The organism is Mycoplasmopsis columbinasalis (assembly GCF_900660705.1).
GTDB classification, from domain to species: domain Bacteria; phylum Bacillota_I; class Bacilli_A; order Mycoplasmatales; family Metamycoplasmataceae; genus Mycoplasmopsis; species Mycoplasmopsis columbinasalis.
Genome location: NZ_LR215043.1, coordinates 115,344 through 173,014, shown reverse-complemented (window position 1 = coordinate 173,014; position 57,671 = coordinate 115,344). Strand labels below are relative to the sequence as shown.

52 protein-coding genes (2 of these 52 cut by a window edge) are annotated in these 57,671 nt (G+C 33.6%); 26 read left to right on the top strand and 26 right to left on the bottom strand.

All coding sequences use genetic code 4. The features are described from left to right. From EXC55_RS00580 to EXC55_RS00545, 8 genes are all read left to right on the top strand, one after another. Nucleotides 1-857, top strand: the 3' portion of a protein-coding gene (locus EXC55_RS00580) for an Mbov_0396 family ICE element transmembrane protein (RefSeq protein WP_129622761.1). It extends 334 nt beyond the left edge of the window; only the last 857 of its 1,191 coding nucleotides appear in the window; the start codon falls outside the window, past its left edge; the stop codon is at nt 855-857. Between the two features lie 136 nt (nt 858-993). Beyond that, nucleotides 994-1,998: a hypothetical protein gene (locus EXC55_RS00575; protein WP_129622760.1), complete on the top strand. Its 1,005-nt coding sequence runs from the start codon at nt 994-996 to the stop codon at nt 1,996-1,998. A 15-nt stretch (nt 1,999-2,013) separates the two neighbouring features. Next, the gene (locus tag EXC55_RS00570) at nt 2,014-2,295 is read left to right on the top strand and encodes a hypothetical protein (RefSeq protein ID WP_129622759.1); all 282 of its coding nucleotides are present in this window, start codon (nt 2,014-2,016) and stop codon (nt 2,293-2,295) included. A gap of 85 nt (nt 2,296-2,380) precedes the next feature. Further along, nucleotides 2,381-2,761: a hypothetical protein gene (locus EXC55_RS00565; protein WP_129622758.1), complete on the top strand. Its 381-nt coding sequence runs from the start codon at nt 2,381-2,383 to the stop codon at nt 2,759-2,761. Continuing rightward, nucleotides 2,754-3,284, top strand: coding sequence for a hypothetical protein (locus EXC55_RS00560; protein ID WP_129622757.1), 531 nt, complete (start codon nt 2,754-2,756; stop codon nt 3,282-3,284). Before EXC55_RS00565 ends, EXC55_RS00560 begins: the two co-directional genes overlap by 8 nt. 2 nt (nt 3,285-3,286) lie before the next feature. Beyond that, a complete protein-coding gene (locus tag EXC55_RS00555; protein ID WP_129622756.1) occupies nt 3,287-6,190 on the top strand; it encodes an Mbov_0397 family ICE element conjugal transfer ATPase in 2,904 nt (967 codons plus the stop codon). 132 nt (nt 6,191-6,322) lie between these two features. Further along, nucleotides 6,323-7,945, top strand: coding sequence for a hypothetical protein (locus tag EXC55_RS00550; protein ID WP_129622755.1), 1,623 nt, complete (start codon nt 6,323-6,325; stop codon nt 7,943-7,945). A 71-nt stretch (nt 7,946-8,016) separates the two neighbouring features. Further along, nucleotides 8,017-12,237, top strand: a complete 4,221-nt coding sequence (locus EXC55_RS00545) for an Mbov_0399 family ICE element protein (RefSeq protein ID WP_129622754.1) — start codon at nt 8,017-8,019, stop codon at nt 12,235-12,237. 345 nt (nt 12,238-12,582) lie between these two features. Here EXC55_RS00545 and EXC55_RS00540 read toward each other — a convergent pair whose 3' ends face one another. Genes EXC55_RS00540 through EXC55_RS00530 form a run of 3 tightly spaced genes read right to left on the bottom strand, consistent with a single transcriptional unit; the run spans nt 12,583 to nt 15,336 of the window. Next, the gene (locus EXC55_RS00540; RefSeq protein ID WP_129622753.1) at nt 12,583-13,908 is read right to left on the bottom strand and encodes a DnaB-like helicase C-terminal domain-containing protein; all 1,326 of its coding nucleotides are present in this window, start codon (nt 13,906-13,908) and stop codon (nt 12,583-12,585) included. Between the two features lie 53 nt (nt 13,909-13,961). Then, a complete protein-coding gene (locus tag EXC55_RS00535; RefSeq protein WP_129622752.1) occupies nt 13,962-14,747 on the bottom strand; it encodes a DnaB-like helicase C-terminal domain-containing protein in 786 nt (261 codons plus the stop codon). 1 nt (nt 14,748) lies between these two features. Further along, nucleotides 14,749-15,336, bottom strand: a complete 588-nt coding sequence (locus EXC55_RS00530; protein ID WP_129622751.1) for a DnaB-like helicase N-terminal domain-containing protein — start codon at nt 15,334-15,336, stop codon at nt 14,749-14,751. 76 nt (nt 15,337-15,412) lie between these two features. On the opposite strand from EXC55_RS00530, the gene EXC55_RS00525 reads away from it, so the two are divergent. Next, a complete protein-coding gene (locus EXC55_RS00525) occupies nt 15,413-16,726 on the top strand; it encodes a hypothetical protein (RefSeq protein ID WP_129622750.1) in 1,314 nt (437 codons plus the stop codon). Between the two features lie 1,131 nt (nt 16,727-17,857). On the opposite strand, the gene pgsA is transcribed toward EXC55_RS00525, so the two are convergent. From pgsA to EXC55_RS00460, 13 genes are all read right to left on the bottom strand, one after another. After that, nucleotides 17,858-18,622 carry a CDP-diacylglycerol--glycerol-3-phosphate 3-phosphatidyltransferase gene (gene pgsA / locus EXC55_RS00520; protein ID WP_129622749.1) on the bottom strand — a complete coding sequence of 255 codons (765 nt, stop codon included), beginning with the start codon at nt 18,620-18,622 and terminating at the stop codon, nt 17,858-17,860. After that, the gene (locus EXC55_RS00515; protein ID WP_129622748.1) at nt 18,576-19,148 is read right to left on the bottom strand and encodes an MHJ_0274 family protein; all 573 of its coding nucleotides are present in this window, start codon (nt 19,146-19,148) and stop codon (nt 18,576-18,578) included. The genes pgsA and EXC55_RS00515 overlap by 47 nt, the downstream gene beginning before the upstream one ends. 40 nt (nt 19,149-19,188) lie before the next feature. Further along, on the bottom strand, nt 19,189-19,719 hold the full coding sequence (locus EXC55_RS00510) for a thermonuclease family protein (protein WP_165001858.1): 531 nt from the start codon (nt 19,717-19,719) through the stop codon (nt 19,189-19,191). A 198-nt stretch (nt 19,720-19,917) separates the two neighbouring features. Further along, nucleotides 19,918-21,693 (bottom strand): ABC transporter permease subunit, encoded by a 1,776-nt coding sequence (locus EXC55_RS00505; RefSeq protein ID WP_129622746.1) that lies wholly within the window; start codon nt 21,691-21,693, stop codon nt 19,918-19,920. Further along, nucleotides 21,693-22,433 carry an ATP-binding cassette domain-containing protein gene (locus tag EXC55_RS00500; RefSeq protein WP_223211672.1) on the bottom strand — a complete coding sequence of 247 codons (741 nt, stop codon included), beginning with the start codon at nt 22,431-22,433 and terminating at the stop codon, nt 21,693-21,695. The genes EXC55_RS00505 and EXC55_RS00500 overlap by 1 nt, the downstream gene beginning before the upstream one ends. A 59-nt stretch (nt 22,434-22,492) precedes the next feature. Next, nucleotides 22,493-23,827 carry an ABC transporter thiamine pyrophosphate-binding lipoprotein p37/Cypl gene (cypl, locus tag EXC55_RS00495; RefSeq protein WP_129622744.1) on the bottom strand — a complete coding sequence of 445 codons (1,335 nt, stop codon included), beginning with the start codon at nt 23,825-23,827 and terminating at the stop codon, nt 22,493-22,495. 330 nt (nt 23,828-24,157) lie between these two features. Then, nucleotides 24,158-24,397 (bottom strand): biotin/lipoyl-containing protein, encoded by a 240-nt coding sequence (locus tag EXC55_RS00490; protein ID WP_129622743.1) that lies wholly within the window; start codon nt 24,395-24,397, stop codon nt 24,158-24,160. Nucleotides 24,398-24,399: 2 nt separating this feature from the next. Beyond that, the gene (locus tag EXC55_RS00485; protein ID WP_129622742.1) at nt 24,400-25,128 is read right to left on the bottom strand and encodes a 2-oxo acid dehydrogenase subunit E2; all 729 of its coding nucleotides are present in this window, start codon (nt 25,126-25,128) and stop codon (nt 24,400-24,402) included. Nucleotides 25,129-25,130: 2 nt separating this feature from the next. Next, complete coding sequence (locus EXC55_RS00480; protein ID WP_129622741.1) at nt 25,131-25,343, bottom strand: hypothetical protein; 213 nt, start codon at nt 25,341-25,343, stop codon at nt 25,131-25,133. A 323-nt stretch (nt 25,344-25,666) separates the two neighbouring features. Then, complete coding sequence (locus EXC55_RS00475; RefSeq protein ID WP_129622740.1) at nt 25,667-27,505, bottom strand: MAG2810 family protein; 1,839 nt, start codon at nt 27,503-27,505, stop codon at nt 25,667-25,669. Nucleotides 27,506-27,600: 95 nt separating this feature from the next. Next, nucleotides 27,601-29,007, bottom strand: a complete 1,407-nt coding sequence (gene mgtE / locus EXC55_RS00470) for a magnesium transporter (protein ID WP_129622739.1) — start codon at nt 29,005-29,007, stop codon at nt 27,601-27,603. 55 nt (nt 29,008-29,062) lie between these two features. Next, entirely contained in the window at nt 29,063-29,650 is a 588-nt protein-coding gene (locus tag EXC55_RS00465; RefSeq protein WP_129622738.1) for a diadenylate cyclase, read from the bottom strand. Beyond that, nucleotides 29,650-29,958, bottom strand: coding sequence for a hypothetical protein (locus tag EXC55_RS00460; protein WP_129622737.1), 309 nt, complete (start codon nt 29,956-29,958; stop codon nt 29,650-29,652). Before EXC55_RS00460 ends, EXC55_RS00465 begins: the two co-directional genes overlap by 1 nt. A gap of 497 nt (nt 29,959-30,455) precedes the next feature. Here EXC55_RS00460 and tuf point away from each other — a divergent pair, with 497 nt between their 5' ends. The 8 genes from tuf to EXC55_RS00420 all read left to right on the top strand — a co-directional run bounded on the left by tuf (nt 30,456) and on the right by EXC55_RS00420 (nt 38,805). Continuing rightward, entirely contained in the window at nt 30,456-31,640 is a 1,185-nt protein-coding gene (gene tuf, locus EXC55_RS00455) for an elongation factor Tu (RefSeq protein ID WP_129622736.1), read from the top strand. Nucleotides 31,641-31,998: 358 nt separating this feature from the next. Continuing rightward, a complete protein-coding gene (locus EXC55_RS00450) occupies nt 31,999-33,054 on the top strand; it encodes a hypothetical protein (protein WP_129622735.1) in 1,056 nt (351 codons plus the stop codon). Nucleotides 33,055-33,090: 36 nt separating this feature from the next. Continuing rightward, nucleotides 33,091-33,861, top strand: a complete 771-nt coding sequence (locus EXC55_RS00445) for a hypothetical protein (protein WP_129622734.1) — start codon at nt 33,091-33,093, stop codon at nt 33,859-33,861. Between the two features lie 103 nt (nt 33,862-33,964). Continuing rightward, nucleotides 33,965-35,038, top strand: coding sequence for a potassium channel family protein (locus tag EXC55_RS00440; protein WP_129622733.1), 1,074 nt, complete (start codon nt 33,965-33,967; stop codon nt 35,036-35,038). A 69-nt stretch (nt 35,039-35,107) separates the two neighbouring features. Then, nucleotides 35,108-35,941 (top strand): deoxyribonuclease IV, encoded by an 834-nt coding sequence (locus EXC55_RS00435; RefSeq protein WP_129622732.1) that lies wholly within the window; start codon nt 35,108-35,110, stop codon nt 35,939-35,941. A gap of 110 nt (nt 35,942-36,051) precedes the next feature. Beyond that, nucleotides 36,052-37,440, top strand: coding sequence for a M17 family metallopeptidase (locus EXC55_RS00430; RefSeq protein WP_129622731.1), 1,389 nt, complete (start codon nt 36,052-36,054; stop codon nt 37,438-37,440). Nucleotides 37,441-37,442: 2 nt separating this feature from the next. Further along, nucleotides 37,443-38,543 carry a M42 family metallopeptidase gene (locus EXC55_RS00425; RefSeq protein ID WP_129622730.1) on the top strand — a complete coding sequence of 367 codons (1,101 nt, stop codon included), beginning with the start codon at nt 37,443-37,445 and terminating at the stop codon, nt 38,541-38,543. Between the two features lie 22 nt (nt 38,544-38,565). Further along, nucleotides 38,566-38,805: a YneF family protein gene (locus tag EXC55_RS00420; protein ID WP_129622729.1), complete on the top strand. Its 240-nt coding sequence runs from the start codon at nt 38,566-38,568 to the stop codon at nt 38,803-38,805. An 85-nt stretch (nt 38,806-38,890) separates the two neighbouring features. Here the strand turns inward: EXC55_RS00420 and fmt are convergent, their stop codons facing one another. Together fmt and tsaB are read right to left on the bottom strand one after the other, a co-directional pair. Further along, nucleotides 38,891-39,733 (bottom strand): methionyl-tRNA formyltransferase, encoded by an 843-nt coding sequence (fmt, locus tag EXC55_RS00415; protein WP_197722267.1) that lies wholly within the window; start codon nt 39,731-39,733, stop codon nt 38,891-38,893. 4 nt (nt 39,734-39,737) lie between these two features. Next, the gene (gene tsaB / locus EXC55_RS00410) at nt 39,738-40,313 is read right to left on the bottom strand and encodes a tRNA (adenosine(37)-N6)-threonylcarbamoyltransferase complex dimerization subunit type 1 TsaB (RefSeq protein WP_129622728.1); all 576 of its coding nucleotides are present in this window, start codon (nt 40,311-40,313) and stop codon (nt 39,738-39,740) included. A gap of 244 nt (nt 40,314-40,557) precedes the next feature. Here tsaB and EXC55_RS00405 point away from each other — a divergent pair, with 244 nt between their 5' ends. From EXC55_RS00405 to EXC55_RS00395, 3 genes are all read left to right on the top strand, one after another. Then, a complete protein-coding gene (locus EXC55_RS00405) occupies nt 40,558-41,841 on the top strand; it encodes an AEC family transporter (RefSeq protein WP_129622727.1) in 1,284 nt (427 codons plus the stop codon). A 222-nt stretch (nt 41,842-42,063) separates the two neighbouring features. Continuing rightward, entirely contained in the window at nt 42,064-43,029 is a 966-nt protein-coding gene (locus EXC55_RS00400) for a lactate/malate family dehydrogenase (protein ID WP_129622726.1), read from the top strand. 302 nt (nt 43,030-43,331) lie between these two features. Further along, entirely contained in the window at nt 43,332-43,787 is a 456-nt protein-coding gene (locus EXC55_RS00395; protein WP_129622725.1) for a gamma-glutamylcyclotransferase family protein, read from the top strand. A 23-nt stretch (nt 43,788-43,810) separates the two neighbouring features. Here EXC55_RS00395 and EXC55_RS00390 read toward each other — a convergent pair whose 3' ends face one another. The 8 genes from EXC55_RS00390 to mutM all read right to left on the bottom strand — a co-directional run bounded on the left by EXC55_RS00390 (nt 43,811) and on the right by mutM (nt 51,024). Further along, complete coding sequence (locus EXC55_RS00390) at nt 43,811-44,938, bottom strand: MAG0770 family lipoprotein (RefSeq protein WP_129622724.1); 1,128 nt, start codon at nt 44,936-44,938, stop codon at nt 43,811-43,813. Further along, nucleotides 44,928-45,710, bottom strand: coding sequence for a pseudouridine synthase (locus tag EXC55_RS00385; protein WP_223211671.1), 783 nt, complete (start codon nt 45,708-45,710; stop codon nt 44,928-44,930). The genes EXC55_RS00390 and EXC55_RS00385 overlap by 11 nt, the downstream gene beginning before the upstream one ends. Further along, entirely contained in the window at nt 45,664-46,764 is a 1,101-nt protein-coding gene (locus tag EXC55_RS00380) for a nicotinate-nucleotide adenylyltransferase (RefSeq protein ID WP_129622723.1), read from the bottom strand. Before EXC55_RS00380 ends, EXC55_RS00385 begins: the two co-directional genes overlap by 47 nt. A gap of 2 nt (nt 46,765-46,766) precedes the next feature. Next, complete coding sequence (locus tag EXC55_RS00375; protein ID WP_129622722.1) at nt 46,767-48,041, bottom strand: Y-family DNA polymerase; 1,275 nt, start codon at nt 48,039-48,041, stop codon at nt 46,767-46,769. After that, entirely contained in the window at nt 48,028-48,477 is a 450-nt protein-coding gene (locus EXC55_RS00370; RefSeq protein ID WP_223211670.1) for an iron-sulfur cluster assembly scaffold protein, read from the bottom strand. Before EXC55_RS00370 ends, EXC55_RS00375 begins: the two co-directional genes overlap by 14 nt. Next, complete coding sequence (locus tag EXC55_RS00365) at nt 48,458-49,621, bottom strand: aminotransferase class V-fold PLP-dependent enzyme (protein WP_129622721.1); 1,164 nt, start codon at nt 49,619-49,621, stop codon at nt 48,458-48,460. Before EXC55_RS00365 ends, EXC55_RS00370 begins: the two co-directional genes overlap by 20 nt. A 251-nt stretch (nt 49,622-49,872) precedes the next feature. Beyond that, a complete protein-coding gene (locus tag EXC55_RS00360) occupies nt 49,873-50,196 on the bottom strand; it encodes a Smr/MutS family protein (RefSeq protein WP_129622720.1) in 324 nt (107 codons plus the stop codon). Further along, a complete protein-coding gene (gene mutM, locus EXC55_RS00355; protein ID WP_129622719.1) occupies nt 50,197-51,024 on the bottom strand; it encodes a DNA-formamidopyrimidine glycosylase in 828 nt (275 codons plus the stop codon). Nucleotides 51,025-51,091: 67 nt separating this feature from the next. Between mutM and ligA the strand changes: the two genes are divergently transcribed. The 6 genes from ligA to EXC55_RS00325 all read left to right on the top strand — a co-directional run. Then, nucleotides 51,092-53,095, top strand: a complete 2,004-nt coding sequence (gene ligA / locus EXC55_RS00350; RefSeq protein WP_129622718.1) for an NAD-dependent DNA ligase LigA — start codon at nt 51,092-51,094, stop codon at nt 53,093-53,095. An 8-nt stretch (nt 53,096-53,103) separates the two neighbouring features. Continuing rightward, nucleotides 53,104-53,898 carry a triose-phosphate isomerase gene (gene tpiA, locus EXC55_RS00345; RefSeq protein ID WP_129622717.1) on the top strand — a complete coding sequence of 265 codons (795 nt, stop codon included), beginning with the start codon at nt 53,104-53,106 and terminating at the stop codon, nt 53,896-53,898. Between the two features lie 288 nt (nt 53,899-54,186). Then, on the top strand, nt 54,187-55,554 hold the full coding sequence (gene asnS / locus EXC55_RS00340) for an asparagine--tRNA ligase (protein WP_129622716.1): 1,368 nt from the start codon (nt 54,187-54,189) through the stop codon (nt 55,552-55,554). Nucleotides 55,555-55,571: 17 nt separating this feature from the next. Further along, nucleotides 55,572-56,579: a hypothetical protein gene (locus tag EXC55_RS00335; protein WP_129622715.1), complete on the top strand. Its 1,008-nt coding sequence runs from the start codon at nt 55,572-55,574 to the stop codon at nt 56,577-56,579. Continuing rightward, nucleotides 56,579-57,253, top strand: coding sequence for an RDD family protein (locus tag EXC55_RS00330; RefSeq protein ID WP_129622714.1), 675 nt, complete (start codon nt 56,579-56,581; stop codon nt 57,251-57,253). Before EXC55_RS00335 ends, EXC55_RS00330 begins: the two co-directional genes overlap by 1 nt. A 49-nt stretch (nt 57,254-57,302) precedes the next feature. After that, nucleotides 57,303-57,671, top strand: the start of a protein-coding gene (locus tag EXC55_RS00325) for an ATP-dependent helicase (protein WP_129622713.1). Its footprint extends 1,881 nt past the window's final position; 369 of the gene's 2,250 nt are visible here — the first part of the coding sequence; its start codon is at nt 57,303-57,305; the stop codon falls past the right edge of the window.

The following is a 57,671-nucleotide window of genomic DNA, read 5'->3' as shown; positions in this document are numbered from 1 at the left end:
TCGCGATACAACTAATTAACGCCTTTTTGTTTAGTAACGGCCAGCCGGCGCTAACAGACACTTTACTTAAAGCAATGTATATGAAAGAATGGGAAGCTAATGGGCTTACACTCGAACGGTGAATTACGGAAGTAAACCAAAATAACTTTTGAATTACAAAAAACGTTTTTAACGCGATGAATTCCGGTGATGGTGTCAAAACAAACATTAGCGGTTACATCTTAATTATTGGTGCCGCTTACGCGGTGATAATGAGCTTTATTCGTCTGGTGGAATTTATTTTTCACCTGGTGATTTTATTCTTTGTCGCGCCGTTTTCGGCAGCTGGTTCGTTATTAGATGATGGTTTAAGTATCAAAAAGTGAAACCGTAAGTTTTGGTCGAAAAACATTGTCGTTTATTCGATGTTACTAAGCTTAATTATTTTTGGCTTTGTTGTCGAAATGGCAGTTGATTTTTTAAACACTTTAAATTTATATTGAGTAGTCAAAATTGTCTTTTTAGCTTTAATCACCATCGGCAGTTGCTTTGCGTGTTTATCGTTTACCTCCATTGTAGCTAACTTAATCGGCGAAGAAATTTCCGTGCGTAAGAACGTGGCGAATTTGAAAGCCAAAGCTGCGTCATTTAAAGTCCTTAAAAGTCCGAAAGCAACTAAAACCACTAAAGCTAAACCTGGCACCAAACCGGCCTTACAACGCAATCAAAAAACCCTAATGAAACGCAATCAAGCATTCAAACCGCAACAACTAATGCAACGCGGACAGGTAAATAAAACCCAATCAATGCGTGAGCGTTTAAAGCAAGCGTTAGTTAAGGCTAACGCCACCCAACAAGCCACTAAACCTAACATTTAAACACAAAGGAACTATGTCGACAATTTTAAACTTACACACTATTCCACCTTAAAAGCACGAATTTTGTGTTCATTATCACACAAATTTTTTGTTTAGACCTATTTTTTAGATGTATTCACCAAACAAGGAACCACAAATGAACCCATTAACAACCACTTTTCTAATTGCTTTTGATGCTGAATTAAAGACCGCACAACAACCCTCCTTTCTTAATTTTTTAAATACGCACGCTATTTGCACTGTGCCACAGGCAAAACAACTTTTGCAAGACGTTTTTAACCCCAAAGGTAAAAACGACGCTATTTTAAAGGTTAGTGCACATTTTCTTAATGCTAATTACGATGCCAACCAAACTTTCACCATTGACTTAACCACCGGCACCACGCAACTATTGAAACCCGCAAGCAAGCAAATTGTGCAAAATGGGAATTTTTTGGGAAAAAATGCAACTAACCAAGCGCAAAAACAGTGCACAGCCAAGCAAATTTTTACACCCACCACTTTTCGTAAATACCTATGCGATAGCTTTTTTCTTTGCAAGGTAAGCGACCAAAACATTTTACTTTACGACCAATTAACAAAGTTAAATCGTGATGCGTTTGTGAGTTTGCAACCAAGCGATAAAACCGGCAAAAATTTTGTGTTAGACACAACAATTGATGCAGCCGTGTGAGCAAGTTTGTGCCAAAGTTTTTTGACTTATGAACTCAAACATTGACTCTACCGCGATATTTTTCGCTTTTTAAGTGAGCAGTTAGAATGCAAACTTAATACTAACAAATGACTTTTTCTAACCACAATGGCTTATAGTTTGTTAATTAATGCTAACTTACACCATAAACTCGACACCTTCCTTGGTTTCATCAAACGCCACAAGCACCAATTACTCTCTAAGTATCGTTTAGTGCACGGCGACAAAATCGTCCAAATGTTACCTTTTATTCAAAAGTATTACATTCCTTACTTACGCCGTAATACCAACAACCTTTATATTCACAGCTTAATTAACGGTTTAGAACAAAGCATCAACCCCCACACCAACCGCCAGTATCGTCAATGTTTCGACTTAACTAAACCTTTTGGTAACGCTTTTGTTGCAGCTAACAAATGCCTTATTTTGCATTATCAAGATAAAAAATAGTTAAAAAAGGAATTTATGGAATTTTCACACTTAAATTTAACTAAAGCAAGAGCAGCGTTAGAACCTTTACGCCAACTCAACAACAAAGAATACAACCGACTTAGACACAAAATCTTAACCATAGAAGACAACACTCAAGTCTTAGCAGAGCGCATGGGGTGATACCAAAACGGAAAACCTTTATTTTTGCAAAAGAAAGAATTATTGCTTATTGAAGAAATTAACAAAGTCTTAGCGCGCCAGAAGCGAGAAGCAGCTAAAAACAACAACAAGGAAGCAGCAAACGTTTCGACTTAACTAAACCTTTTGGCAACACTTTTGCCGAAACTAACAAACGCTTTATTTTGCATTATCAAGACAAAAATAGTCAGAAAGGGAACTTATGAATTTTTCAAACATTAATTTTTCAGATATTAAATTTTCAGACATTAAAATTTCAGACTTTAGTTACGCTAAAGCAAGAGCAGCGTTAGAACCTTTACGCCAACTCAACAACGAAGAATATAACTGATTTAGACACAAAATCATAACCATTGAATACGCAAATTGACGACGTTTTGCAGACGCCACGGATGCAGTCGCAAAGAGAAACCTTTTAATTTATCATTTAAGAAATTCAGAAGAGAATGAATTACTTCTTATTGAAGAAATTAACGAAGTCATAGCACGAGAGCAACGAAAATTAGCGCGTGCGCAGCGAAAATTAGCGCGAGAGCAACGAGAAGCAGCTAAAAATAACAACAAGGAAGCAGCAAATGTTTAGACCACCAAACCAAACAACTTACTTATTCAAAATTTTGCCACTTAAAAGTGACTTTTGAGAAAGTACCACCTATGAAAAAACTAACTATCGCCACAATGTACTTATTATTGCGCAAGATAAAAATAAACACTATTTTTACTTTGTACCTTTAGTAATGCCCCGTACGCCACAAGCGAGCTTTTACGCCCTTACCGTCCAGCACGGACGCCTTAAATATCACCTTTTGCACGACTTAGTTTATCGTATTGACCAACAGACTTTCAAAAATTGAATTGCTTTAAATGACGATGAAATCAATAAGCGTAAGCAAATTGCACCCAAAGCAAAAGTTCAAATTTGAGATATGTTTGCGCCCCGCTTTCAGACTTTAACAAATCGCCTTGAATATTTAAATACAACTTATAGCAGCCATATCGACCCCGCCATCGAACGCTTTGACATCTATAATATAGGCACAAACACAAAATTACCAAGCCGACAACCCAAAGTATGTAAGAACTTATTCGAAATTTTTGAATTTTAATTATGCAATTACAACCAAAAAAATTAAGTAATAACGCCTTACGCATCTGACGGAACTTTACTTTAGTCGACTTTGGAATGTTTGTGCTTTTTATGTTAATTGGTTTTATCGTTGCCTTTTTTGCTTTGCCAAAGGAACTTAACAAAAATTACAAAGGCTTAGTTTTGCTTGGCGTATGAATTTTGTTATCTTTTACTTTAATTTGAGTTAATAATTACAATGCTCGTTTGTATAAGGTGTTGTGAATTGCTCTAAAATATATGCTTAACCGCAAAAAATATTTAAAAACGAACGGCACAGCAAAGCATTTAGTAGTTTATAGTGACTTTCGCCACGGTAAGTATGTGGAATATTACAAAGGCGCTTTTGGCACCAAACGCCGTTTCTTTGGCGTGTTAGCACTCCAAGCCAAAAGTCCCTGGGAACTGGATGAAAGCGAACAAAACACCTTTTTAAACCGCATCACCGACTTTTTTGACGCCCAGAGTGAAAGTTTTAATTTAATTCGCCACCGGACTTTGTTAGACTATGCAACTAACAAAACGAAACTTTTAAAACACCAAAACCGGAAAATTAAAAACATTGCCAGGGAATGAGACGACCAGAATGGTATCTTTTGGTTTCAAGGCGAAAGCGTTATTGATAATTACAATGATTATTATGCTTACCGCTTAGATGACTATAACAAATTAGATATGGGACTTTATGTTGACAGCTATTTTATAGTTGTGCACGCCAATTCTATTAGCGAGTTAGAATTGCAATTAGAACAAACCAAAAATTACTTTTTAAATTTGAATATGGAAGCCGAAGTGTTGCAAGACCAAAACTTAGTGGCCTTTTTAGCGCAGCATAATTTAAAACCGCGCAGTGACAAAGAAATTTTAGAATTTTTAGACTATCAAAACAAAATTGAATTAGCAAAAGCCACAAAAGGCGAAAAAGTCTATGAGCGTGAACGTTTAGTTTCACGCCGAAAAGAAGCTAAGTTAGCCCGCATTAAGGCGAAATTAAACACAAAACAAACTTTAACGCCAAATAAGGCGTTAAAAGAACATAAACAAATGCAGGCCGACAAAGCCAAAGAGTATGAATCACTCCAAAGTTTTTTAGCTTTTGACAAAGTAATTTTCAAAAAGTGATATTTTTATGCCGATAACAAATATTACGCTTTGCAAATGGTGAATGAACTCCCAGTGCAATTAGCGCAAGCCTGGTGAGACCCGTTATTAGATAACGAAGCAATTATTAATATCAATAATGACTTTGTTGCCGAAGAAGGCAAAGCACGGTTATTAGACCGCAGCATGCGCAATTTGGAAATTAATGCCGACACCCACAAATCACGCTATGAACAAAAGAAAATGAATTTAGAAATGGAAGCAGTTGAACACATTGAAACGCAAATGCAGTTGCAAGGCAATGCTTTATTAAATATGAAGTTCTTATTGCTTTCCCAAGCCGACAATTTAAAAGAATTAAAGGCCAAAATGAACGAAATTAAAAAGAATGCAAGACGCGCGAAGATCCAACTAACACCGTTATACTATCGCCAATTCGAAGCTTTTGCGCAGTACCAAATTTTTAATAATCGTTTCTTAAAAGACTCTATTCAAATCACAACCCAGAATTTTACTAATGGTTGAGCTTTAGAAAACGAAGTTAATAACGACCATAATACTAATTTAATTGGTTTTTCTAAAACCTCCGGTGAACCTTTAATTATCAATAATTTCTTTAAAGGCAACGCCCGCAGAACTAACTATAATGGCTATGTTTTAGGTTCAAGCGGCAAAGGCAAAAGCACCTTTGTCGGCAAATGAATTTTGAACACTCTTAGTGAAAACAACCGCGTTTATGTTTTAGACTTACAAAATGAGTACCAAAATTTAGCGTTAGAATTTGGTGGTTCTTTAATTGACTTAGGCACCGGCAAAAACACCACTATCAACCCTTTACAAGTGAAAATTCAATTTTATGATAATGATAGTGAGAAAATTGACTTAAATACTATTATTAATAAACATATCATTTGGTTAGAAGGTTTCTTTCAGTTAGCTAATAATGAATTTGACACCGAACAAATTATGATTATTTCGCAATGTGTGAAGGAATTGTATGAAGAACAAGGCGTTTACGCCTTAAAAATAGATGAATTCGCCAACTTTAAGTTTCCAATTTTAAGTGACTTAATTGCTAAACTAAAAACTTTAACTTTTCCCGAAGGCATCGACCAGCGCCGCAAAGAATTGAAAAAGTTAGCTATCATTGATACTTTCGAATATCTTTTTACTAAGAATGGTAAATTTGCCAAAATGTATAATGGCCAAACTAACATTGACTTAAACAATGACTTTATTGTTTTTAACACCCAATATTTAGTCGGCAGCGGCAATATCGATGCCGCCCTGGGACTTTATACTTTGCTTTCTTTTATTCAAAATAAAATTTATAGTAATTGAATTATTGATAAGAACAAAAACACCTTATTAGTAATTGATGAATTACACCAATACATTAATACACAGAACCAAACAACGCTTGACTTTGTGTACTTAATGACGAAAACGGTACGGAAATTTCAAGCCGGAATGCTCCTTTGCACCCAGAATCCTTCCGACTTTTTAGCTACCGAAACAAAAAGCAAAAAAGCCGAGGCCATTTTACAAAATTGTCAGTATTCATTCATTTTTGGTTTGCGCCAAAACGACCTTAATGCTGTTAATGAACTATTTAAAGACACTGGCGGTTTAAACCAAAGCACCAGGGCGTTTCTTAGTGATAGTGATATTGGTAATGCACTAATTTCACTCCACGCCTATAGTAAAATTCAAGCCGAAATTTACTATAATGACTTCGAAATGAAATTGCTTTTCAAACAGGGCAATTTCAATACTAATTCATAACAATTACTAAAAGCAGTTTCAATTTTGAAATTTGCTTTTTTCATACAAAAAAAAAAAAAAAAAAAAAAAAAAAAAAAAAAAGCCGCATTTTCTTAAATATAATTAAGTTATTGATAGTTTAATGCGTAAAATGTGCAAAAAACTAAAAATTTTTACACATTAATAAAAAATATTAAAAAAAAGAACAACACAAAACAAAAAGGAGAAAGAATGAAAAAGAAACTAAAATGAACCTTATTTAGTGCTCCCTTAACGCTAATAAGTGCTTTGCCTTTACTTGCAGTTTCTTGCGGTAAAAGCAATGAAAACACAAATACATTAAATAACAATGAAACAAACGCAACTGAAAACGAAACAGAAAACAATCATACCGGTACTTTAGATACAAACAATGTTGAAATAAATAATGATAAAAACGTAATATCTAGCGCGGATGCGCAATACGAAAAGCAAAACACAACAAAAGTTGAAGTACAAACAAAAGAAAATAATGTACAAAATATAACGATAAACAAAACTTTTGAATTGTATAAACCGTATACATTTTATTGAATGATTCCTTATTGAAGCTTTTTTTCTGATGATTCTTCTTTTGATGAAACGTTTAGGAATAGCAGGTTTGACTATATAGAATTTGGAAGTAAATTAATACAAGAGACATATGGAGATAACGAGCTTGATCCAAAATTTACATCCAAGGAATTACTCGATATAGTTTATGAAAATGAAAAAAATAAATTAAAAAGAAAAGATTTAGATATACCAGCATTTGAAGTTTGAAAAAAAGATAACATAAAAAATGAACTTGTTAACAATTGAAAATCTAACTTTTTGAAAATTTTTAACCCTAAATGGTTTTTCTTTGAAATCAAAGACTTACACTCAGAAGACAATAAAGTGACAGAAGAAGATTATGACTCGCTAAAAAAAGAAACTAACTCATTTAAACAAATTACAGAAAAATTTTCAACAGAATTATTTAATATTTTGTCTCCCGAAGACTTAAAGTTATACATAAAAGAAAATAACATAATTTGAAAGGGAAATAGATACAACTTTTTATCAGAAATTATTGAAAGATATTTATTTTTATGAAAGGAAATAAACGAAACAACAAAATTATATTCATATTACAATTTTCCATACAAAATTTATAATTCAACTACTACTACGTACGAAATGATGAATTGATTTGAACTCAAAAAAATCGAAACATTACGCGACAAAAAAACCATAAAGTTTGAATTTATTCTCAATAAAGAGTACGAAAAAGAAAAAGAAATCTCTCATTCAATCTTAAACATGTTGCCTGTAACTAAATTTTATTGATATTTAGATACAAAAACCAAAGCCTGAATGTTTTCAGAAAATGATTTCAATGAATTAGGAAATACAGAAGAATATTTAGAAAAAAATGACGAGTATTGGTGAAAAGTTTATGCTGACTATTTAGATGTAGGATATAGTGGTAGTTTTAAACCAGAAGAAATAAAAAAATACACAAAAAAAGAGTTAATTTCAAAATTTTATATAGAGAATAAAGCAAAAAAAATAAAGGTTTTAAAAGTTGAAAAAAAATATGCTTTTTTAGAGAAATTTTTAAGCGAAAAATTCAATGTAATGTTGAATGAATGGGAATCGAGACCAATTATTCATAATGTTAATTACAACGAAGAAACAAATACTTTTGAAATTTTTTACAATATAAAAAATGTCGAACTAAATTTAGTTCTAAATATAAAAGACGCTTTATAATTATATTAACCGTTACATAAATTCAAGTGGCAAACTTTTTAAGTTTGTTTTTTGTGTTTTAGAAAGAAGATATGAAAAAACACAAAATTTTGAAATTTATAATAAAAACAAGTCCTTTCTTCACAATTCCATTTCTTATTTCAGCAAATAAACTAACTTGAACTATTTTTACAGAAAGTTCAGTTTTTTTAGGAAATGAAAAAATGAATGAATTAAGAAAAAAATTAGATGATAATATTTTTATATTTGATAGTTTTACTGGTGGCGATTACTTTACAGAATTAGATAATTTTCCAGAATACTTTCAACAGCACGAGCGAACTAACTCATTACTATTTAATGATAAGTTCAATTCACTAAAAAGCGAGTTTGACACTTATGATGTAAAACTTAAATATTCATTTACCACTGGTTATAAATTTAACATTTATGCAGAAAAAACATATAGCGAAAAAGAATTGAGACCTGAATTTGCTCCGTATTTTACCAAAGACGGCTTTAAAATTAAGGAACCACCATACAACATATTTAGAGAATACGGCCATCAACTTTGGCAAATAAAAACATGAACCAGAGAAGAAATTTTGGCGAGCCATGTTCCAGCAGCGTTTAATAAAAACGATAAATGAGAAGACTATTTAAAAGTTAAAAACTACTTAAATTCCGCTATTGTTATTGAAAGTGATACAAGTGGAAACTTAAATACAATGAGCAATGAAACAGACAAGAATTATTTGAAGTTTTTAAAACTAAAAAATAATATACAAAAATTAGAAGATCAAATTGCAGAAATAAATAATAAATCTAAGTATTTTCAATTAAAGTTTGAAATAGTTGATGGTTCACGAATCAATTTGTATTCAAAAACAAAAAAGGGAGAAATTGTTGAAAGAAAAGAATCAAAAAGTATTACATTTGTAAAAAGTCAAAAAAGTAGTAGACATGCAAGCACAAAAAACTTAGAAATAAATTATGGGCAATATGCAAATTTTTCCGACAAAGGCAATATTAATACAGTTAAAGAAACGCCCAAATATAACATAGCTCCGCACGAAGAGCAAACAATAACTGACAAAGACAAACATACATACAAGTTATATGATAACGGCGAAATTCAAGTATATTCGCCATTATCGGTAAAATTTACTGCACCAAATAATAATTATGTATTGTATGTGAACGATATTAAAGTAGATGTATACGATAAAGTGTTTTTCGCTGACTTAGAGGAAAAAGATATTTCTAAATTTGGTCAAAATAACAAATTTGTTTTAGAAGTTAAAAAGTATGTCGACGGAAGCAGAAATTTTCCTCAAGACTTAGAAAGCATCACGCGACAAACTATCATTTATACACCTAAACCTTTCAAAGTTGATATGAAGTGATTTGGTTGAAATCCAGATAAAAAACCGGAACAAAAAAATCTTATATCGCGCTATATAATAGACGCAAATGGCGAAGTAAAACGTGATGGAAACGGCGCGGCTTTGCAAAACCCCAATTATGATGAAACAATTGATCCTTTAACTGGAACCAAAAAACAATTAATTTGGTTTAAAACACATCCTTACATTGATAAAGGACAAACTAATTCGCTTAACGAATTAGTTAAAAATTTGAATTATGTTTCGTATGAAACAAGCCCAAATAAAAATATCCAAGAAAAACTCTATATGCAAAAAACCGGTTTACCATATGGCACAAAATTCATTTTTGATAACAAAGATAAAAATACAACTGAATCAGAATGAGCAGGAGTTATTGCCGAAGCGACCATAATTGGAAAAGGAGGTTCATTTGTTTATAGTGGCAATACAAAAGAACTTAACATTTACAAATTGAAAGAATGAACACCATCAGACGCAACAAGTACATATTTGAGTTATCAAAGAAATTGAATAAATGGCAACTCACGCATAGTTAAAAGAACAAATGGAACGAATGAATACATTATTTCATCCGACGACGAGTTTTTTTCAGATAATGGTATCTATTTATTTGTAAGTAAAGGCGAAGACACTATCAGTTCCTTTAAATTCGTTTTAATTCAAAAAAGAGATGATGAAAAGAACCAAAATCTTACTGGTTCATCATTCACCGATAACATTAAATCAAAACAAGTGCAGCCATTATTTGAATCAGAAATTGGCAAAAAGTTCTTTGCATATTTAAAAAATGTACTAAAAGTTGAATATCAATTAAAAACCCTAAGTTATGAGCAATGTTTAGTTTATTTTCAGAAATTTTTACAATATACAGAAGAACAAACTAAAAATAACGAAAACGACGAAAATACAAACGAAAACGACCGCGTTTGAATTCGGCCGCTATTTAATCACAATTTAGATAATTTATATTCAAGAAATGAATTTAAAGCTAAATATGAAGGCAATTTAAATACTTTAGCAAAAGATATCTTTGCCGACTTTGCGCATAAAGATAAAATAGCAATTCAAAACTTTACAATTGACAATTATCGTAAAAATAATGTAATTTTAGATTTAATTGTGGCTAATCCCAACCTTAAGTATCAGTTAATTGCAAACCGTGTTAATTTCCCCATTATTTTTACCGATAGCAATATTGGTAATGAAGATGAGGAAAATGTTGACACCGACCCCGACATTATTTATTTAGAATTTGACGATGAATACATCAGAACAATCGAAGCGCCAAAATATAATGTGAAAAGTTTTATTAAAACCTTTGATAAGAAAGAACCGAAACGGTTATGACTAAAAAACCTTTCTCGCCGCAGCTATGAACATATCAATTTTGAAAATCTAACAATTACTAAAAATGACGAATCCCAAAGCGTAAATATTACCTTAAAGGCAGAATTAAAACCGAGTGCTATCGCACTTAAGAAGCAATTAATAAATCGAGAATTGCACACAACTATTAGTTATGACTTATTTGGTTCAGGTGCAATCGGTATTTTTGCCGACATTGACATTTTTACAATTAACTTAATTGGTGTAAGCCAAGACCAAATCGAAGCAAGAATTAAATGAGTTTTATCACAACAAATGCCGCGTTTAGTTTACGAACGAGACTATCGCATAGTCCCAGACACTTTAGAGCGTATTAAAGCAATCTTAAATGAGCCCGAAGCAAACATTCGTGATGCCAACGCCCGCAGTGAAGACTTAAGCTTAGAAGAAAAGGAAACAGAAGCTAATTTTGGTAAAACAATGGGCAGAATCACCTTACCAGTAATTAACACCATCTATGACTTAAGCAAGGTTAGTTTTCCGCCATTAGACATTAATGCTAAATACAATGTTTCCGCTTTAAATACAGAAACTTTAAAAACGTACTTAAATATGCATATTTTGGACACCACCGGCCTTAATTACTTTGATATTAATGACATAGTTTATACTAACTTTAATCAGTTACAAAACGCTTTAATGCAAGCATCACAACAAAATGTACCAGCTAACTTTAACATTGAATTTCAAGGCCGTACTAATTCAAAAGTGAAAAATAGCAATCGTTTTGCCGTGCAATATCACGGCCACTATGACAAAACTTACACCGACCTTTCCGAAATTGATCTTAAGTTAACTTATGCCGAAAATGACAGAGCAAAATTAACTAACGCTATCTATAATGAAATTGTTAAAACCTTAAATGAAAAAGGTATTGAAACAAAAGCTTATATTCCAATAAGTAAGGGCTTAATTGCTTTATTAGTAAATGAGCTTACACCTGATAATGCAGAATTGCCAGTAACTATCACTAAGGAATTTTTCATTAAACCTAATGAACCTTTTGGACAAAATCAAGGAAAAGTTACTATCACTAACACTTTAAATCAAAAACCAATTGATAATAATCAATTTCTTATTGACTTAAGCATTGTAAACTTTGACTTAACTTATGATGAAAATGTTTTAAGTAAGTTAGAAGCACAAATTATTGCCGATATTAAAGCAAAAATGACAAATGCTTACCAATTGAACGAAACGCAATATGCAATTAATCGTCATAAGTTACACAAACTTATTCGTGAAATTTCCGATCCAAATGCCAAAGTAAAAACTAAAGCATTTTTAATTGAACCTATCGAAAATATTAGTGAAAATAACGGTAAAGTAAACATCACTAGCACTAACACAAAACCAGTAAATGATGACTTACCAGACATTGGCGAAGACCCCGAAGAAATAGCGAAAAAAGTCTTTATTAAAAAAGTAAGTTATTCAGTGGGCGGCACAGTTGCATTCGTGACAGCGTTTGTATTATTTGTAATTTGACGTAAAAAACGTGTAAGAAAAATTAGATAACAAAAAAGCTCCGCAAAAGGAGCTTTTTCTATGCTAAATTGCCGCATCATAAGCATCATTTCTATTAGAACTATTTACTTTTAATACTATAAAATAGCGTTATTCGTTATTATTAGTTATATTTTAAATGTTTTTTTGATAAAAAAATGATTAAAATAGTATTTATATAGTATTAAGATAGGAATGCGATACTATTGGTATAGGATTCATATAGGATTCATATAGGATTCATATAGGATTCATATAGGATTCATATAGGATTCATATAGGATTAGTATAGGATTGGTATAGGATTAGTATAGGACGCTGCTTCAAACCAAAAATTTGTTACAATTTATACTATACTTACTCTATCTCATTAATAATTCCTAATTCATTAAAAATCATTGTTTCACCGCGAAATTCCATATAGGCACGTCTAAGCGTGCCATTTCGATTTTTGATTAAGTCGCAACAAAGGAGTTGCGATTTTTTATTGCGCTGCAATTGATTAATAAACTTAGGTTCAAACTCTTTGTACATTAGCACAATTTGGTCGGCAATTTGTTCAATGGCGCCGGAGTCTTTTAAATTTGCGCTTGTTGGGCGCATTTGTTGGGTGTCACTTTCCCGGTTTAATTGTGAAAGTAAGACAAAAGGAATTTCTAAACTTTTAGCAATAAGCTTAAGTTTATTCACCGTGTCGCTTAAAGCGTAAGTGCGAATGGTTTTTTCATCAAATTTCATAATTTGTAAATGGTCCAAAATGATTAAGTCGATATCTCATTGTGTTTTTAATTCTAAAATTTCATTAGTTAAATAGTCACTGTCAATAAGATGTTGGGCTGTGGGTTCTAAAATACGCAAATTTAGGTGTTTTTCAATGTACGCTATAGCTTTATCGATGGCTTGTTCGTTAGTTGGAGTTGCTTGTCAATTCTTACTATTTAACATTCAGAGCGGTAATTGCGTTAAATTAGCAACTAAACGGCTTAAAATTTCTTGTTTTGTCATTTCTAACGAAACAAATAAAATGTTTAATTTAGTTTTGTTTGCTTTGCGGGCGTTTAAAATAAGGTTAGTCGCTAAAGCCGTTTTGCCAATGCCCGGGCGGGCACCAATTACGATTAATTCACCTGGTCGTAAGCCCTGGTTGTTAGTATCGAATAATGCTCACCGGGTGCTAATTGTTTTTTCTTGGTTCTGAAAAGTAAGACGAAAATTATCTAAATATTCATCAATGCTACAGGCGGCAATTTTGTCTTGACTTAGATTTTCGGCTAACAAATTTAAAGTTTGTTTTAGTACATTGCGGCTAAAGTCAAAACTAAACTTAGTTTCCCGTCAGGTTTGAAACAAAGCTGTAATTTTATCAATGACGATGAATTTTGCAAACTCTTGCAAAAAATAGTTTTCATTCTCAATGGATGTCAAAACTACTTCGCCATAAATATTAAAAAAAAATTTCGTGAAATTATGTTTGCGCGCGCAATCGACTATATTTTGGGTTGAATATACTTGGCAATTGTCAAATAATTTTGCCAAAATTTCAAAAATCGCCTGGTATTCTGGAACTTTAAAGTTCGCAGGAGAAAACTCTGCGGCGTAGTGATTGTAATCATAGTTGTTAAGTACAACGCTCAACACGGCGCGCTCAACTTTATAACGAAATAAATCTCTAAAGAAAGCCATTGTTAGTCCTTATTTGCGTATATATCTATAACATTGCATTATTCGTAAATTAATTATTTTTTTAATTCCTTAAAAGTTAAAGTTTCACCATTGAAAACCATATAACTATCTGTTAAGGAGTTGGCGCGGTTTTTCGCCATATTAAAAAAGCAAATGTCGACAAAGTTACCATTTGATAATTTATGTTTGCTTTTTGAAAGCAAAATAATTTGGTCGGCGGCTGCTTCAATGCTGGCTGAATCTTTTAAGTGTTTTAAAGTCGGCAAGGTTTGTTCCTGCACGCTTTCCCGGTTGAGTTGGAAAAGCAAAATGATAGGAATTTGGTTTTCTTTGGCAATTTGCTTAAAAGTATCAACCGCTTTACCGACTTCGTAAGTACGCAATGTTTCGTTTGGGTAATGTAAATGTTGTAAGTGGTCTACAATAACTAAGTCTAAAGGATGTTTTAGGTTAATTAAAGGAATGAATTTAACAAAAGCATCAATATCACTTTGTTCGTGCAGTGATTGCTCTGCAATGAGTAAATTTAAGTTCAAATTAATAAAATTAAGCGCAAATTCCATTCTTGCTTTGTTTTCTGCAGTGTCTTTTCACGTTTGCTCGCTAAAATTTGTAATAGGAATTTGGGCTAAGTGTGCAAACAAACGCGCCATAATTTCCTTCCGGTGCATTTCCAAAGAAATTAACAACACATTCAAAGGCCTTTTTAAGCGCCCTTTGGCTTTGTGAGCAACGGCCGCAATTAAATTTAAGGCAAAGGCGGTTTTACCAACGCCCGGGCGGGCGCCCAACACAATTAAAGAACCTTTCGCTAAGCCCTGGTTATAAGCATCAAACAAACTAAAACCAGTTAATAAAGGTTCTTGCGCTGTGTTTAAAATTTTCCTTAAAAGTTTTTAATTCAGCACTAAGTTCCATTTGTTTTTTTGCCATTTTGTTTTGTAGTTGTTGTAAACGGTTTCATAACGCTGAGAATTTTTTGTGTGCTTGGTCAAAGTCCAAACTGGTTGTGTTAGCGAGAAAATGTTGATACGTTTGTTCAAAAGCTAAGGTTAATTCGCTTTCAAACAAAGCTTGGAGTTCATAGTCTACGTTGCCACTAAGGGCGTGCGCATTCTCTATAATTTGCAACAAAGGCGCAAATTTTGCTTCTGGTTTATTGTTTCTTTGCAAAAATTCTGTGATGATTGAACTATTAATTTTTAAATTTGCATCCATAATTTGTTTAAACACACCAAACAATTCACGGCAGAGTGGGTCACTAAAATCATTTTCACTTAATAAAGTGAAAATTTTGATCTTAGTTCAGTGCCAATTTTGCACGAGCTGTGCCAAAATTTGAATTTGCGCCGCGTTTGCTTCTGTTTTGGTAAATGGTGGCGGTGTTGGCGAACTTAAAGTTCGAGTTTTGGGACGGAGGGAAGCCATAACAAATAAAATCGTTACCAAAGCCAAAGTTTTAAGTTCAAAGTTATAATAATTTTAAACGAGAAAGAGTTAAGTTATGTCAATTTTTACCTTTGCCGAAGACCACATTTTCCACGCTTACGTGGACGAATTTTTAGCTAAGCACCAAACAACCTGGGCAGCTTACATAGATGAATTAACACACCAAACTTTAGCGCAGCAGCCTACCAATTTTAAACCGCTGGGTAATTTAGAGGTTAAACACAATGACACATTGAAGACAAACCAAAGCGAGCTTTGGCAGTTATGCCGCCAAGGTGTTGAAATTGTGGCCAAATTTAATGTCTTAGAAGAACACTTTCGCACCAAAGGCCGCTTTGAAGATGCAAACACCCGCACTTTCATTGTGCGGGAACGTTATGTACGTACCATTAGTATCAATGGTTTTGAATTAACTTATAACTTAACTATGTATAGTAAGCCCCAACAAGGCAAATTTATGTATTACCACACGCAAGCTTTGGTTAATTTGAAACGCAAAAAGTATTTAGCACTAACTTTGCACCAACCTTTACACACCCAGCCAATCGCCCGCCGAAAACCAAAACCAGGCGACAACCGCCTTCCGCACTATGTGTGAGCTTACGCCCAAAAAAGTAAGTTTTATCAAACGCAGCAAGTAAATTTTGATGCTTACCTTACCAAATTTCACCAGAGCGCCACAATTCAAATTGATATTGACGACGCTTATCAGCGCGTGCAGAGCAAGGGCAAAGTTTACAACCAGGCTGTGCGCATTGCGCATATTACCAATGAAACAAACGAAAAATTAATTTTCGTGCAAAAACTAACAAAAAGCACCAAAAACGTGAATGTTTTGGTGCGTTTTTTAATTAATCAATTGCAACTGAAAAACAATTGCAAATTAGTAAATTTACTAATTTGCGGTGATGGCGCCAAATTTGTGACTAAAATTGCCAAGTCTTTACAAGGCGTGCGTTTGTGCGACCTTTTTCATATTCGTGACAAAATTGTAAAAACTTTTGCCGGACTTTTTAGTATGCGCCCAGCGCTGTGTTTTTACCACCGCATCATCGCCGCCTTTGAGGCGCGAGATGCAAACTTATTACTAAAAGAAATTACCAATTTTACGAATTTTGCACTAAGCAACCACCGCTTTAGTGCGAAAGTGCGAACCAAAATTCAAGCATTGCAAAAGTATTTTTTAAAAAATTTTAAGTTAATCGAACATACTTTTAAATTAAAGCCGGCAGTTACGCCTTATGCCGAAAGCGCCATTAGTCACTATTTTAAGGCAAATACCAAAAGTGCGTTTTGCACCTATAGTTGAGAAACAATTTGCCAAAAAGTACTAAGTACGAATCGAACCATTAATATTATTTTTCTTTAGCGAGCAAAAAAGTTAACTCAAACTTTTTTGCGGTTAGTGAAGAAATATTAATAAAAAGCAGCGAAAAATGCCGCCAAGGTAATTTTTCGCCCGCAAATTAAAACTGCCAATAATGAAACAATAGGGAAACCAGGTAACATAAATGTTACAAGAAATCAAAAGCAATAATACATATATCAAACAACCGTTACAGTAACTAAAATTTGTTCTTGCTACGGTTGTTTGGTTCAATGTAACAAACAATTTTTAGTGAAATTGTTTGTTACTATAACAATAATTGATTCAATTTATTGAATCAACAACCAATAAATGTGTATGAACACATTTATTGGTATACATAACAAAAAAATTATATTTTTTGTTATGTAATTATTTTACTAATAGCACTTTATTATAGTGCTATTAGTAAAATATGTGTATATATTTATGCTCTATAAATATATACACTACATAAAAAAAGAATGTATTTGGAACATTCTTTTTTTATGTATATATCAATTACGGTTGTTTGATTTAATGTAACAAACAACTGTTTGTACTGTTGTTTGATTTATTACAACAAACAACTGTTTCTACTGTTGTTTGTTACTACTGTTGTTTGATTTAATGTAACAAACAACTGTTTGTACTGTTGTTTGTTACTACTGTTGTTTGATTTACTACAGTAATATACACTACATAAGAAAAGAATGTATTTGGAACATTCTTTTCTTATGTTTATATTGATATAGTCAACATATACATACATACATACATATATATATATATATATATATATCTAAACAGATACATAATAAGTCATATATAGTGATAGTAAAAAATAAAAAACAAAAAATTTACCTTGGAGGTATTTTTGTTTTTTATTTTAATATGTATATGTATAAATATAAGTACGAAATAAATTAAGTGTTACGTGTTTCTAAAATTTGAACACTAATAAAAAAAATTTTTGATTAATTTCCAAAAAAGTCTATAATACTTGCAAAGTCTCTTAATTACGACGCTTTCATAGTTTAAAAACAACAGCTTCAAGCTTTGTTTTATAGCTTGCGGTTTTGTCTTGTATCAACATATAATTTAGTTACTCGCGAGTTTGTGCGAGTTTTTATTTAATAAAAAAACAACACTGAATTATTTAGTGTTGTTTTTTTTGTTCATACCAATGAATTCTTTTACAGCTTTAAAGTATTGTCAGCCTGAAATAGTCGCAAAAATAACAGCAAGTAAATTTGGAATATTAAGTAGATAAACTAAAGTAAGTCCATTATTTGACAAAATGTTTTTAAATTTTCCGGCTAAACTTTGACTATGTACTGAAGCAATTAACAGCGCAAAAATCACGATGATGCCTAAAAACAAAATTGCAGACTTAATTTTTCCCATTCAACCAGCTGCTACACTAAGATTATTTTTAGCCATCACAACTCTAAAACCACCAACAATTACATCTCTTAAAATTAAGATCACTGTAATTCAAAGTGGCACAATTTGCATCGCAGTAAAAGCAACTAAAACTGTAGAAACCACCATTTTATCCGCAATTGGATCTCAAAGTTTTCCAAAATTAGAAACTTGATTGAATTTACGAGCAAGATAACCATCTAAAAAGTCAGTTAGTACTGCGATTAAAAATAAACCTAAGGCTGTGCTGAGAATTGCGGTTGAAATAACAATTTGTTTTGTTGAAACCACGGGAAGAAGATGCTGAATTGAAGTGAATTTAGTAGCTAATATTACTTCATCTAGAGCTTTTGAATAAGCATTTAAGGAAACTAAAACCGTTAACAAAACTAATAAAACGCCACCAAGAACTAATCTAAAAATAGTTAGGTAATTACTTAAATTAGGATTAATTTGTCTGGTTGATTTCTTGTGAGGTTGTTGATTCTGAGTCATTTTCGCTACCTTGGTTTTTAGTAATATGATTTTGATAGAAAGTAGCCACTTCTTCTTTGGCAACCCTTAACTCATCTTGATAATCTATTTGTTGATAGTCATTAAAATTTCTTTGAATGTAATCTAAAACTTGAGGAATTTTCTTTGTCCAAGCATTACTTCTGGTGTCGCGAAGATTAACATAAGCTTCTAGCAATTCATTTTCGTCGTCGCTGGCCACAATGTATTCTTTAAATTCCTTATTATTCTCAAAATCTAAAAGATAAGCACGTGCAGTGTCAATAACATCATGCATTTTGTATTCGCCAATTGATGGTTGAAAGTTATCTAAATATTGCTGGTTCATTTCGATTAAAAAGTGTAAGTTAAAGATGTGCTTTCTGCGATATTCACGTGCTTGATTTGCAAAAATAATCTTATCTTTCTTTCTTTGGTTTCGTTGCTTACGGTCTTTGAAAACTGAATACACAAAGAAAATGGCAAAGAGTGAAATAATGACTATAAAGATTATTCATATTGAATCCACAACACCTCCTTTCAATGTGTAAATTATAAGCTAAAAGCCCTTATTTTAGTGTAATAACATAGCGATCGTAAATTTTTCTAAGGTCTACTTTTGGGTTCCAAAAACCTCTGCCGAGAAACTGTGCATTTTCTTGTGCGTGAAGCAAAGTTTCAACATAATACAGTGTACTTTTGTCATTAATATAAAAATTTTTGTCATATTTGTTGTTTGAAACATAACTTACACGCGCTAGTCCTTTCGAGACTAAAGTCATTGCTAAATCCTGCTTGAAATCATTCGTTACACGACAAACTAATCTATTATATTTATCCTTTTTATAATATTGTAAAGCTAATGGACTCTGTGATAAAAATGTCACAGTTTTACTACGTGCCTTTTGTGCAAAAAGACGAGCTAAAATCAATGTTTTGTTTTCTTGTTTCATTTCTGGTGTGTCAATTCCAAACACACGAACAGTGTGTAATTGGTTATTTTTAACAAATTTAAAAGTGTCACCATCATAAATGCTGTAAACTTTTGAAATTGTAAAAATTTCATTTTGTTTTGGTACAAAGTTAGTTTGACAACTCATGACCACTAACGGCAGTGTGCAGAAAGTTGTGTTTACCGTAAACAAAAACGTCTTTCCAAAAAGTTTCATACTTATTAAGAACAAAAGTGCTCTCAAAAAGTAAAAAAAAGTTAAAAATTTTTTTCCAACTTAATTTTTTTACAGATGATTTTTGCAGAATTTAGTTAAAAAACACAAGCGAGTAAAATCGTTTGTGTTTTAGATTACTTTATGACATTTTTTTGTTCGTTTCCAAAATTTAAGAAGAGTCAAGTTTTTAATTTTGAAAGCTTGTTTGCCTTTTGTGAGGTAACGATTCAGTGCACTAGCACTCAAATTAATAACTAGAATTAGTGCTGTTGCAATTCATAAGTAAGCCGCAGCTTGTTGAGGTTTAAATGCTTGTGGATTCATTGCTATTGAAATATTTTTGCCAAAATTTAAACCATCTAAAGTTAAAGTGCTATAAGTAATTGCATCTCTAAAGGCGATTTCAAAGTAAAGCAATAAAAGCGAAACATAATCATTGCGTACAGCTGGTAACATATAACGACGATAAATCATTAAACGCGTGTAATTTTGTAATTTTAGGTTTCGAATAATTTCTTCATCGAGGCTATCAACTAAATCTCAGAGTTGTTTCACATAAGATGTGCTTTGGTGTAAACCCACAAATAGCATCAGAATTAATAAATTAGAATTAAAAATCGAATTAAATAAGAAAAAGTAGATAATAAGTGGAATTACACGAAAAATAGAAGTAATTGTTCGCATAGCAAAGGCAACGCGAGTGCCAAAAAGTTTTGTTGAACAGAATGGCAAAGTTAAGTAACTAAAAAGTAACATCACCGCCACTGAACCAACAGCAAATTGCAACAATTGCCAAATTTGTGTTCACATTGATACTTGTGTGTAACCTAAAGCGGGAGTAAAAATTGCTTTGAGCATTGCTTTAGCATATTCAGGACTTCGTAACACAGTATCGCTAAGAGCTAAAGTTACAATCGTAAAGAGCGCAATACTTAAAACTAAAATAGAAGAAATAATTTTTTTAAAGTTAGGACCTTTTGCCAAGCGTGTGTAGAGTTCCTCACGGTTAGTTAACTCAAGTAAGGCGGTTTTGATTTTTTTAGTTTTTGTTTCAAACAAATACTTTTTACACAAAATATTAATTACTTCCAGCACGATAATGGCAATAGTTAACAGCAATAACGGTACACCAAGTTCGCCAAAGTTAGCTGAACTATTGCCTGCATAATAGATGAATTTACCAATCCCACTAACTCCTAGGGTCGAAAGCACAGTGGCTCATCTTAAGTTAGATTCGATCGAGTATAAAAATAACGCAAAATAACGACTTTGAATTCTCGGTCAAACTTCTTTAGTAAATGCCTTTCAAGTTGAGGCACCCTGACTTTTGGCGACTAAATATGGTCTAATGTCAAGGTTATTGATAATTTCGATGTAGTACTTATGTAACCATAACCAGGAAAACCACATAAAAATGAGCATTAAGCTAAAATATGCTTCAAAAATGTTGGTGAAAAAAGTGATAAAAATTAGTTCAGGCATTGCCCGTAAAACTAAGATAAAGTTACGAATAATGCTACTGTATAGACGTGAATGATAAGTTTGATTAGTGCCAGTAGCACTGATAATAGCTAAAAGAAAACCTAAAAAAGTTCCTACTATCACATACTTTAAAGTTTGAAATAAGGCAGTTAAACTTTCGCTTCATAAATTAACAACATAGTGCTTACTATAAAAAGTGCTTTCTGAACTAAATTCAAACAATTTGCCTAACTTAGTAACAAAATTTTTTCAAGCAAATGGTGACGTGTTGATACCTCACGAAAAAGATGCTCACACACCAACAATTGCAAGCAACAACAGTAAAATTCCTAAGTGTTTAAAAATTGGTTTTAGACTTGTTACCTTTTTCCCAGTCAGAGTTGTGTACTGATAGCACCAAAAATTTTTCAATTTATTTTTCATTAATTCAGCACACTTTCTAAGTCTTGTTGTGTAATTTTGTCAATCGGTGCATCGAGTACAATTTGTTTATTTTTAAGACCAAGCACGCGGTCAAAATGAGAATTGATTAAACTCAAATCGTGAATGTTGACAAGAATTGTTAATTGTTGTTCAGTTTTTAAAGTATTCAATGTGTTTAAAACTTCAGTTGCGGTGTTAAAGTCCAAGCTACTAGTAGGTTCATCGGCTAAAATAATTTTACTTTGGCGAAAGAGTAATTTGGCAATTTCTACTCGTTGCTGTTGACCACCTGAAAGTTCACTGATCCTAAAAAACGTCTTATCAATCATCCCGAGTTTATCTAAGATGCTCAAAATTTTTTTGCGTTGTTGGATTGTTACAAAGTTAATAAGTTTAAAAAATCAGTTTTCATAGTCGTTAACAGAACGTAAAATATTTTGCATCACAGTGTCTGTGACAATTAAATTTGGTTTTTGTGTTAAAAAACCAATGTGTTTAAGTGTGTTAGCTCACACTTTGCGCTGAATTTGGTTAATATCTTGGTCAAAAATAATTACTTTGCCTGTTGCAGGTTGAAGTTGACGTACTAATGCTTTGAATAAAGTGCTTTTACCAACGCCACTGGCTCCAATTATGGCAACCATTTCACCAGGACGAAAAGTGACATTTATGTTTTCGACGATATTGTCTTGATCGTTAGCATATTTTAAAGTTAAATTTTCTAATTTTATTGTTGTCATAATTGAAATTTGTTACGTTCTTATAAGTTGAGTTTGTTTAGTTGCAGTTTTGGTTTAATCTAGCCAAGAAGTTTACGGTTTTCAATGAAAGTTTTGAATTCGCTATAGGCAATAGGTCTTATTTTGTTAAAACCTGTGTAAATTCCAAAAGTATTTTCTGCTACTGAAAAAGAATCTAACGCTTTAGCGATTAAAGCAATTTGAATATCGTGTAAAGTTGGACGCGCAAATAGTGTATCGTAATATGATGCGCCAGTAAAACTAAGCACTCTCACTACGTCATTTGTTTGACTTTCGAAATTATTGGCTTGCTTTTGGTCATAATTTTTAGGAGTATAGAAGTTTCACTCTGGCAACAATCAATTAGTATCACCTTCATAGGCAAAAGCAATGTGGTAAATTTTATTTCCTTTTTCTTTACCTAAGTCAGCACCGGGACTGTCTACTTCTAAAACATTTTTGTTTTTCACTAAAATTTCTACCACTTCAGCAAAACTTTTGTTAAAGTGTTTTTGAATTAATTTTGCTGGAAGTTTAAAACCGGCATTGGAATTAGTTCCTTCTCTCAAAATGCCGAAGCTAAGAAAAGCATCAAGATCTTTGTCGTTTCATGCTTTTTGAATTTTGTCTCGCGTAGCTTTGTCTCCCGAAATGTAAATTGCGCCTCGATAACCAACAAACAAATTATCTGGTTCATTAACCCTTTTATAGAAGACCGCAAATTTAGAACCATCCCAACCAAGTTTTTTGCCGGCAGGTGTTGAAGTATCAGCAGTTCAGGAAGGAAATTCTCCGTGTTCCCTAAAAGCTAATTCATTGTATTTTGTAGCTGCTTTAATTAAAGGATCGTTGCTTGTACCATCCACGTAATCATCATTATTACCGAGTTGTCAAGTGAATTTTAAGGTTTCAGTTTGGGCAACTAATTTTGCACCAAGGTTTTCTATAATTTCATCGGCAGTTTCATTCTTTTTAAAATCAGCAAGGACTCTGTCAATTTGAATGATACCAATGTCGTTATTTTTGTTGTCATTTTTAATATTTTGTCAGTTAGTTTCTTTTGCTACACCTGTTTGAATTTTAAAAGTTACATCAGGTAAATCTTTAGTAAAACTATATTCATTTTTAAATTGTTTAAACCTTTGGTTAAGTTTATTTAAAAATTCGGTTTGAATTTTGCCTTCAAATCCAGCGTTTGCAGACTTAATTACGATCGAAATTTCGTTATCTCACTGTGTCTTTAAAGCCTGTTTTTGAGCTTTAGATAGTTCAGCAGGTAAGAAATCAGATGGATTTGAATTAATTTCGCTTGTTGAACACGAAACTGCTAACGGTAAAATACCAATTAATGGGCTCACACTAAGTAGCCCCTTTGTAATTAATTTTCTTTTCATATAAAAAAATATCCTCTCGATGTGAACAGGGAGATATTTTTGTTGTGTTTAAATATTAAGGCCGTGCAAGCATTACCTTGATCTGCCTATAGGTATAATCTCAGCCGTTTTGTCATCAAAACAGCACCCCTGTCTTAATTAATTTTAAGCTGAAATGGTATTTTGCGAGTCTAAATTTACAAAAATTGCTTGTTTTTAACGTTTTTGCAAAAAGTGCACGCACAAGGTTTTAAAAAACAGATTTTTGAAATTAAGCTATAACATAGAAAGATTGGACAAATATAAAAAACCAGCCAAGCGGCTGGTTAGATGAATGAAAGATATAAGTGATTATGCGTTTTGTTCAATGTAGAAAATTTCATCACCAACGGTAATTTGGTCACCGTTTTTGATTAAAATCTTAGAAATAACGCCTGATACTGGTGCAGGAATTTCTGATGTCATCTTGTCAGTTTCTACTGAGAAAAGAATGTCACCTTCCTTAACACTTTGGCCTTCTTTCACAAGAACTTCTGCTACTGTTCCTTCGTGAAGACCTTCACCAATATCTGTAAATTGCATCTTAAACATCTTTAAAATTCTCCTAACAATTCTGGTTGTTCTAATAATTCTTTAACTCTGCCGTTAAAACGACCCATATCTGCGCCATCAACTCAACGGTGATCGGCAGCAATTGATAAGTACATTACTTTGTTAGCAACAACTTGACCATCAACAAGTGCTAATTCGTCTTGAATTGCGCCTACAGCTGTAATTGAAATTTCTGGGTAGTTCATAATTGGTGTACCTCAAAGTACACCAACGCTACCAACATTAGTAATGGTGTAGCATCCACCTTGCATATCTGACATTTTTAACTTACGGTCACGTGCAAGTCCAGCAAGTCTCACAATTTCTTGTTGAATTTCAACAATACTTAATTTTTCAGCACCTTTAATAACTGGAACTACTAAACCATATGGTGTGTCAACTGCGATACCAATGTTGAGAGTATCTGGGTAAACAATCTTACCTGTTTCTTCGTTTACCTTTGCTGCAAAAATTGGAAATTCACTAAGTGCAATGGTAATTGCTTTAATAATTCATGATAAGAATGTTAACTTTACACCGTGTTTTTCTTGCACATTAGCAAGTACAGCTTTACGGTGATTTCAAAGTGGGGTTGCATTAACTTTTTGCACAAGTGAACAGTATGCTACTGAGTCCATTGCGTGTTTTAAGTTTTTTGCAATCGCTTTACGAATTGGTGCCAATGGCACTTCTTTCGCTTCTAAAGGTTTAACGTTAATAATTTCAGCCATTTTTATTTTTTCTTTCTAGCTAAAATTGCTCTTTCACGAGGGGTCAATTCGTTGTCCTCGCATTTTCCGTCTAACAAGCATTCTTTTTTCTTGCTAGATTTTTTTGCTAAACCGCTAAAATCTAAGAGTTCGTTAGATACTGATAATTGACCAACAACGGCTGGAGCTGCTTGTTCGCTAGCTGCGTTTTTGTTAAGCTCTTTTTCGTCTAACATAGATCCTCCTACAAATAATTAAGTTAAGACTTATATAAGTTTTAAAATTGACCTTAATCGCCACTTGATTATGCAGTTTATTAATTTATGATTAAAATAAAATAAATGGAAATTAAAGCTATATGTATTATAAGGGAAAAGGCTTAAATTAAACTTTTTCACATATTAATAGCATAGTTTTTAGTTTTTTTCATTGTTTTTTCACAATCTAATTATTTGTCACGCTTTCGCAGTGTACAAAGTAATTAAAAAATGTTGGTCGGAGCTAGAATTAAATTAATAATTTTTCGATTTGTAACTGAAAAAATAAAAAATAGGGAACCCTATTTTTTCTTTGTCTCAAAGTCAGTTTTTTCGTCCAAAACACGTGTATTTAAGTCGATATCGAACAAACTATCGTCAAAATCGAAAAATTCGTTAGTATTAGTATCCATTAGCGCAGTAACGCTTTGGTCATCAAGATTAAACTTAGAAACATTGGTTACTGGCGGTGTAGCAGAGAGGTTTTGTTGGTTCGGAAACCCATTTGTGTTAGCTGGATTTTTGTTGTTTTTTGGTGGGTAGTTTGGCGCCGAAGTTTGCACTCAGTTGTTGCGTGGTGCTTTTAAATTTGAAGCCGTCATTTCCATTGCGTCAAATTCGTTAGTTGCTGTTTGGTTGGTAAAAGTTTGTTGCTGGTTTGAAGTGTTTCTTGATACTCTAGTTTGTGGATTTATGCGTGGTGCATAAACAGGTTGCTGAGAGTAAGCCATTTGCGTTTTGTGACTATGATGAAGTTGCGTTGGCGAAACTGAAGGCTGAACATTGTGTTCTTGAGGATAAGTGACAGCTTGGTTTGTAAATTGTTGTTGACTGTCAAAATTGTTTTGGTATTGTGGTTGCAAATGATATGCGTCTTGGTGTTGAATTTGTTGTGGCACTTGAGGTTGCACTTGTGTGTAGGCAGTTTGTTGTTGTGCTGCTTGATTAACTTGTGGATTTGTGTCCGGGTAAGAAAAACCAAATGGTGTGAGTAAGTTTAGAATTGTATAAAGAGCAAAAAAGTCTTCTAAAACTTTGCGACTAATCTTTTTGGTTCACTTGTTAATACTAAAAGTTTTTGGCACGCGTGGTAAATCAAAAAGTTGTGCTTTAGTATCAAATCAAATGTAAACTTCTTGGCCAAAAATTCGAACGACAAAATCATTGATCTTAGCTGTTTTTCTGCGTGGTCCGAACGAATTAATTCGGAGTGTATTAATCTTATTTTTGCTTTCGCTTAAACTAGCTAACATTTGTGGGTTAGAAGCTCACGTTGGGAAAGCAGAGGTATTTGGCACACAAATTAAAAGGTTTTTGTAACTTTCGGGTAATTGTAAAGCATCAAAGTTGTCTGGAGTGTGTGAATTATTAAAGTCAAACAAAGTAAGGTTTAAGTCAGGTATTAAAGTGTTAATTTTAAGTGCGATTCCGAAACGATCAATAGTGCGTTCGTGTTCAATTTGTTTTTTGTAATTGGTAAATCTAACTTTGCCAGTAGTTCTTTGTTGGTAAAGATAAGATAACCTTTTGAAAAAAGAAGTTTCGTAATATTGCGAAAAGGTTTCGCCTTTGTAATGCAAGTTTTGCATTTTTAGGAAAAAGAAAGGATTAGCGTGTGCTTCCAGAACAGGGTAACGACTAGTTAAATGATAATTGTTTTCCATTTCTTGAAAGTTATTGATGTTTTTGAAAAAACCAATTGCGTTAGTTTTAGAAGTGTTTTCATAGTTAAAATTAATGTTTAAGGCGCTAAACAAAGTAGCATATAAAGGTTTAGTATCAAAATTGAATAATACTAAGGTACGATATTTTTTAAGTAAACTAAGTGTAATGAGCCATGGCACTAATAAAGAAAATAAAATCACAACTAAAACTCATAAGTAAGTTTTAACATTTTCTTTGTAAAAAGAAACTAACTCTGGTTTAATCTTTTCTACCACTGCTAATAAGAAAAAGGCTAAAACAAAACCTAAACCAGTCAATAATACTCACGCCACCACACGACAAATGAGCATTTTGAGTCCTCATTTCTTCGTTTTGTTGTCAAGTAATTTTGTTAATTGTTCTTGTGTTTGGGTTTTAACGGCATTTTCATTTTGTGCGAAGAATTCTTGTTTGGAAAATTGACTTAAATTTTGCATATATCAATTTTACTTTAATTTAAATTTGAAATTATTAAATGTAATTAAGAATAAAAAAGCAGAAATGCATACACATTTCTGCTCCAGATTTGGTTTTAAATAAGTAACACAAAAAACATTGGTGCTGTCATTAGCAAGTTCACAATGTTAGTAATTAGCACAACTGGTCATGCGTTAGGATCTTTGTTTTTCTTTGCTAAAACCAAAGGAATCAAGGCGCCTAAGAGAGTAGCAAAGATCGCGCTTACAAATAAAATTAGTGCACTAAGTGCAGCCAAAGCAAGAATCGTTTGTGTTAAGAAAATTTGGAAGTTACCAAAGGCAGCGTGTAAACTAGCTAAGAAACTAAAGTTTAGTACGAAAACAAAGACACCAAGTAATAAACCAACCAAAACTTCCTTACCAATGACTTTTTTAAAATCTGTGTGGACATCGACTTCTTCTAAACTCAATGCCCGCGAAACCTGACTATTAGTTTGTAAGCCAAATAATGTGGCTAGAATTATAGTTGTTGGAACAAGGCCAAGAATAAATAAACTCTGTAAACTTAATCCGCCCGTAAGTTTGTTTGACAAGACAACAAGTAAAATGTGAATCAAACTGGCAAATAGCAACGAAACAAAAGTTCATAGCAATCTAGTTTTGGTTAAGCGATACCATGGTGTTTTGAGATATTCACTTTCATACTTATTTTTAGTAATACCAGCTAAGTGATGTAAATTGTGAGTGGTTTCTTCGTTAATTACATCAATTACATCATCACTCGTGATCATTCCAATGAGACGCTTTTCTTTGTTAGTTACTGGTAACACACTCATATCGTGGTCACTAAAAATTTTGGCCGCATCCTCTTTTTTATCGTAAGCAGTTACCGAAGTTACTGGCGAATAGATGTCTGCGATTTTGGCGTTTGGATCAGCAAATAAAATTTCTTCCAAGGTGAGCACACCAAGCAATTTAGCTGAACTATCAACTACATAATAGTAGTGTACAAGTTCGGCACCTTTCTTTTGGTAGTCCCGTCTAATTTTGTTTAAGGCTTGTTCACAGGTGTATTGTTCAAAGACACTGGAAATATCAATGCTCATAATGCTACCAACTTGGTCGTCACCATATTGCAATAACTTATTAAGTTCTTGGCGACGATCAAGTGGTGTATAAGCTAAAATTTTGCTTGTGACGTTGGCTGGTAATTCGTCAAGAATATCAGCTAATTCATCACTTTGTAAGCTTTGCAATAATTTCATGCCTCAGTCTTCGCTAAAACTTTGCGCAAGATTTTTTTGCACTTCATCATCAAGGTAAGAAAAAAGTTCAGCAGCGTCAGCGGTTTTGAGTAAACGCAAAAAAGTAAGTTGCTGTTCTAAATTGAGTTCATTCATTACTTCGGCAATCACAGCGTTTGGTGTTTCGTCAATTAATTCCCGCGCACCTTGCACACTACGTTGTTCGACACAAGTAGTAATACGTTCTAAAAGCTGACTTTCAGTTTGGTCGTTCATTTTGAATCCTTTGTAAAAATTAGTAAAAAAATTGAATAACGGCATAAAGCAAAGCTTAACCTTTTAGGTATTTCACCAGTTGTTCTTGGAATTTTTCAGGTCTGACATTGTAAAAAGTACCGTTTTTAACAAATTTAACATCACCTGTTTCTTCACTCACAATCACAGTCGTAGCATCACATAACTCACTAATTCCCATGGCGGCACGGTGCCGAGCTCCATATTGGTTATCCATTGATTTTTTAGTTATTTTGTAAAACGTGGATGCATAGTAAATTTTGTTGTCACGAATAATTACAGCGCCATCATGCAAAGGACTGTATTTGTTGAAAATTGAAATCAAGAGCGAAGAACTAATGTTGGCATTGAGAATCACACCGTCGGTGCGCAAGTGATCTAAGTTGTCATTATTTTCAATGGTAATTAAAGCGCCAACTTTGTTTTTTGAGAGTTCTTCAACTGCTTCCCGGAGTTGGTTGATTAGCCGAATTTGACTACTTTTACCTAGTTGACTAAACTTATCGCGCTTAATTCGCGCATTAATAAAACTTTTGAGTTTGAAGGCAAGTGTCGTTACTAACGCAACAATGACAATGGTGAGCAAAATTGCTAGTAACACAATAATTGTTTTTGTCTCAGTCATTATTTTCCTAAGTTACCAACAAACACAGCAACTAGTGATAAGGCAACAATCGCCAAAATCGTGACGCCAATATAAAACAATTTCATTCATTTTTTGGTTTTTGCTTCCTTCGCGTCGATAGTTTTATTTTGTAACAAACAATTTGGTTCTTGACATTCGCCAATAATTACTTCAGGCTCAATTTCATCACGAATTAAAGCGGGGTTAGCTAATTCAGCTAAATTTTCTGCGTGTAAATGTTCCAATAATTTGCGTCTCTTTGCAATTCTTTCTTCACTAACAATAGGGTCGCGATCAATTGTTGACATATTTCTCCTCTGCGTGGTAATTTGTTACATATTATATATTAAGTATAAATTTCTAACTTTAAGATGTTAAGGTAGTTAAACATCAAAATTACAGCTTAATTACAGCTTAGACGCCAATGCGCAAACCTTAGTTTTAGCACTTGCTACTTTAGCAGCGCGTAACAAAATTCAACTTGCCATTTCTTTCCGCTTAATTTTTCCACTTAACTAGTTGTTGAATCTAGCTATTTCATAGCGCTAAACACAAAACGATGTGTCTTACTAAATATTGTATTTAAAATTTAACTTTTCATATAAAATTTGTAACTAGTATTGTTTTAGTTATGTGCCAAAGTTGATTCCTAGGTGACAAAACATACTCTAGTACTATTAATATATAATATATGTAAGAATAAATCTCGCGTTAGTTACATCAAAATGGACAGGATGTAGTTGAAAGGCTACACTATGGTTGGTTTTAGCGCTAAAACAAATTTAATTAACATATAAGGAGAAAAATGGCTAAATTAGATTTTAATCGTAGTAAAGAACACGTAAACATTGGTACCATTGGTCACGTTGACCACGGTAAAACCACTTTAACAGCTGCAATTGCAACTATTTTGTCAAAGAAAGGTTTAGCTGAGGCTCGTGATTACGCGTCAATCGACAACGCTCCTGAAGAAAAAGAACGTGGTATTACCATTAATACTTCACACATCGAATACGAAACAGAAGCTCGTCACTACGCACACGTGGACTGTCCTGGCCACGCCGACTACATTAAGAACATGATTACTGGTGCGGCACAAATGGATGGTGCAATCTTAGTTGTTGCTGCTACTGATGGTCCAATGCCACAAACTCGTGAACACATTTTACTTTCAAAACAAGTTGGTGTGCCACGTATGGTTGTGTTCTTGAACAAAGTAGATATGCTTAGCAAAGACGACGAGGAAATGCTTGAATTAGTTGAAATGGAAATTCGTGACTTGCTTAGCAAATACGGTTACGACGGTGACAACACACCTATTATTCGTGGTTCAGCTAAAGCTGCACTCGATGGTAAGGAAGAACAACCTATCTTAGACCTTATGAACGCAGTAGACGGCTGAATTGAAACACCAGTGAAAGAATTCGACAAACCATTCTTAATGGCTGTGGAAGACGTTTTCACCATTACAGGTCGTGGTACTGTGGCAACAGGTCGTGTTGAACGTGGTAGATTACTTCTTAACGAAGAAGTTGAAATCGTTGGACTTAAACCTACTAAGAAAACTGTTGTTACAGGTATGGAAATGTTCCGTAAGAACCTTAAAGAAGTGCAAGCTGGTGACAACGCAGGTCTTTTACTTCGTGGAATTGAAAAGACAGGTGTTGAACGCGGTCAAGTACTTGCAAAACCAGGCTCAATTATTCCTCACACCGAATTCCAAGCTGCAGTTTATGTTCTTACCAAAGAAGAAGGTGGACGTCACACTCCATTCTTTAAGAACTACAAACCTCAATTCTACTTCCGTACTACTGACGTAACCGGTGGAATTGAATTTGAAGCTGGTCGTGAAATGGTTATGCCAGGTGAAAACGTTGACCTTACAGTGAAACTTATTGCCCCAATCGCGGTTGAAGAAGGAACTAAATTCTCAATTCGTGAAGGTGGTCACACCGTAGGTTACGGTAACGTAACTAAGATTGTTAAATAGTCAACCCAACTAGAACAATTGTTAGTAAATAACTTATTAAACTTATTCTAAATTCCAAATTAACCAAAACAGAAATTACTTGTTAGTAAGCCCTAACTTTGTGGTTTCAATTTGAATTAAATTAACTTTAAAAATTGTTAAAACTTTAGTGTTTTAACCATTATTCTTAAACTTTTAAACTTTACTTTTTAACTTTGTAACAACAAGTCAAACTAGACTTGTTGTTTTTTTGTTTAGTTTTACCGAATTTGCAAGCTAAAAGAGCTTTTTCAGCTTTTTTTCCACTTTTTCACACAAATTTAAGGTTTCTCCTTAATAATATATAAATATTTAGAATCTAAAACATTAGTGGAGTAAAATGCAACGAAATTTTTATGTTAAGATCGCTCAACCTCACGTCAAGCCACAGACAAAAGCTAACAATGATACGGTTGTGGAAATCAACCAACTCCCGGCCAAAGCTAAAGACCTTATTTCGTTTGAAATTATTTTTCTCAACTCAAACTTGTCAATTTACTGACAACGCTATGATTGAGCCGCCAACGAAAACTTTTTAGCTAGTTTTTTAAACCAATTTATTAAAGAAACTAACTATGTCAAACGCGGCAAAATCATTTTGGACTTAAATTCTTATCCCGACTTTACTATTGATGAGCTCAAGTGATTAGTAACACAGTTTCTTAAGAGAATCAATAAGGAAATTCTTTTTACTAACAACATAGAAAATTTTGCGACCAAAGTTCACACTATTGCTAACGCAACTTTTAACCAACAATACTGTGAATTTAACTTAAATTTAAGTGCTTGAAATCACATTTATGTTTTCAATAACTTTAAAGTGGCACAACAAGATTTGGATTATTTGCCTTTTACTTTACTACGCACAAAGGATTTTCGCAACGTCGAAAACAATTTTCACATCAAACACGAAAATAAAAATCAAAAATGCGAAGCAACTTTTCAAATGCATCACATTGCTCACACGACAATGTTGCCTACTGCCGCTTTAGATGTTTTAGATGAAGAAGAAACGTCGTATGATGACGTAAACCATGAGTGAGTAAAATTGTACAATTCACAACCAACCTTTGACAAAGTTAAAATTACTGCATTACTCCGTGACAACTACAAAAAACATTACTATGGTGTGCACAAAAACCAGTTAAATTTTGCGAAAAATAAAATTTTGCGTTTTCCACTTTTTAATGAAGGCAAAGAAATTGGTTTTTTAGAACTAAACGGTAATCAACTCACTAATGCGCAAGCTGAACAAGTAGTTGCTCTGACAAACACTTTAATTGTGGAAAAATTAGCTTTAAACCAAAAATTTGATATTGTCCTTAACAAATATGAATTTGCAAAGTTAGTTTGCGAAGCTTTTGATGAAATCTACAACATAATTAACAATGTATAATTATCTTTATTTTTATTTCCAGGAAGGAGCGTGATAATGAAAGTAATGTTCAATACTACCACAACGACAACACAGACAGATTCAACTTCATCGCTCATTAGTACTAATAATATTTATTCATTGTTTCCATTACTTGTTGCAATTCTTATTTTTTTCATCTACATGGGTGCAATTGAAAAAATGTTTCATGTTTTCAAAAAGTATTCAAAATTGCCAAAATTTGCAATCACTCATGCTAAAAAAGTTAACTTATGATTCTTTGTATCGACCTTACTAATCGCAGTAGTAATTGTTGGAGGAGTATGAATTGGTTATGCGATTAAACAAGATAATTGACTTAGTTATCTAGTAATTTCAGCAATTGCAATTGTGGTTATACCTTTGGCTGGACTTTGAGTTTTCTTAAAACAAAAGCGCAGAATAGATACTCTTAAAATAGAGAATACATTTGACTTTGAACGCCTAAACACAAGCTTAAACGAAAAAATTGAAGTTCTAGAAATCAAATTAAAAGATCCTTTATCAGTAAGTAATTCGACCGTTTCAAATATTAAAAATCTTTATGAAATTTCGAGCAGCAAGGTTAAGAATTTTGCTAAATGTAATCAATTATCTGTGTATGTGAAAAAATCTTTATGAAGTATTTACTTCTGAAATTCATTGATTTTGAATGACAAAGAAGCTGATGAAAACATTTATATGATAATGGCAGCTATTTTTCAACAAGTTGAACAGGCTAATTCTGAATTTACAGCACAAAAAGCTGCGGAATGATTACAAACAAATTGGGAAACACTTAATAAATAAATGTTTTTCAACTTTTATTAAAGTGTCTTCTGGCGCTTTTTTATTTATTATTAACTTCAAATTTATTACTATGGCATAGGTTTATTTGTAAAAAGGAGGTTATATGAGTGAAGTTAAAGAAGCGCGCAAAAGAAAACATAGACAACGTTTTTGAGAAACTTTACGTGAAATTGGTATTATTGTTACTTCTGATTCAGAATTAAATATTCGTAAGAAAAAACACGCAATTTTCATCAAAATGGCGCGCAATATTTATGCAGTTTTTGTTACATTCTTTATTATTTTTTCTTTTACTTCCTTTTTATTGCTTAAACAAGACATTCGCTCTGCAGCGTCAATTAAAATTGCTATTGCAATCGAATTAACAACTTTTTTAGTTTTTTTATCAGATTTTGTAATTCGGTGAATTACATTTCCTACGCGCGACTCGAAATATAAAGGTTCGTATTTTAAAAGCTTTTTGAGATTTTTGTTAACAGCAAGTTGTTGAATTTGTTTTTTATCAATCTTACCTTCATTAGTTGTTGTGAATCTTTGACTTGGTCCAACGACTAAAATTAGATTCATTGAAATTTTAGGTAATTTGAAAGTAATTCGCTTTTTACGTTTCTTTTTACTTTTGAATATGTTTGCTATTTTTAAAAGTAGTGCAAAATTACTTAAAGATCAAAAACACATCATTTTTTATTCAATTTTATTTGTCATTATTTTCGTGGCTTTAGTTGCGCTCACGATTTACTATACAGAAAATAATTTTGCAACAAATAATTATGGAAAATTAGGTTATGCTTCTGTCGACGAATTCTACAATGATCACCAAAATATCGTGCAAGATTATTGGGATTCGCTTTACTTCACATCAATTACTTTAACGACAATTGGTTATGGAGATTTTGCTCCTTATTCTGCTGCAGCCAAAATTATTGTGCCAATTATTTCTATACTTGGAATTGCGATTATTGCTGCACCTGGAGGTATTTTTGCTGGTGCTTTAATGACGGTGATTCAAGCAAATAAAAAGAAAAAGAAAACTAAGGCTGAACAAAAACTTGATCAGGATCGAGAATTTAAACTAAAAACTCACGAAATATCTAAACAAATTGAAGACCTCATTAATGCTCGTGTCACTGAATTAGTGAATGAAAAAATGAGTGAATTAAGTGAACGCATAGATTAATTTTTAAAATTCATTTTATAAATAATGCTATGTTATAGCTATAAACTTAAAACTATGTAAAGGATAATTATGATTAAACTCGGCTCACACGTGCCTTTTACCAAACCAAAATATTTAGTTGGTGCAGCAGAATATAGCCTTAAAAATGGCGCAAACACAATGATGATCTTTTTAGGAGCGCCGCAAAACAATAAGCGAGTAAGCCCCACACTTTACAATACAGAGGAGTATTTAGCTAATTTTGCTGCAAAAACACCCCCAATTGATGTTATAGTGCATGCTCCTTATATTATTAACCCAGCAAATCCTTTAAAACAAGCTTATTCAGTGGATTTTTTGGTTGAAGAAATTGAGAGAATGAATACATTCGGAGCAAAATATTTAGTTTTGCATCCAGGCGCTTATACAACTTTTGCTCCCGAACAAGCCTTAGATACTTTGGCTGCTAGTTTAAAAATGATAATTGAACGAACAAAAGATGTGGTTATTTGCATTGAAACTATGTCGGGCAAAGGTACAGAAATTGGAATTAATTTCGACCAAATTAAATATTTGTTAACTAAAGTTGATGATGAACGTGTGCAAGTTTGTTTAGACACATGTCATATGTGGGATGCTGGCTATAATTTAAAAGACTATTCAGAATTTAAAAAAACTTTAAAGAAATATGACCTATTAAAGAATGTGAAAGTTATTCACTTAAATGACTCGAAAAATGAATTAAATTCTCATAAAGATAGACACGAAAATATTGACCAAGGTAAAATTAAATTAGCAACACTTGCAAAGTTTGTGCACGACCCAGATTTTGCTAACATTCCAATTATTTTGGAAACACCTATTCCCGATTCAGGGCAAATTTATGACCAAGAAATTGCAATGCTTCTCAAGCATAAATTTTAGTTTTATCTTTATAATTATAAATACTGCAACTTCGTTAGATGTTTCTCAATATTACTATGAAATAGACCCGTAACACAACTTTCTGTTTGACAGAAGTGTAGAAAGAAAAAATGAAAAGCAAATTAGAATTTTTAGTTGAACGTGATGAAAAAATACGTTTAAAAGCATATTACCAATACTTAAAAGAACCTAAACTTTGTACTATTACCAGTCATAAACCTGGACACATTACTAACTTTTTTGAAAGTCACAGTGCTGTGGTTTTTTTGGACAAAAAATTTCAAACCTATGACGATCTTATTAACTGAATTGATACTAAATTAGTCACTGCCGGTCGTGCTTACCAAATTGATGTTGCTTCTTTTGCTTCGGATACTTTACCAATGAGTGATGTAGTGAAAGCTTTTGTGTCTCGCTTAATTTTTCACGAAGCACAACTCTTTAATAAAAAGAAAAAAGCTCCTGAAGCAAAACCAGACATTAGTTTAATTTTCCCAACCAGAGAATGAGAACACGTTTTTAATCGTTACAAAGTTATCGCCGAAGCACGCAATAGTGCACGTAACTTGCAAATTATGCCTGAAAACTTTTGTAATTCAGAACAGCTAGCAGCTTACATTGAAACTGATTTTCAAAATATCCCTGACCTAAAGGTGACAGTTCTTAACAAAGCTGAAATCGAAAAATTAGGGATGGGACTATTGCTTTCAGTGAACCGCGGTTCAACTTTCGAACCAAGAGTGGTCGTGGTTGAATACACACCGAAACCAGAAAGTCAAGACAAGGTTGTGCTTGTTGGTAAAGGCATTACTTTTGACACAGGTGGCGTAAATACTAAAGGTTACCAGATGGAAGGAATGAAATACGATATGTCTGGTAGCGTGATTGCAGCCTACGCGGTGAAAGCTTTAGCTTTAGCTGGTATCAAAAAAAATGCGGCAGCTGTAATGATGATTACTGATAATCGTCAAGATGGGGATGCTTCATTACCTGAAAATGTGTACACTGCAATGTCTGGACACACTGTTGAAGTAAGTGACACCGATGCAGAGGGAAGACTTGTGTTAGCTGACGGTTTACATTATGCTGTGTCTAAACTCAATCCTTCAGTTGTTGTTGATGTGGCTACTTTAACTGGAACAATGGTTTCTATTTTCGGTTCAGTTTACACAGGTGTATATGCTACTGATGATAAAGTTTATGAACTTTTTGCAAAAGCAGCTCACGACGGGCACGAAAAGATCTGAAGATTGCCAATGCATGCTGATTTCCACAAAGGTAACACAGAAAGTGATGTTGCAGACCTTAAAAACTGGTCAAAAACAGTACGTCAAGATGCAAATCAAGCAGCAATGTTTCTAAAAGAATTTGTAGGTGATGTTCCTTTTGTTCATTGTGATATTGCTGGCACTGCCGACATTGCCGGCAAACCACAAGGAGCTTTAGTGGATACACTATTCGAATTTATGGCGCTGTTTGCGCAAAGAAAGTTGAAATAATAATGGCAGTTACAAATCGAATTGAAGATTTTAAAAATCGTTTAGTGGCATTTTTGGAAACAGAAGCGCCTTCTCGTAATGAACAAGCTGTAGCACAATTGCTGCTCAAGAATCTACCAGCCAATGCATTTGAAGTTAGTTACGATAACTTTGGTTCAGTTATTTTGCACAAGCCAAGCCGCCACGCGAATGCACCAAAGGTGCTAATTGCAGCACATATGGATGAAGTAGGTTATCAAGTACGATCAATTGATGAACAAGGTTTTGTTTGAGTAGAGTCAGTCGGTGGTGTGTGACCATCTGTAGTTATTGGCACTAAAGCAGTTTTAGTGACTTCTACAGGTCAACGGATTGAAGGCGTTTTTGGTCACACTTCAGTTCATGTTTTGAGTTTAGAAGCGCGAGCTAAGGCTTTAACTAATAAAGAACTTTATGTTGACTTTGGTTTTGAATCTAAACAACAAGCGCTTGATCTTGGTGTTCAAATTGGCGACTATATCTATTTAACAGGGTCAACGGTCAAATTTCCTCATCAACCACATCTAATTGCTGGCAAAGCAATGGACAACCGCGCTGGTCTGTGTGTTTTAGTCGAGTTGGCCAACGCAATAGCTGCAAGTGAATTAACAGTTGACTTATACTTAGTTGGAACCGTACAAGAAGAAGTAGGCACCCGTGGTGCCAAAACTGTGGTAGATTTAATTGAGCCTGACGTTGCTATTGCACTTGATACAACAGTTAGTCATGACACCCCCAATATTACAGCAGGCACAACTAAACTAGGGCAAGGTGTAGCGCTTAGAATGATGGATGGCGGTATGATGGCGGATCCTAAACTTGCTAATTTTTTAAGCACAATTGCCAACAAACACGACATTAAACACTATAAATTTATTTCAATGGGTGGTGGCACAGACGCATCAGCTTTACAATACACTAAGGGCGGAGCTAGTGTAATTACCATCTCATTACCGCAACGTTATTTGCGTTCGCCAATTGGTGTTTGCGATGTTAATGATTTGTTAGCAGCAAGTGATTTATTAACTAGATTTGTACTCGAATTGAACGAAGATAAATACAATAATATATTAAAATATAAATAAATCAGGTCACGAAAGGAGTTAAATGTCAACAGGAGGATGAATCGGCATCATTATTGCTGTGGCAATTGTATGTTTAATTGTAGGTGCTATTACTGCTTTCATTGGTGCTAGAAAAAGTTTTGAAAAGCAAATTAAAGAAAACCCCCCAGTAACTGAAAAAATGATTCGTGCAATGTATGCGCAAATGGGACGAAAAGCTTCCGAAACGCAAATTAAAGCTGTGATGCGTTCGATGACTAACGCAAAATATGAGAAAAAATAATCAATGTGAGCTGTAAATCCAACAAAGTAAAAATGACGAACATACCTATTTCGCAATAGTATTCGTCATTTTTTTTATTCTAAAGTTAACCTAAAATTACTCTGTTACGACTTTCATACTGATAATCAATACCATAAATTTCGCCGTCGGCACATTTGATTACAATCGCATTTTTAGTCGGCGTTGTGGTAGCAAAGAAAATTTTAATTCTTTCTCCCTTTGTTCCTAAAACATAAGCTCCAGGAGTTGTTGCGAAGGCTCGAATTTTATTAATTGCTTGTTCACAAGTCAAAGAATTTTCTAAGAAAGCTTGCTCTTTCAGCAATTTTGGTGCGAGCGTTACCTTCGCACTCTCTTGTGGAACTTTTTGATAAATCCCATGGTTAATTTTGTTAATAATCTCAACAATATTTTGAGCAGTTAAGTTACTCAATTGAGTAAAAACATCGCTTGCAACATCTCGTGGTTTGATTTGATAGTGCAAAGTAGTAAAAACATCACCAGCATCCATTTCGAGAATCATTTCCATAATTGAAATACCGGTAATTTTATCTCCATTTAATAATGAGTGCTGAATGGGCGCTGCGCCCCGATATTTTGGTAAAAGCGAACCATGAACGTTGAGATTATATTTTTTTGCTAATTTCAAAATACTAGCTGGCACAAATTGTCCAAAAGCAGCGGTAATGAAATAGTCATAGTTCAGTTGACTTAATTCATCCTTAATTTGGCCAATTTTTTCAGGTTGGAAACAAGGAATATTATATTTTTGCGCAAGTAATTTGGTTGGAGTTGGTAAGGTTTTGTGTCCTCGATTCGCAGGGCGATCTGGTTGTGAAACGATTCCAACAACGTGGAAATTTTGAATGATTTTTTCAAAAATAGGAACAGCAAATTCAGGTGTCCCCGCCAGTAAAATTTTTATCATATAATTAGTCCTTTATTGATTTTTGCGCTCCGATTTGCGGCTTTTTGATGTAATAAGGTTCGATTTTGATTAAATCTTGATAATTGTATTTTTTAAATAATTTTTGATACGCACTGAAATGCGAACAAAAATGAAGCCAGTCCACTTTGTCGGTTTGCATTTCATTGTCATGAGCAACAACTTTTATGTTTTGCGCGTCAAAAACATTTTCATTACAAAATTGGTACATTTTGTTACCAGATGCATTTAAATAAAAATTTTTCTTTTGCGGGTTTTGGTGTTGCAAAATTTCAAAAGTACTAATAGTAAACATAGGTTTTTTCAGGATTGTTGCCATTGTTCTTAGAAAGGTTAATGCTGTTCTGACTCCTGTAAAATAACCAGGTCCTAAATTCAAATAAAATTCTAAAATTTCGCTAATTTTTGTGTTTGTTTCGTTAACTAATTTGTTAAATTCATCAACTAATAAATGAACCTTTTTTGGAGCATTTACAATGATTGTTTGTTTAATACAGTTATTATTTTCGTCAAAGAGAATTAGTGCAAAATCTTCATTAGCAGTATCTGCATATATTTTCATTTTGTTCCTTTTTACATCATTTTATTGTGAAATTTTAACACACGGAAAGCTTGAATACTATTAAAGAAAAATTACGAAATTTGTCCTTAATTGAAAATTAATTGTTCGTATTTTCACAAAAACGGAGCATTTAACCCAAAAAACAATCTTACCCTTTATAATTTTATTGGTTAGAGTCAATGTCAGATAATAACCTTGATATATTTGTTGAATAGATTTTTATCATTTTTACATAAAGGACAAAATGACAACATCAACACCGTGAGACAATTTTAAAGGACTAATAACCGCGCAAGGAATGTGAGGGGCAGTTATTGTTACCCTTATGTTTATTTTAATTGGTTATTATGTAACAAAAAAAGGTATCTTTACGCGTGAAATTAATGGAAAACTTGCCAAGTTTACATTAGAGTTTGCGCTTCCATTTTTAACTATTAGCGCGTTTATGGCTGCTGCAAACAAAGACCTTGCAAAACAAGTTGGAGTGGTGCTCGGACTTTCACTTGCATTCTACTTGATTTTCCACACGTTAGCATATTTAGTCGCTAACTTTTTCCCTCGTATGGTTCCTAAATTTATTAATAGACAAGCCGAAGCTTTATTCAAGAGAACCCAAGAAAAAAATCCAGGTAACTTGGAAACTTTTGAAAGATTTAGAGAAGCTTACCTTGTTGATTATAGACAAAAATTAATGGCTATTCAAGCTATGATCGCTTATGGTTCATTGCAATTTTTTGCGGTTCCAATAGTAGACGCAATGAAAGGAGTTGTATTTGACGAATACGCCAGAGCTCTTCTTCAAGTTTGAAACTTGCCATATATGATTGGCGCGTTTGGATTCTTGCCACTTATTTACAGTGGAGACAAATTCAGTAAAAAGAATGCTAAAAATATCTTAAAACAAGTATTTAGCCCAATGATGATTTGTCTTTATGTTTCATTGCTTTTATGAGCAATTCAATTTATTCCAGGTGCAGATACTAAATTTGTGGCTAATGCTGCATACTCAGCAAAACATCCATACACTCTTTCTACAGTAGAACCTAAATTAGCCTCTGGTACTTATTGAGAAACATTTAGAATTCAACTTCCAGCACTAGGTAACGCAATTGACACTGGTTCAAAGATTATTTCACCTCTTGCTTGACTTGTAATTGGTGGTTCACTTGCAGTTAGTGATGTTAAAAAAGCTGCTAAAAACCCTACAGTTTGAATTACAACGGTGCGTAAATTATTTACATTACCACTTGTAGTGTTCTTAGTTGTATTAGGTTTGGTAGCAGGAGGGGTATTTGGGGAAAAAGGTAACTCTACAGCAATACTTCTTGTACTTCTTGCTGCAACTCCACCAGCTGCTGTATGTACAATTTTCTCGGTTACAGCAAATCACAAATACGTAAACTTAACTTCAGAAGTTTCAACATTATCAACAATTGGTGCGTTGATAGCAATGCCTGTTTGAACAATTATTGCAAAATTAAGCTTTGATGCAATTTACCCAGTTGGTGCATTGCCAGTAGTAGCGTAAAAATTGTACTAATTGATGATTTTACAAGTTTAAATCAAATGAAAAAGCTCTCCCCAAAGGGCTTTTTCTTTGCGCCTTTTTAACCTTCGCACATCATTTTGTGTTAAAATTTTTATGTAAAAAATAATTACTAAATGAACTAAAAACCAATCAACTTTTCAAAAAAGTAGTAGTTATTTCTACAGATTATTTAAACAAACATTTAAAAAAGGATATCAATTTATGAAAAAAATCGTTGTTATCGGCTTAGGTAATGTTGGTATTACATTTACAACAATCGCGGTGACTCGTGGTTTAGAAGCTGAATACGTATTCATCGACAAAAATGAAAACGTATGTGAAGCACACGCGCACGACTTACAAGATATGGTTGCATTAATGCCTAGAAACCGTTCAACTTTCAGAAAAGGTACTTTTGCTGACGCTAAAGGAGCTGATGTTGCAATTATTACTGCATCAATTCCTATGAAGAACTTAACCGACCGTTTAGCTCTTGCTGCCGAAAATGCTAAGTTAATGAAACACTTTGGTGATGAATTAACCAAAAACGGTTTCACTGGCGTTGTAGTTGTTGCCTCAAACCCATGTGATGTGATGGCCGCTATCTTGCCATACGCTTCAGGCATTCCTCACCACAGAGTTATTTCAACTGGTACTTTACTTGACTCAGCTAGATTGAAGAAATTCATTGGTGAAAAATTGAATGTTGCTGCAGACACAGTGCAAGCATCAGTACTTGGTGAACACGGTGCAAGTGCGATGGTAGCATGATCAACAATGAAAATTGGTGACTCAAACCTTCAAGACTTAATTTCAGCAGGTGTAATTAAGAAAGATGAATTAGACGAATTACTTGTACGTACTGTTAAAGAAGGTCTTTACATTTACAACCTTAAGGGCAACACACAATTTGGTATTGGTACATCACTTTACGAAATTACCAGTGCTGTTGTTAACGACAAGCGTCTTGTAATGAATGTTGGTGTTAAATTACCAAAAGAATACAAGAACGCAGGTATTTACACTTCAATTCCTGTAATCGTTGGTAAAAATGGTTACGAATACCTTCCAAGCAAGGTAAGTTTCAACAAAGACGAACTTGCTGCTTTTGAAAAATCAACTACAGCATTAGCTAAAGTACACAAGGATACACTTGGCTTAATCGACGTTGATGTTGACTTTAAATAATTATTTCTTAGTCCAACAAATAATCACTCAAATTTAGCCTTTAGAAATTTCACTAAATTTGTGTTAAAATGAAATTTTATTTAATCATTTATTAAACTTTTCTAATTTACTTTACTTAAAACTTTTATTCTTTACTTTTAACTTCAGAGTTTGGGTGCTAACTTAAAATTAGTTTCTACAAACTCAAAGACCTACAAATCAAGCTTTTAGGTTTGTAGGTCTTTTTTTAACTAAAAACACAAACTAGCTAACACTAGTTATACTTTTATAATTAAAGAAACATACTCTCCAAGGAATAGAAAATGAAATACTACTTAGCTTATGGTTCGAATTTAAATCTTACCCAAATGCAACAACTTTGCCCCGATGCCACAGTTATTTGCCAAACAACCTTATCTAATTACACACTCAACTTTAAGCGCCTTACTGATTCTGCTTACTTAACTCTTGACTGCACACCAACAAGCACTGCTGTTGTTCCGGTGGTAATTTACCAAATTAGTCCTCGTGACCAAGAGGCACTTGATGCGTTTGAAGATTTTCCCACCCTTTATAATAAAGAAATTTTCCGCATCAACTTCGAACATAACGCTCAAATGAAAACCATCGAATGTTTCGCCTACGTGATGAATCCAGCTGCAACTGTGGCGCTGCCAACCCAAACATACTGACAAGTTTGTTTAGAAGGTTATCGTACTTGAAACTTTGACCAAAGAATTTTGTTCGAAGCGCTTGCACGCGCTGTAAAAAAGCAATAAAAAACTTTGACATTGTCAAAGTTCTACACACCAAATTCATTAATGCTACGCACTAATGTTGCGCCAATAGCATTCATTTCTGCTAGTGGTTTAAATAATCTATCTTCGAATTGAGTAATATAGTTACTTACAAACAGCTCGGGGCCTTTGTTTTGATTAATCACAGTTTGTCAATTATCTAAAAATGTTTCAAAAGCGAATGTTTGCCCTTGTACCTGCGTATTAATAATAACAATTTTTTCGCTTGTAAGTCCTAGCGCAGATTTAGCGGCGATAAACCGTTGATAAAAATCAGTAATTGCTTGCGCTTTGTTGTTAGAGTTGATAATAATTTGTCCAGTTTGTGGATCGCGGTAAACAACAAACATCGATGTTCATTCGCGTCACAAATTTACCAGTGCGTGCACATGTCCATAAGTACCATCGGGGTTAAGCACATTGCCAAGTTTGGAATAATCAATTCCACTTTTGGAAGCATCATAAATTTTCGCAACAAAATCTGTGTGAAAACTTGCTGCATCAGTATTTAAACGAGTGAACAAAATGTCAGTTTTTTCCTTATCGCCATGATAAAAAGGTCAATCTTGACTTAAATATGGGTCGATTGTGAGAGTACGATAAAAACGTCCATAGGCAGTACGTTCAAAAGTTGTGAGCGCCGACTGCACAACTTCATCAATTTCACGATTTAAACGACCAAAATTTCAAATTTTAGCGGCAAAATTATCTTGGCTAAAAAAACCGTTAGTATTCAGGTCCATAGCTTCTAAAACTCAGGCTAAATTGGTTTTGAGCGACACAAAAGTGCCATCACTAGCATAATAACCAATGTCTTTAGCGTCGAAAGGTTGTTGTAACAAGAGCGAAATCTTGTTTTGGTTACTGATATTTTGCGTTCAGTAGTTGGTAATTTCGTTCACGCGTGCTCAATCTTTGAGTAAATATTTGTAGGCGCTTTCGTTTTGGTCTTTGCTTAGAAAGTTAGTAACTTGTTGGTAATTGTGCTGGTAAGTTTCTACGTTTTTAGCAAAATCAATGCTAAAAGTAACTTTAAGTGTTTGTTCTAGTTGATAAAAACTACTTGAGCAGCTAACTGTGCTCAAGACTAGAGGTACAGGTGTGAAGGTTAATCATTTTCATTTACTTTTCATGCGTTGGTTGTTCTTTAGTTTGAAGTCGTGCTTCTTGTTGGCGAACCAAGAATTTTAAGTCTTTGAGTTCTTTCAATTTTAGTGGGCGGTAAGCGCCAATTGGTAAATTTTGAATCGTTAAATTCGCATACTGAATTCTTTTTAAAGTTAGTACTTTTCGTTCGAAGTGTGCAAACAAAAGTTTGACATGGTGATAAGAACCTACGTGCAGAGTAACTAAGTATGACTTCTGATCAACTTGCTGTACAAGTTGGTGAGAAATTTTACCATTAACTAGAATCCCTTTGTTAATTTGGATTAATTCTCTGCGAGTTAATGGCGCATCAAGGCGTGCACGATATATGCGTTGAATTTCATATTTTGGGTGTGTTAATTGGTTAACTAATTTAAGGTCATTAGTTAAGAGCAAAGCACCGGTTGTATCGTAATCAAGCCTACCTACAGGTACTATACGTAAACTAGTATCAATTAAATCAACAACAGTTGTTCTTTTCTGTGGGTCACGTGCTGTGGTAATTGTTTTTGGTGGTTTGTTTAATAAAATGTAAACTAATTGTGGTGGTTCCAAGTCTAAAGGCTGGTTGTTAATGGTGATTAGATCAGCACTAGTTGCTAAACTTCCAAGGGGTGCGACTTGACCGTTTATGCGTACTTTCCCTTGTTGAATTAGTTTTTCTGCTTCGCGTCGCGAACAATAGCCACTAGCTGCAATTAATTTTTGTAACCTAGTTTTGTTTAAGTCAGTGATCATAGATTCTTTGTGTTGGTTCATCAAAAACAACTCCCTTAGCAAGGTTAAATTCATAATTAGCTCGCACCACAGCTACAAACCCGGCTTCGAAGTCTTCAAGCGCAAGCTTTCTAAGTTTCTGAATACCGGGTCAACGTCTGCCCTCGCAAATTTTGTCTGCAACAAATAAAATTTTATCGAGTATTGACATATCAATTGCCATCGTGGTATGAATTTTAATAGCGTGCAAAATGTCTTCATCAGACAACTTGTAAACATGTTTCAACCAATAATAACCAACTAACTGATGATACTCGTGTTTCTTGATACTTTTGGCTTGACTAAGCGGCATAAATCGTGCTAAAAATTCGACTGCCACTTCACCTTCAACATACTTACAAATATCATGAAATAAACCAGTAAAATATGCTTTCTTAACGCTGTAATTAGTTGCTTGTGCGAGTTTCACAGCAAATTCAGCTGTTTGGACACAGTGTTTAGCACGGTCAGGCCATCTTTTTAAAGTGTTGTGAACAATTTCTTTTGCGTACAAGAAATTTGCGCCAATGTAGCTAGCAACTTTATCGTCACAATATTCAAGGTGACCACTACGAATCGCAGTTGAAGATTCTTCGAACAATGGGTTTTTAAGCAAAATTACATTAAAACGCTTGGCATTGATGCGATTAATTTGTTTAGAACGACGAAAAGCAACAAGTTGACAGTTTGCAGCAATTTCTTCAATATATTCTCATTTATTAAGTTTAGGTAGTAAATCTGAACCCATTAAGAAGAAAAGCTGATCGTTTGGGAACTTTTGCCTAAAGTATCTAATTGTTTCAAAGGTGTAACTTACACCACCACGTTTTGTTTCAAATTCGCTTACAGTAAAATTAGGTTCATCAGCAAGTGCTAAATTCAACATATTGATACGATCTTGACTATCAGCGATACTTTGTTTCTTCTTGAAAGGATTTTTGGCCGCGGGAATAAAAATGATTTGATCCAGTTCTAGTTGCTTACTTGCTAAACGCGCAATTTCTAAATGTCCCTTATGCACAGGGTTAAATGAACCGCCAAATAAACCAATTTTCATTTTTACTCCTTACTTTTTTCATCTTCAGATTTGAATTTAATATTGTTTTTGCTATAAGTTTTATCACGCAAGAAATCTTTTCCAGTTAAAAATATTTTGTCATTACTTTGGCGATTTAAACCACGAATTACTTGTTTAACTTTTGTTACTTGTTCATTAACTTGCATTTTTTGTAACATTTTTTGCGTTTTTACTCTACTTGTTTCAAACAATTTTAACTGCTGACCAACATCTTCGATTGGTAAAATATGATTTAATTTTACTCCAACACCACGAATTAATTCGCCGTTTCAAAAAGAATTGAACGCTCTTAATATATTTTCTAAAATGTCATCATAATCATTTGTATAGTCAGTTAGCTTCAAATTTTTTCCATCTCAAGTGCGGTCCATTTTGCGAACAGTTACACCTACCGAATTGGTCACATAATCACGATTTCGTGCTTTGGTAACAATTTTACGAGTAAGAGTTTTGATAATATCAATAATTTCCTCTTCATTATTCATTTCACCGTGAAAAAAAGTAAAATCTGCAGAAATACTTTTAGCATTTTGCGGACTTTTTAGGTCATCGTCGCCAAGTCCTTGAGCTTGTTTAATAATACGATCACCAGTGGTGTGCATAATTGCATAAACTTCAGGACTATTGTATTCTAGTTTTGCTAAATCACCTATTTTATAGACTCCAATAGCATTTAACTTTGGTAAAGTTGCTTTGCCAATTCCAAAAAATTCAGATAAATCCAAAGGTCAAATCAATTCCTTGAAATTCTTCTGTGTAATCATACGTACACCGTTCGGTTTTGCTAGATTGGTTGCCATTTTTGCTAAAAATTTATTGTATGAAACACCGATTGAAATTGGAACTTTAAATTTTTGCGCAATATCTTTTTGTATGCCATAAGCTAACGTAATAGGATCTGACTCACCTAAAAAATTTGTTACATCAATTCAACATTCATCGATTGAAAAAATTTCGATTTTATCAGCATATTTTTGTTCTATGTAATTAAAAATTTTGGTCGATAACTCAGAATATAAATTGTAATCGGGCTCAACAACGATAGCTTTCGGTTCAACATTAAAAATCATATAAAGAGGTCAGCCCACCTTTACCCCTTTATTTTTTAATTCATAGCTAATTGATGTCGCAATTGAGTGGCGATTTCTTCTTCCAATTAATACTGGTTTGCCAATTAAACTAGGATTAATAGTTCGGTGTGCGCTCACAAAGAAAGAATCACAGTCAATATGAAAAATAGTTTTAGTTTTGGGCATCTTCAAATTTTTTAATAAGTAAACGTGGTAACATCATGCAACAGTTTAGGCGGTTGTGATGTAATTTAACATTATCAAAGACCATTAATTCACCGAGTAAATTTTGTTCTTCATCTGAGAGTGTTTTTCCTGTGAGCAATTTTTCATAAATTGCTATTTTATTGGTGTATTGCTCAAATGTATTATTTAAAAGTCAGTCGCACAAAATATCAGTCGAAGCAATAAAAAATGCACAGCCTTCACCTTTAAATTTGATATCAACTAATTTATTTTGATCGAAATGAGGTTCAATTACCAAAAAGTCGCCACAACTTTCACCATATTTTTTGGTTTCATTCTTAAATTTAACATCGTTGCTAACTTTAAACTTAGGCTCAAGATAATGTTTCATTATGATTTCGCGTTTTTGATTTTGATTAAACAACAAGAAAATCACCTCCATCCTTAAGAGCAGCTATTAAAGCGTCACAATCTGTTTTGTCATTATAAATTGCAAGTGAAATGCGAACAAAACTTTTTTCACTTCTGGTATTTTTAAGATATTGAGCGCAAAAAGCTCCAGCACGAACATAAATGTTTTTTGTTGCTAAATAGTGAGCAACATCTTGAGCTGGAATTCCTTTAATATTAAAAAGAACAATATGATTATCATTTGAGTTATATAACTGTAAATTAGGTATATTTGCTAAATTGTTGTACAAATATTTAGTAATTTCTTCAAGAGTTGCTTTGGTTTTTTTGTAACCTAAATGTTCGTTAAAAAAATCAATTGCTGCATCAAACATATGAATGGCACCGAGATTTGGAGTTCCAGGCTCCATATTCATTACACCTTGATTAATACAAATTTCTCCATCTTTTTCTACTGCATCAAGAGTGCCACCACCAATAAAAGTTGGTTGCAATTGTTCAGCTAAATGTTTTTGCATTGCTAAAACTCCGAAACCTGTTGGTCCGTAAAATTTATTTGCGCTAAAAACTACAACATCACTAAGTTGTAAATCAACCGGTTCACTTACAATCGCTTGAGCAGCATCATTGATAATCAAACCTTGATTTCTTTGTAATTTAGTTCTAATTTTTTGGATATCAAAATGCTTTTCTAATGTGTTTGTTACTTGTGAAAAAGCAACTATTTTTGTCTTTTCATTAATGTCGTTTTCAACGTTTTCAGAAAAAATTACTTTAGCGCCAACTTTATTAGCAAGCAAAATTCAAGGACCAATATTTGATGAATGGTTGTAATTTGATAAAAGAATTTGATCATCTTTTTTGATTAAAATTTCTAACATTGAAGCGATTTTATTTAAAGAATCTGTTGCGCCTGAAGTAAAAACTATTTTGTCCCCTGATTTTGCATTAAGTAATTTAGCAACTTTTGAACGCAAATTTTCAATAGTTTCTTTATTTTTAATTCCAATTGTTGCTTCACTTGTGCGTGTGCTTACCGCATATTTGGTATAAAAATCATTGCCAGCTTCAACGACTTGGAAGGGTTTTTGCATCATTGCAGATGAATCAAAATATACTATTTGATTTAGTAAGGGAAAAAACTTTTTCAATTCATTGTTGGATTTCATATTCTCACCTGCTAAATAAATTAATTTAAAAGTTAAGTTAGGGTAATTTAGCTTTCTGCTGTACTGTTAAATTTAATTTGTTTTCTAAAAATTTTCGTTTTATGGAGTTAAAAGAGAAATGGGATTAAAAAATAAATTTTTTGATTATAGTTATTATGTTTTTAAAAAGCATTATTAATAATGTAGTTTAAATAAAAATTCATTTCATCATTCGACATATGTTTCTATTTCATAGTTCTATTTGAAAAAAATTATTCATATTTTTTACTCAAATCATTTACATTGTAACCATCGTCACTGTAATCGAAATAATATTCATCGTCATCTACATAATATTGTTTAAATTCACGTTGAAGAAAAACAATAATTTCACCACCCTGATTTTCAATTGAATATTCATAATTTTCTTTGATTAGCAAGTCTAAGGCTGTAGTAAATAAAGCGCCATTACCTTTACCTGTGATAATGTGCACAACTGGAATTTTGATTCGAAGCGCGTTGTCTAATAAAATTACTACCTTGCTAATTGCTTGAATTTGGTCTAAACCATGTAGATCTAAAAAATTTGATGCCATTTATTTAAATTTTTGACAGTTGGAACAAAAATATGTTCCGCGGTTTTGTACATATATTTTTTCAATTGGATTTTGACAACGATAACAAGGTAAATTGACACGGGTGTGAACTTTTAAAAAGTTTTGATAATTTCCTTTTTTGCCATTTAATGAAGCATAAGACTGTATAGAAGAACCGCCTTCTTCTGTAGCTTTGTCCATAATTGCTTGCGCAACAGTTAAAAGCTGTTCAGCTGTTTCGAATGAAGCAATTTGATTGCAAGGAGTAAGTGGATGAATTTTTAGTTCTCACAAAACTTCGTTAGCATAAATATTACCAATGCCGAGCACAAGATTTTGGTCTAGTAAAGCGCTTTTTATAGGGACTTGCTTTTTGGCTAATTTGTTGAAAAATCAGTGTGGATCGGTTTGAGCAGGAATTTGCCCTAATTTGTGCAATGGTTCAGTAGTGAAAAGCTCAGTTTTGGTTTTAATGTGGAAAGTGCCAAATTGACGAGCATCATTGTAATATAGGGTTGAATTATCACTAAAAGTAAAAACCACATAGTCATGTGGCATTCGAGGGCGCATTTTGTGATAAGTGGCATATTTACCAGTCATTCGTAAATGACTAATAATGTATTTATCGTTTGTTAATTCAAATAAAATAAACTTTCCAACATTTGACATTGAAGTGATTTTTTCACCGATAACAAACAATTCAAATTGTTGAATAGTACTATTTTTTAAGAGTTTATCTAAAAATACTTCAACTTTTGTAATAGTTTTATTTAACACAATTTGTTCGAGTTGGCGCACTACTGTAATTACTTCAGGCATTTCAGGCATAGTTTAATTATAATTCGAAATATTTTTTGTAAAATTCAATTTTAAACCAAGACCCCAAGGAGTGTCAATGTCGAATCAAGCCCAAAATTTAACAATCAAAGCACAAATGAGCGAGCTTATTACTAAGTTAAATCAATGAAATAAAGAGTACTATTTAGATAACAATCCTAGTGTTTCAGATTTGATTTATGACCAAACTTTACTTAAACTTGAACAATTAGAAGCAGAATATCCAGAATTAATTTCTCCACTTAGCCCAACACAAAGAGTTGGTGGATATGTTGATACTAAATTTCAAAAAGTTGCTCACCAAACACCTATGCTTTCGCTTAACAAAGCTTACAACTTTGAAGAAATTACTAAATTTGTTGAGAACATTGAAAAAATTCTCCCGCTAGAGTCAATAATGTTTAATATTGAACCAAAAATTGATGGACTTTCAATTGCTTTGCATTATAAAAATGGCTATTTAGTACAAGCTTTAACTCGTGGTGATGGCCAAGAGGGTGAAGATGTGACACACAACGTTAGAACCATTGCAACCATCCCCCAATTAATTGACTATACACAAGACATTGAAATCAGGGGTGAAATTTATTTAAATAAAAATCAATTCGCCACAATCAACGCTGAATTAACAGCAAAAGGTGAAAAGGAGTTCGCTAACCCGCGAAATGCTGCCAGCGGAACTTTGCGACAAATTAATCCTGAAGTTGTGCGTCATCGCAAATTAGATGCATTTTTGTATGAAATAGTTGATGCACCGAAACACAATTTAACTTCGCAACACAAAGTTATTGAGTTTTTAGTTCAACTTGGACTTCCAACTAATCCAATGAATAAGTTAGTTGAAGTGGAAGATTTAGCTGATGAAATTGAAGCTTTTGCGGAAGTAAAAAATACTTTACCTTATGATGCTGATGGTTTGGTAATTAAACTTAATGATTTAACTTCTTGGTCAAAACTTGGCAGCACAGCCAAATTTCCTAAGCACTCAATTGCTTTTAAGTATGAAGTTGAAGTAGCAACAAGTACCATTTTAGATATTAAACCTACAGTTGGACGTACTGGCAAGATAACTTATGTAGCAGCTTTAGTTCCAGTAGAACTTAATCAGACAATGGTACAAGCCGCCACTTTACATAACTATAATTTCATTAAGAGTTTAAACATCGACATTGGTGATCAAGTCAAAATCATCAAAGCTGGAGAAATTATTCCTAAAATCATTGGTCAAGTTGTTCCTAAAAACCACACAAATTATCCTAAAGCATTAGTGTGCCCATCCTGTGGTGAAACTCTAGTTGAACTCGATGATAATGTCGACCAATTTTGTGTCAATGAAGCATGTTCAGAAGTCATTATCAACCAAATTTATCACTTCGCTTCACGTAAGTCAATGAATATTGTTGGCCTCGGACTTAGCACCGTGAAAGATTTTTACCGGGAAAAATTACTTACTAATATTAGCGATATCTTTGAACTTAAACAAAAAACTCAACAATTGTTAGCTTTACCTTTGTTTAAAGATAAAAAAGTTAACAACCTACTTACCAACATTGACACTGTTTGCAAAACCACTGCTTTCTACCGCGTGCTTTATGCTATCGGAATTAAAAATGTCGGCGAGAGAGCAGCCAAAATAGTTTCAAATTACTACAAAAATTTCACTGAAATTTTAGCTGATCCTAATCTTTCCAAACTCACAAACATTCCTAATATTGGACCAAAAATCCTTGATTCTTTGCAAAAATACTTCAAAAACGAAAAAAACTATCCACTTTTAACAAAATTGGAACAAAATATAAAGTACGAAGCTCCCTCGACAGCATTGGCTTCAACTAAATTGGCAAACTTAGTTTTCGTCATTACTGGTAAACTTTCGCAGCCTCGTGACCACTTTGTTGCACTCATTGAACAAAATGGTGGTAAAGTTGCATCTTCAGTTTCTGCTAAAACTTCTTATGTCTTAGCCGGCGAAGATGCTGGTTCAAAATTAGACAAAGCTCAAGCATTAAAGGTGGAAGTTCTTTCCGAAGCAGCCTTTACAGAGCTACTTAGCAAGGAGTAAGATTACGAATGAAAAAACTTTTTATTATGGCGAACTGAAAGGCACACAAGACTTTCACCCAAACAATGCATTTCGTTGATGACTTACGTGCTGTTTTGTACAAACGTATGCAATTAGATCCTTCAATTAAAGAAGCGTTACAAACGCATGAGTACGCAATTGCGACCCCTTTTATTAACATTCCAGCGTTACGAATTATGCTTTATAACCACAGCAATTTGTTCGAGAAAAGGCCTGAGTTTTTCAATTTATACATTGCTAGCCAAGATGTGTCAGAATTTGATGAGGGTGCTTTTACAGGCGATGTGCCCGCTTTTATGATTCAAGATTTAGGCACTAAGTATGTAATCATTGGCCACTCAGAACGTCGTAGGTTTCACCGTGAAAATGAATTTATCGTTAATACAAAAGCCAAAAAAACTTTAGCAGCAGGTATGATTCCTGTGATTTGTTTAGGTGAAACCATCGAAGAACGGAACGCCGGTAAAACCAAAGAAGTAATCATTAAACAATTAGAAACTTCACTCAAAGATATTGATCCTGCTAAGGTATTAATTTCTTACGAACCAATCTGAGCAATTGGTACACAAGCTGCTTCCCCAGAACAAGCTAACGCTATGTGTCAAATTATTCGTGAACACACGCAAAACAAGTGTCCGGTGCTTTATGGCGGGAGTGTCAAACAAGAAAATATTATTAAACTCGGCTCAATGCCACACATTGATGGTTTTTTAATTGGTGGCGCTTCACTCAAAGCCGAGTCATTTGCAGATTTAATTACCACTCGAATTGAAACTAATTAGCTTAATTACAATCAAAACCCACCTTCAACTGGTGCGTTTTTTATTTTCGAAAAAAGGCTAAACTTGTTAGTCATTACAAAAAGCTAAAATCTAAATTGCTGTGATTTTTTTAACTTAGAGAATTTGTGTTCACGGTAAACTTTGCACTTTTTGCTTTTTAGACAGAAAACACGCCAGCAAGTGCTTGCTCAGCGGCAAAAAAGTGAAAAAAATGATAAAATTTGTTAATTATTACAATTTAAGAGTTTGAAACTTGTTTCAAACTCAACTAAGGAAAGGCGAGAGTAAATGAAAGATCTCAGAATTAAGGATATTTTAGCAAAAATCGATAAATTTGATGGCAAAAAAATTGAACTCAAGGCATGAGTAGTTTCCAACCGGGGCAACCTGAAAGTGAGTTTTGTGACACTCAATGATGGTTCAACTACTGATTCATTGCAATGTGTGTTAAAAGCAAGTTTGCTTGGTGAAACCAGTTTGACACAGGCAAACGAATTACACCTTGGGTCAGCTGTGCGCGTAGTTGGCGAACTTAAGCACACTCCAGATGCGCCGCAACCAGCTGAGTTGGTGGTGAGTGAATTTGCAGTTTTGAGTTTAGCAAGTGGTGATTATCCAATTCAAAAACAACAAATCAACTTAGAAACCTTACGTGAATTGCCACACGTGAGACATCGTACCAATTTGTTACGTGCTGTGTTTTTAATTCGTTCAACTTTAGCTTACGAAGTGCATAAATACTTTATTGACAATGGTTTTATATACTTTAATGCGCCAATTATCACTAGCAATGACGGCGAAGGTGCTGGCGAAACTTTTAGTGTCAACGACGCTAATGCTGAGAAACCTTTCTTTGGTGCTAATAATGCCACGTTAGGTGTAACTGGTCAATTGCACGCCGAAAGTTATGCGCTTGGGTTCAAAAAAGTTTATACTTTTGCCCCAACTTTCCGTGCGGAACATTCTAACACCAAAAAACATGCTGCTGAGTTCTGAATGATTGAACCAGAAGTTGCTTTTTACAATTTACACGATGTGATTCACCTTGCTGATGATTTGCTTAAAACTGCGATCAAAAAAACAATTGAAAAACACCCACACGAATTTAACTTTTTACTTGAACACGTTGATGCTAACTTGCTCGATCGACTTAGTGCTTTCTGCCAACAAAAATTAAATGTCATTGATTATCGTGATGCGATTGCGGAACTTGCAAAAGTGAAATCAAGATTTGAAGATCAAAACATTCACTTCGGGCTTGACTTAGCAACCGAGCACGAACGTTATCTTGCCGAAGAACTATTCAAAGGACCTGTGGCTGTGATTAACTTCCCGAAAGCCTTCAAAGCCTTTTACATGCACCAAAATGATGATGACACAACAGTAGCCGCTTTCGACTTACTTGTACCTGGAATCGGCGAACTTATTGGTGGTAGTCAACGGGAAGTTCGCATTGATAAGTTAGAAGCAAGAATCAAAGAAGTTGGCATTTCGCAAGCAGACTTGCAATGATATTTAGACTTGAGAAAATTTGGTAATGCTGGTTCAGCAGGTTTTGGCGTAGGGTTTGAACGTTTAGTGATGTATGTTACTGGAGTTGATAACATTCGTGATGTTATCCCTTACCCACGTACTTCTGGCAACATTAAAATGTAGGATGAAAGTAATTTGTGATGCAAGCACTCACTATCTTAATTTCTGATGTTACTAGTCACAAAGAGCTAGAACGCATTTTGCAAGAACTTCGTCACCAAAGCGACCAAAATTTTAATGTGGCTTTGATTCTTAATGACAATAGCCCTAAACTTTACGCAACTATCGAACAAGCACTAGTAACTTTTGGCCAACGGTTGAGTTTTATGGTTAACAACAAGAGTCGTACTACCCAAGTTGACTTACGTGACATTTGACACCGGATTACTACTGATTATATGTTTGTCACATCTTGTGCAAATTCTTTCAAACCAAATGTCATTAAAAACCTCAATCAGGCTTTAGCACAACACCAACCCGATATCTTTGAATTTGCGCCTGAATTTTGCGCTGGTGTACGGTGAAAACCCAAGTCTCGTTTAGCAGCAGAGTTTTATCCAAATTTACAAGCGAGCAAAGAACTTTATGCTTATGCCTTCCCATTCTTATTTAACAAAGTTTTTAAAACCAAACTTTTTCAACAACTTCACACCGCAGAACTCTATGTGAGCAACGATTCGACCTTTTACTCTTTACTTTCCTTTCTTTTAATGCAAGTTGCTCAGAGTTATCAATTTGACGAAACAACCTATGTCACAGTTACCATCGATAACAACGCAAAATTACCGATTACTTCATACTATGAAGATATGAAGAAAATTGAGTTAATGGTGCGTAGCGTTTATCCGGACTTAGTTCAAGAAGTTAACTATAATGTGTCTTACTTTTTACAAGTAGTTTTATTATCAATGCTTGAATACTGACACTATCCTTTTGGAGCTAAATTATTCAAAGAAAAAGATCGTAATTCTTTAGTTAGTCACAACAATCGTGCCAAAATGTTACTTAAAAAGAACATTGAAAAGCGCAACAAAAGTCTTTCTAAAGACTTACTCGCCAACAAGTATATGCAATTGCACAACCCCGAAGCTGAGTTTTTGAATTTAGACTTTATTAAAACACTGCCACAGGGTGACGAACAACTCTAATGATTTTGCACAAAAATGCTAATTTCTGAAGCCGTTTGTGCGGGCATTGACTTGATTTCTTGTGTTTTTGTGCGTTAGTATTACCACACTACTGGTTTTTAGTTGGTCAAGGCACTACCAATCATTTTAGTCTTAAATTTTATTTGTTTATTTGTGTGAGCAATTTAGATGCTGCCATTTTGTTTGTGGGAATTCCATATTTAACTGCTGGCCGCACAGTCGGAATGTTAATTAACCGTCTCCAATTTATTGCTCAAACCAAAGCAACAAAATTTAATTTACATAAGATAATTTGACAAAAGGCCATCTTTTCATGTGGTTTTTGACTGCTTACTTCCTTGCTCTTTATCATTCTAATTTATCCTCAGGATTTTGCCGCTTTCAAGGAAGCAGTTGTAAAAAGAGACACTAGCAATTTCCGTTACACAATTGCCGCGCGTCTAATTGGCTCAATTAGTGTTTTAGGGCTCTTACTTTCGACTCTTAACTACATTATGATTCTTGTGAAAAAAAATAAATTAGGCTTTACTGACTTTTTTACTAACACACGTACAGTTTACCTAAAACACTATAACAAAGAGCTATTGAACACAATGGTACGTTTAATTCCTTTTAAACATAGCCATCAAAGCTATACCTTTGCTCAGAAAACAAACAACGAAACGACAACTTAACTTAAACAACAACTTATTTGCTGTCAACTAGGCATCAAGGAGAGATATTATGGCTCGCAAAGAAAAAATTTTACAAGATTTAAACCCCGATCAAGCTGAAGCACTCAATTATTTTAGCGGACCTTTAAGAATTATTGCAGGAGCAGGAAGTGGCAAAACGCGTGTTTTAACGCGCAAAATTGCTTATTTAATTAATGTTTTAGGTATTGTTCCTTCTGAAATTCTTGCTCTGACTTTTACCAACAAAGCAGCCAACGAAATGAGCGAGCGTGTGATGCAATATTCTAGTTATACAGAAAATCCTGCTGAGAACGTCCAAAAACCTTTAATTTGTACTTTTCACACATTTTGTTCAAAAATTTTGCGTGTTGAAGCTGATAAATTAGGTTTTGGGAGCGACTTTCAAATTGTGGATGAT